The organism is Gemmobacter sp. LW-1, assembly GCF_001303875.1.
GTDB classification, from domain to species: domain Bacteria; phylum Pseudomonadota; class Alphaproteobacteria; order Rhodobacterales; family Rhodobacteraceae; genus Gemmobacter; species Gemmobacter caeni.
In genome coordinates this window covers 56,928-112,500 of record NZ_LJSC01000058.1, presented here as the reverse complement: position 1 = coordinate 112,500, position 55,573 = coordinate 56,928, and the positions used below count along the sequence as shown (strand labels likewise).

General features: G+C 62.2%; 56 protein-coding genes (2 of these 56 only partly in view). 27 read left to right on the top strand and 29 right to left on the bottom strand.

The window, feature by feature from the left end; translation table 11 throughout:
* The 4 genes in view from AO684_RS18475 to nagA are tightly spaced (each overlapping or abutting the next) and all read left to right on the top strand, a layout consistent with a single transcriptional unit that may run on beyond the window.
* On the top strand, positions 1-245 hold the 3' end of the coding sequence (locus tag AO684_RS18475) for a BadF/BadG/BcrA/BcrD ATPase family protein (RefSeq protein WP_054304205.1). Its footprint begins 586 nt before the window's first position; 245 of the gene's 831 nt are visible here — the last part of the coding sequence; its start codon lies beyond the left edge, outside the window; the stop codon is at positions 243-245.
* Positions 245-1,015 (top strand): GntR family transcriptional regulator, encoded by a 771-nt coding sequence (locus AO684_RS18470; protein ID WP_054304204.1) that lies wholly within the window; start codon positions 245-247, stop codon positions 1,013-1,015. Before AO684_RS18475 ends, AO684_RS18470 begins: the two co-directional genes overlap by 1 nt.
* Positions 1,012-2,037, top strand: a complete 1,026-nt coding sequence (locus AO684_RS18465) for an SIS domain-containing protein (RefSeq protein WP_054304203.1) — start codon at positions 1,012-1,014, stop codon at positions 2,035-2,037. Before AO684_RS18470 ends, AO684_RS18465 begins: the two co-directional genes overlap by 4 nt.
* The gene (gene nagA, locus AO684_RS18460) at positions 2,037-3,164 is read left to right on the top strand and encodes an N-acetylglucosamine-6-phosphate deacetylase (protein WP_054304202.1); all 1,128 of its coding nucleotides are present in this window, start codon (positions 2,037-2,039) and stop codon (positions 3,162-3,164) included. The genes AO684_RS18465 and nagA overlap by 1 nt, the downstream gene beginning before the upstream one ends.
* On the opposite strand, the gene AO684_RS18455 is transcribed toward nagA, so the two are convergent.
* Positions 3,161-4,147, bottom strand: coding sequence for a glycosyltransferase (locus AO684_RS18455; protein WP_054304201.1), 987 nt, complete (start codon positions 4,145-4,147; stop codon positions 3,161-3,163). The genes nagA and AO684_RS18455 overlap by 4 nt on opposite strands.
* Positions 4,148-4,269: 122 nt before the next feature.
* On the opposite strand from AO684_RS18455, the gene hslV reads away from it, so the two are divergent.
* Genes hslV through AO684_RS18440 form a run of 3 tightly spaced genes read left to right on the top strand, consistent with a single transcriptional unit; the run spans position 4,270 to position 7,305 of the window.
* Entirely contained in the window at positions 4,270-4,827 is a 558-nt protein-coding gene (hslV, locus tag AO684_RS18450; RefSeq protein WP_054304200.1) for an ATP-dependent protease subunit HslV, read from the top strand.
* The gene (hslU, locus tag AO684_RS18445) at positions 4,824-6,122 is read left to right on the top strand and encodes an ATP-dependent protease ATPase subunit HslU (RefSeq protein ID WP_054304199.1); all 1,299 of its coding nucleotides are present in this window, start codon (positions 4,824-4,826) and stop codon (positions 6,120-6,122) included. Before hslV ends, hslU begins: the two co-directional genes overlap by 4 nt.
* 58 nt (positions 6,123-6,180) lie before the next feature.
* Entirely contained in the window at positions 6,181-7,305 is a 1,125-nt protein-coding gene (locus AO684_RS18440) for an alpha/beta hydrolase (RefSeq protein ID WP_054304198.1), read from the top strand.
* Here AO684_RS18440 and AO684_RS18435 read toward each other — a convergent pair.
* Genes AO684_RS18435 through AO684_RS18425 form a run of 3 tightly spaced genes read right to left on the bottom strand, consistent with a single transcriptional unit; the run spans position 7,302 to position 9,604 of the window.
* Complete coding sequence (locus AO684_RS18435) at positions 7,302-7,904, bottom strand: Smr/MutS family protein (RefSeq protein WP_054304197.1); 603 nt, start codon at positions 7,902-7,904, stop codon at positions 7,302-7,304. The genes AO684_RS18440 and AO684_RS18435 overlap by 4 nt on opposite strands.
* 3 nt (positions 7,905-7,907) lie before the next feature.
* Entirely contained in the window at positions 7,908-8,936 is a 1,029-nt protein-coding gene (locus AO684_RS18430; RefSeq protein ID WP_054304196.1) for a murein transglycosylase A, read from the bottom strand.
* Complete coding sequence (locus AO684_RS18425; RefSeq protein WP_054304195.1) at positions 8,936-9,604, bottom strand: Tim44/TimA family putative adaptor protein; 669 nt, start codon at positions 9,602-9,604, stop codon at positions 8,936-8,938. The genes AO684_RS18430 and AO684_RS18425 overlap by 1 nt, the downstream gene beginning before the upstream one ends.
* Positions 9,605-9,725: 121 nt before the next feature.
* Between AO684_RS18425 and AO684_RS18420 the strand changes: the two genes are divergently transcribed.
* On the top strand, positions 9,726-10,196 hold the full coding sequence (locus AO684_RS18420) for an FxsA family protein (protein ID WP_054304194.1): 471 nt from the start codon (positions 9,726-9,728) through the stop codon (positions 10,194-10,196).
* 73 nt (positions 10,197-10,269) lie between these two features.
* The gene (gene secB, locus AO684_RS18415; RefSeq protein ID WP_054304193.1) at positions 10,270-10,788 is read left to right on the top strand and encodes a protein-export chaperone SecB; all 519 of its coding nucleotides are present in this window, start codon (positions 10,270-10,272) and stop codon (positions 10,786-10,788) included.
* Here the strand turns inward: secB and dnaQ are convergent, their stop codons facing one another.
* From dnaQ to AO684_RS18395, 4 genes are read right to left on the bottom strand one after another with little or no spacing between them, the layout of a single operon-like run.
* Entirely contained in the window at positions 10,789-11,487 is a 699-nt protein-coding gene (dnaQ, locus tag AO684_RS18410) for a DNA polymerase III subunit epsilon (protein ID WP_054304192.1), read from the bottom strand.
* Positions 11,480-12,073, bottom strand: coding sequence for a dephospho-CoA kinase (gene coaE / locus AO684_RS18405; RefSeq protein ID WP_054304191.1), 594 nt, complete (start codon positions 12,071-12,073; stop codon positions 11,480-11,482). The genes dnaQ and coaE overlap by 8 nt, the downstream gene beginning before the upstream one ends.
* Positions 12,070-12,909 carry a shikimate dehydrogenase gene (locus tag AO684_RS18400; protein ID WP_054304190.1) on the bottom strand — a complete coding sequence of 280 codons (840 nt, stop codon included), beginning with the start codon at positions 12,907-12,909 and terminating at the stop codon, positions 12,070-12,072. The genes coaE and AO684_RS18400 overlap by 4 nt, the downstream gene beginning before the upstream one ends.
* A complete protein-coding gene (locus AO684_RS18395; protein ID WP_054304189.1) occupies positions 12,906-13,505 on the bottom strand; it encodes a nucleoside triphosphate pyrophosphatase in 600 nt (199 codons plus the stop codon). The genes AO684_RS18400 and AO684_RS18395 overlap by 4 nt, the downstream gene beginning before the upstream one ends.
* Before the next feature lie 403 nt (positions 13,506-13,908).
* Here AO684_RS18395 and AO684_RS18390 point away from each other — a divergent pair, with 403 nt between their 5' ends.
* The 7 genes from AO684_RS18390 to AO684_RS18360 all read left to right on the top strand — a co-directional run bounded on the left by AO684_RS18390 (position 13,909) and on the right by AO684_RS18360 (position 21,276).
* Positions 13,909-14,358: a CopD family protein gene (locus tag AO684_RS18390; RefSeq protein ID WP_054304188.1), complete on the top strand. Its 450-nt coding sequence runs from the start codon at positions 13,909-13,911 to the stop codon at positions 14,356-14,358.
* Between the two features lie 126 nt (positions 14,359-14,484).
* On the top strand, positions 14,485-15,756 hold the full coding sequence (rho, locus tag AO684_RS18385) for a transcription termination factor Rho (protein WP_054304187.1): 1,272 nt from the start codon (positions 14,485-14,487) through the stop codon (positions 15,754-15,756).
* 23 nt (positions 15,757-15,779) lie between these two features.
* The gene (gene mnmE, locus AO684_RS18380) at positions 15,780-17,072 is read left to right on the top strand and encodes a tRNA uridine-5-carboxymethylaminomethyl(34) synthesis GTPase MnmE (protein WP_054304186.1); all 1,293 of its coding nucleotides are present in this window, start codon (positions 15,780-15,782) and stop codon (positions 17,070-17,072) included.
* Between the two features lie 11 nt (positions 17,073-17,083).
* Positions 17,084-18,949 (top strand): tRNA uridine-5-carboxymethylaminomethyl(34) synthesis enzyme MnmG, encoded by a 1,866-nt coding sequence (gene mnmG, locus AO684_RS18375; protein WP_054304216.1) that lies wholly within the window; start codon positions 17,084-17,086, stop codon positions 18,947-18,949.
* A complete protein-coding gene (gene rsmG / locus AO684_RS18370) occupies positions 18,946-19,566 on the top strand; it encodes a 16S rRNA (guanine(527)-N(7))-methyltransferase RsmG (RefSeq protein ID WP_054304185.1) in 621 nt (206 codons plus the stop codon). The genes mnmG and rsmG overlap by 4 nt, the downstream gene beginning before the upstream one ends.
* Positions 19,559-20,374, top strand: a complete 816-nt coding sequence (locus AO684_RS18365) for a ParA family protein (RefSeq protein WP_054304184.1) — start codon at positions 19,559-19,561, stop codon at positions 20,372-20,374. Before rsmG ends, AO684_RS18365 begins: the two co-directional genes overlap by 8 nt.
* Before the next feature lie 2 nt (positions 20,375-20,376).
* Positions 20,377-21,276 (top strand): ParB/RepB/Spo0J family partition protein, encoded by a 900-nt coding sequence (locus AO684_RS18360; protein ID WP_054304183.1) that lies wholly within the window; start codon positions 20,377-20,379, stop codon positions 21,274-21,276.
* Here AO684_RS18360 and AO684_RS18355 read toward each other — a convergent pair.
* Genes AO684_RS18355 through rph form a run of 4 tightly spaced genes read right to left on the bottom strand, consistent with a single transcriptional unit; the run spans position 21,251 to position 24,122 of the window.
* A complete protein-coding gene (locus tag AO684_RS18355; protein ID WP_054304182.1) occupies positions 21,251-21,604 on the bottom strand; it encodes a YbaN family protein in 354 nt (117 codons plus the stop codon). The two genes, AO684_RS18360 and AO684_RS18355, sit on opposite strands and share 26 nt — an antisense overlap.
* Complete coding sequence (hemW, locus tag AO684_RS18350; protein WP_235451318.1) at positions 21,605-22,807, bottom strand: radical SAM family heme chaperone HemW; 1,203 nt, start codon at positions 22,805-22,807, stop codon at positions 21,605-21,607. It abuts the gene before it with no gap.
* On the bottom strand, positions 22,804-23,409 hold the full coding sequence (gene rdgB, locus AO684_RS18345) for an RdgB/HAM1 family non-canonical purine NTP pyrophosphatase (protein ID WP_054304181.1): 606 nt from the start codon (positions 23,407-23,409) through the stop codon (positions 22,804-22,806). Before rdgB ends, hemW begins: the two co-directional genes overlap by 4 nt.
* Entirely contained in the window at positions 23,409-24,122 is a 714-nt protein-coding gene (rph, locus tag AO684_RS18340) for a ribonuclease PH (RefSeq protein ID WP_054304180.1), read from the bottom strand. Before rph ends, rdgB begins: the two co-directional genes overlap by 1 nt.
* A 118-nt stretch (positions 24,123-24,240) precedes the next feature.
* Here rph and hrcA point away from each other — a divergent pair, with 118 nt between their 5' ends.
* Both hrcA and AO684_RS18330 read left to right on the top strand, forming a co-directional pair.
* The gene (gene hrcA / locus AO684_RS18335) at positions 24,241-25,314 is read left to right on the top strand and encodes a heat-inducible transcriptional repressor HrcA (RefSeq protein WP_054304179.1); all 1,074 of its coding nucleotides are present in this window, start codon (positions 24,241-24,243) and stop codon (positions 25,312-25,314) included.
* Between the two features lie 20 nt (positions 25,315-25,334).
* Positions 25,335-25,868, top strand: coding sequence for a nucleotide exchange factor GrpE (locus tag AO684_RS18330; protein ID WP_082401109.1), 534 nt, complete (start codon positions 25,335-25,337; stop codon positions 25,866-25,868).
* Positions 25,869-25,905: 37 nt separating this feature from the next.
* On the opposite strand, the gene mutS is transcribed toward AO684_RS18330, so the two are convergent.
* Positions 25,906-28,545 carry a DNA mismatch repair protein MutS gene (gene mutS, locus AO684_RS18325; protein WP_152968469.1) on the bottom strand — a complete coding sequence of 880 codons (2,640 nt, stop codon included), beginning with the start codon at positions 28,543-28,545 and terminating at the stop codon, positions 25,906-25,908.
* Between the two features lie 129 nt (positions 28,546-28,674).
* On the opposite strand from mutS, the gene AO684_RS18320 reads away from it, so the two are divergent.
* Both AO684_RS18320 and AO684_RS18315 read left to right on the top strand, forming a co-directional pair.
* Positions 28,675-30,930 carry an NADP-dependent malic enzyme gene (locus AO684_RS18320; protein ID WP_054304177.1) on the top strand — a complete coding sequence of 752 codons (2,256 nt, stop codon included), beginning with the start codon at positions 28,675-28,677 and terminating at the stop codon, positions 30,928-30,930.
* Between the two features lie 14 nt (positions 30,931-30,944).
* Positions 30,945-31,814, top strand: coding sequence for a ribokinase (locus AO684_RS18315; RefSeq protein ID WP_054304176.1), 870 nt, complete (start codon positions 30,945-30,947; stop codon positions 31,812-31,814).
* Here AO684_RS18315 and addA read toward each other — a convergent pair.
* The 7 genes from addA to regB form a co-directional block, all read right to left on the bottom strand.
* A complete protein-coding gene (gene addA, locus AO684_RS18310) occupies positions 31,811-35,131 on the bottom strand; it encodes a double-strand break repair helicase AddA (RefSeq protein WP_054304175.1) in 3,321 nt (1,106 codons plus the stop codon). The two genes, AO684_RS18315 and addA, sit on opposite strands and share 4 nt — an antisense overlap.
* Positions 35,128-38,055 carry a double-strand break repair protein AddB gene (gene addB, locus AO684_RS18305; RefSeq protein WP_054304174.1) on the bottom strand — a complete coding sequence of 976 codons (2,928 nt, stop codon included), beginning with the start codon at positions 38,053-38,055 and terminating at the stop codon, positions 35,128-35,130. Before addB ends, addA begins: the two co-directional genes overlap by 4 nt.
* Positions 38,048-38,731 (bottom strand): nucleotidyltransferase family protein, encoded by a 684-nt coding sequence (locus AO684_RS18300; RefSeq protein WP_369814618.1) that lies wholly within the window; start codon positions 38,729-38,731, stop codon positions 38,048-38,050. The genes addB and AO684_RS18300 overlap by 8 nt, the downstream gene beginning before the upstream one ends.
* Positions 38,731-39,750, bottom strand: a complete 1,020-nt coding sequence (locus tag AO684_RS18295; RefSeq protein ID WP_054304172.1) for an aminoglycoside phosphotransferase family protein — start codon at positions 39,748-39,750, stop codon at positions 38,731-38,733. The genes AO684_RS18300 and AO684_RS18295 overlap by 1 nt, the downstream gene beginning before the upstream one ends.
* On the bottom strand, positions 39,747-40,220 hold the full coding sequence (gene tsaE, locus AO684_RS18290; RefSeq protein WP_054304171.1) for a tRNA (adenosine(37)-N6)-threonylcarbamoyltransferase complex ATPase subunit type 1 TsaE: 474 nt from the start codon (positions 40,218-40,220) through the stop codon (positions 39,747-39,749). The genes AO684_RS18295 and tsaE overlap by 4 nt, the downstream gene beginning before the upstream one ends.
* A 41-nt stretch (positions 40,221-40,261) precedes the next feature.
* The gene (locus tag AO684_RS18285) at positions 40,262-41,836 is read right to left on the bottom strand and encodes a PAS-domain containing protein (RefSeq protein ID WP_054304170.1); all 1,575 of its coding nucleotides are present in this window, start codon (positions 41,834-41,836) and stop codon (positions 40,262-40,264) included.
* A gap of 109 nt (positions 41,837-41,945) precedes the next feature.
* Positions 41,946-43,295 carry a sensor histidine kinase RegB gene (gene regB / locus AO684_RS18280; RefSeq protein WP_369814619.1) on the bottom strand — a complete coding sequence of 450 codons (1,350 nt, stop codon included), beginning with the start codon at positions 43,293-43,295 and terminating at the stop codon, positions 41,946-41,948.
* 96 nt (positions 43,296-43,391) lie between these two features.
* Here regB and AO684_RS18275 point away from each other — a divergent pair, with 96 nt between their 5' ends.
* From AO684_RS18275 to pnp, 3 genes are all read left to right on the top strand, one after another.
* The gene (locus tag AO684_RS18275; protein WP_054304168.1) at positions 43,392-44,024 is read left to right on the top strand and encodes an SCO family protein; all 633 of its coding nucleotides are present in this window, start codon (positions 43,392-43,394) and stop codon (positions 44,022-44,024) included.
* A gap of 56 nt (positions 44,025-44,080) precedes the next feature.
* A complete protein-coding gene (locus tag AO684_RS18270; protein WP_054304167.1) occupies positions 44,081-44,635 on the top strand; it encodes an ActR/PrrA/RegA family redox response regulator transcription factor in 555 nt (184 codons plus the stop codon).
* A gap of 223 nt (positions 44,636-44,858) precedes the next feature.
* A complete protein-coding gene (pnp, locus tag AO684_RS18265) occupies positions 44,859-47,009 on the top strand; it encodes a polyribonucleotide nucleotidyltransferase (protein WP_054304166.1) in 2,151 nt (716 codons plus the stop codon).
* Between the two features lie 39 nt (positions 47,010-47,048).
* Here pnp and AO684_RS18260 read toward each other — a convergent pair whose 3' ends face one another.
* The 9 genes from AO684_RS18260 to AO684_RS18220 are packed head-to-tail and all read right to left on the bottom strand — an operon-like array spanning position 47,049 to position 51,531.
* Positions 47,049-47,555: a flagellar basal body-associated FliL family protein gene (locus AO684_RS18260; protein WP_054304165.1), complete on the bottom strand. Its 507-nt coding sequence runs from the start codon at positions 47,553-47,555 to the stop codon at positions 47,049-47,051.
* A 5-nt stretch (positions 47,556-47,560) separates the two neighbouring features.
* Entirely contained in the window at positions 47,561-48,280 is a 720-nt protein-coding gene (gene flgH, locus AO684_RS18255) for a flagellar basal body L-ring protein FlgH (protein WP_054304164.1), read from the bottom strand.
* Positions 48,281-48,288: 8 nt separating this feature from the next.
* Positions 48,289-48,699: a flagellar basal body P-ring formation chaperone FlgA gene (gene flgA / locus AO684_RS18250; RefSeq protein WP_054304163.1), complete on the bottom strand. Its 411-nt coding sequence runs from the start codon at positions 48,697-48,699 to the stop codon at positions 48,289-48,291.
* Positions 48,699-49,484: a flagellar basal-body rod protein FlgG gene (gene flgG / locus AO684_RS18245; protein WP_054304162.1), complete on the bottom strand. Its 786-nt coding sequence runs from the start codon at positions 49,482-49,484 to the stop codon at positions 48,699-48,701. The genes flgA and flgG overlap by 1 nt, the downstream gene beginning before the upstream one ends.
* 1 nt (position 49,485) lies before the next feature.
* Positions 49,486-50,199, bottom strand: a complete 714-nt coding sequence (locus tag AO684_RS18240; protein ID WP_054304161.1) for a flagellar hook-basal body complex protein — start codon at positions 50,197-50,199, stop codon at positions 49,486-49,488.
* A gap of 2 nt (positions 50,200-50,201) precedes the next feature.
* Positions 50,202-50,468: a flagellar biosynthetic protein FliQ gene (locus AO684_RS18235; RefSeq protein ID WP_054304160.1), complete on the bottom strand. Its 267-nt coding sequence runs from the start codon at positions 50,466-50,468 to the stop codon at positions 50,202-50,204.
* On the bottom strand, positions 50,465-50,752 hold the full coding sequence (gene fliE, locus AO684_RS18230; protein WP_054304159.1) for a flagellar hook-basal body complex protein FliE: 288 nt from the start codon (positions 50,750-50,752) through the stop codon (positions 50,465-50,467). Before fliE ends, AO684_RS18235 begins: the two co-directional genes overlap by 4 nt.
* 11 nt (positions 50,753-50,763) lie before the next feature.
* Positions 50,764-51,144, bottom strand: a complete 381-nt coding sequence (gene flgC, locus AO684_RS18225; RefSeq protein ID WP_054304158.1) for a flagellar basal body rod protein FlgC — start codon at positions 51,142-51,144, stop codon at positions 50,764-50,766.
* Between the two features lie 3 nt (positions 51,145-51,147).
* Positions 51,148-51,531, bottom strand: a complete 384-nt coding sequence (locus AO684_RS18220) for a FlgB family protein (RefSeq protein WP_054304213.1) — start codon at positions 51,529-51,531, stop codon at positions 51,148-51,150.
* Positions 51,532-51,615: 84 nt separating this feature from the next.
* Between AO684_RS18220 and AO684_RS18215 the strand changes: the two genes are divergently transcribed.
* The 4 genes from AO684_RS18215 to AO684_RS18200 form a co-directional block, all read left to right on the top strand.
* Positions 51,616-52,914, top strand: a complete 1,299-nt coding sequence (locus AO684_RS18215; protein ID WP_054304157.1) for a FliI/YscN family ATPase — start codon at positions 51,616-51,618, stop codon at positions 52,912-52,914.
* Between the two features lie 14 nt (positions 52,915-52,928).
* A complete protein-coding gene (gene chrA / locus AO684_RS18210; protein ID WP_054304212.1) occupies positions 52,929-54,239 on the top strand; it encodes a chromate efflux transporter in 1,311 nt (436 codons plus the stop codon).
* A 106-nt stretch (positions 54,240-54,345) separates the two neighbouring features.
* Positions 54,346-54,945, top strand: a complete 600-nt coding sequence (locus AO684_RS18205; protein WP_054304156.1) for a FecR domain-containing protein — start codon at positions 54,346-54,348, stop codon at positions 54,943-54,945.
* A gap of 91 nt (positions 54,946-55,036) precedes the next feature.
* On the top strand, positions 55,037-55,573 hold the beginning of the coding sequence (locus AO684_RS18200; protein WP_054304155.1) for an ABC transporter ATP-binding protein. The gene runs 1,305 nt beyond the window's last position; 537 of the gene's 1,842 nt are visible here — the first part of the coding sequence; the start codon lies at positions 55,037-55,039; its stop codon lies off the right edge, out of view.

Here is a 55,573-nt window from a genome sequence, read left to right as displayed (position 1 = left end):
TTGCCGCCCTCGCCCCCCGCATCGTGCAAAGCGACGATCCGGCAGCCCGGCGCATTTTCGAAGACGCGGTGAAAGAAGTGCGCGGCATCGTTGAAACGCTTCAGGCGGGGGACAGGCTGCCGCTTGTATTTCTGGGTGGCCTCGGACCGTCTTATGCCCGACACCTCGGCGAACTGTGGGAAATCCGCGCACCACTCGGCTCGGGTCTGGACGGGGCGGTGCGACTGGCACTGGAGGAGGCGTGATGGATCACCTGTTTTCTCCCGAGGGGTTTGACGATACCGGCGCCGGGCCGCTCTATGTGCAGTTGCATCGCCGGATTGCCGAGGCCATCGCCTCGGGGCGCCTGAAACCGGGTGACAGCCTGCCCGCCGAACGCGAGATGGCGGCCATGACTGGCCTGTCCCGCGTCACAGTGCGCAAGGGCGTGGAGGCGCTGGTCGCTTCGGGCCAACTGGTTCAGCGGCGCGGTTCTGGCACTTTCGTCGCGCCGAAGGTCGAAAAACTGGAACAGGCGCTGTCGCTGCTGACATCATTTACCGAGGATATGCGGCGACGCGGGCTGAATTCGGAATCGCGCTGGCTGTCGCGCGCCCTGCACAACCCCTCGCCAGAAGAGGTCATGGCGCTGGGTCTCGCGGCCGATGAACGTGTGGCCCGGCTGGAACGGGTGCGCAGCAGCGACGGCCTGCCGCTGGCCATCGAACGCGCCTCGCTGCCGCAGGCGATCCTGCCCGAACCGGAGCGGGTGACGACCTCACTTTATGCCGAATTGCAGGCACGCGGCCTGCGCCCGGTGCGTGCCGTGCAACGCATTTCCGCTGTCAACGTGACACCCCGTGACGCCGAACTTCTGGACGTGCCCGCCGGGGTCGCCGGGCTGCGGATCGAGCGGATTTCCTACCTGCCCGGTGGCAAGGTGGTGGAATTCACCCGCTCTCTTTATCGCGGCGATGCCTATGACTTCGCCGTGGAACTGAAACTTGCCCCCGAGGGCGAAAGGAAAGCCGAATGACCGACAGCCACATGGCCCGCGAAGTGGCCGAAATCCCCGAAGCGGCGGCCCGGTTTCTGGAACGGTCGCGCATTGCCGTGGTCGCGGCGGCGGCGGCACTGCGCCGCACTGATCCCGGCCTGATCGCCACCGTCGCACGGGGCTCGTCCGATCATGCGGCAACCTACCTGAAATATGCGATCGAGCTGGAGGCGGGCATTCCCGTCGCCTCGGTCGGGCCGTCGGTCGCCTCGATCTACAAGCGCCCGCTGAAGCTGCGGCAGGCGGCCTGTATCGGGATTTCGCAGTCGGGCCGCAGCCCGGACATCGTGGAAATGATGCGCGCGGCGGGCGAAGGCGGAGCGCTGTCCATCGCCATCACCAATTACGCCGACAGTCCGATGGCGCAGGCCTCGGCCCATTGCCTGCCCTTGCAGGCGGGCGAAGAGAAAAGTGTGGCCGCCACCAAGACTTTCATCACCAGCGTGCTGGCCGGGCTCGCACTGCTGGCGGAATGGCGCGAGGATGAGGCGCTGCGCGCAGCGGTCGCCGGGCTGCCAGAGGCGCTGTCCCGCGCCGTGACGCTGGACTGGTCACCGCTGTCGGCGCGGTTGGCACGGGCGAACTCGGCCTTCGTGCTGGGCCGGGGGCCGGGGTTCGCCGTGGCCAGCGAGGCAGCGCTGAAGTTCAAGGAAACCTCGGGCATCCACGCCGAAGCCTATAGCGCGGCGGAGGTGCTGCATGGCCCCGCCGCCATCGTGCAGGCCCAGTTTCCGGTTCTGGCGCTGGGGGTCGAGGATGCCGCTCTGCCGCAACTGACGGCGACCGCCGCACGGCTGGCAGCGCAGGGCGCCGATGTTTTCGTGACCGGCGCCGAGGTCGAGGGCGCGACCACGCTGCCATCGGTCGACGGGCTGCATCCGCTGGTGGCACCTCTGGTGCTGATCGCGGGGTTCTACGCCTTCGTCGAGGGGCTGGCCCGCCGTCGCGGCTTTGACCCCGACACCCCGCCGCATCTGCGCAAGGTGACGGAGACAGTCTGATGCGGCAGGTTCTGACGGGGGCCCGGATTTTTGACGGACAAAGCTTTCGGAAAAATGCAGCGCTGGTGATCGAAGGCGACCGGATCGCCGCGCTGATCCCGGCGGACACGGCACCCGCTGATACCCGCCGGATCGAGGGGACCATCGCACCCGCGTTTCTGGACCTTCAGGTCAACGGCGGCGGCGGGCATCTGGTGGGCTCGGAAACCACGGTCGAGGGGCTGCGTCAGGTTTGCGCGGCGCATCTGCGGTTGGGGGCCGCAGGGGTATTGCCCACGCTGATCACCGATACCGCCGAAACCACCGCCCGCGTGATTGGGGCAGGCATTGCCGCAGCGGAGGCCCGGATGCCCGGCTTTCTGGGCCTGCACCTGGAAGGTCCGCATCTGGACCCGCGCCGCAAGGGCGCGCATGACCCCGCGCTGATCCGGCCGATGGAGGCGCAAGACCTCGCGCGCCTCTGCGAGGCCGCGCGGCGCTTGCCCGTTCTGATGGTGACGCTGGCCCCCGAAAGCGTGACGCTGGACCAGATTACGGCACTGGCCGATGCGGGCGTGATCGTCAGCCTTGGCCACAGCGATTGCAGCTATGACACCGCACGGGCAGGCTTTGCTGCCGGAGCGGGCTGCGCCACGCATCTGTTCAACGCCATGAGCCAGATCGGAAACCGCGCACCGGGTCTGGCCGGGGCCATCCTTGATGGTGATGCTTTCGCAGGGCTGATTGCCGATGGGATCCATGTCCATCCGGCGGTGATGCGCATGGCGTTGGCGGCGCGACGCGAGGGGATTTTCCTCGTGACCGATTGCATGGCCTTCGCGGGCACAGACGCCACTGAAATGCTGCTGAACGGACGCCGCGTGCTGCGCCGGGACGGGCGGCTGACGCTGGAGGATGGCACGCTCGCCGGGGCCGACCTCACACTGGCCGAGGCGATCCGTATTCTCATCCGCGATGTTGGGATCCCACCCGAACGCGCCTTGCGCATGGCCAGCGCGGAACCCGCGCGCCTGCTGGGCCTGCAAGACCGCTACGGCGCAATCGCTCCGGGGCGGGCGGCGGATCTCGTGGTACTTGGACCGGATGGCAGCCTGACAGCCACCTGTCACGGCGGCGTCTGGCTTTAGACGCCCCGCCGCCGCATCTCGGCCAGCAGGTCATCAAGGCGCCAGCCGACGCGGCCGGTCAACCCGTCGCGCACCGCCCAGCCCAGAAGCCGCAGGAACGTGCGGCGGTTTTCACCCTGTGCCATGCCCCGCAACAGCCACTTCGGCAGCACCACCGCCAGCGCGGGCCAGAACCACAGGCCCGCCGCCTGTTTGTAAAGCAAAAGCAGGTTGCGGTGATAGAAATAGGTCTTCCAGACCGGGGTGAACTGGCCTTTCGCACCGATGGTCGAGCAATCATGCTCGAACCGGATGCCGGGGAAGAAGCCGATCCGCCCGCCTGCCCGGCTGATCGCCATGGAATAAAGCCCGTCCTCGGCATAGACGAACAGCCGCCCGTCGGGGAAGCCGGCAAGGCCGATGGCCCGGCGCGACAGAAAGAGACCGACGAAAGACCCGCCATCCACCGGCGTGGGCGCGTCTTTCTCATAATCCGCATCCGTCAGGTGAAAGGCCGCCCGTCCCCCGCCCGCCATGGTGCGCAGGAAGATCGAAGGGTGCCAGAACGGGTTGAGCACCGGCCGGTTCATGCCGCAAACCCGCCCGTCGGGATAATAGACCGCCGCAGCCACTGCATCCCAGCCGCTTTTGTCCGTTTCCAGAAACGCCGTAAGTGCGCCTGGCTCTGGCCGTGCATCGTCGTCCATCACCACAATCCAGTCAGGATCGCAGGTGGCAACCGCATGGCGCAGCCCGGCCTCGAACCCGCCTGCCCCGCCAAGATTTTCCGCCATTTCCAGAACATCCAGCCGCGCATCCGGCTGCGCCGCCAGCCATTCGCGCGAGCCATCGGTCGAACCGTTGTCGACCACGATCAAACGGTCCAGTGGCCCGGCCAGAAGCCGTTCCACCGTCCGGGTGATCTGAGCAAAACGGTTGAAGGTCACCACAACGGCACACAAACCATTGCCGGGCGTCCTGTATTCCACGTCCAACTGATACATCTCCGCGCGCAGGGCGTTTGCCTGCCACTAGCACAGATCACCCGGATGTAAAGATTGCAGAACCGGCACCGGGGTTGTGGCCGCCCCGCCCCGGCGCCATATTGCCGGCAGGAGGATGCGCAATGGCAGACGACAAGTTTCCCGGCTGGCACGGAACCACCATTCTGGCCGTCCGGCGCGGCGGCGAGGTGGTGGTGGCGGGCGACGGACAGGTGAGCCTGGGCCAGACCGTTATCAAGGGCACGGCCCGCAAGGTGCGCAGGCTGTCGCCTGGCGGGCGCGATGTGGTCTGCGGCTTCGCCGGATCAACCGCCGATGCCTTCACCCTGCTGGAGCGGCTGGAGAAGAAGCTGGAAACCGCACCGGGTCAGCTGGCGCGTGCCTGCGTCGATCTGGCGAAAGACTGGCGGATGGACAAATACCTCCGCAATCTGGAGGCCATGCTGATCGTGACGGACGGTGCGGACCTGTTTGTCATCACCGGCGCAGGTGACGTGCTGGAGCCGGAGCATGACATCGCCGCCATCGGATCAGGCGGCAACTTCGCGCTCGCCGCCGCGCGCGGGCTGATGCAGACCGATTTCGACGCCGAAACCATCGCCCGCAAGGCCATGGCCATCGCAGCGGACATCTGCGTTTACACGAATGGAAATCTGACGGTGGAGCGGATCGCGAAATGACCAACCTCACTCCGCGCGAGATCGTCTCGGAACTGGATCGTTTCATCATCGGGCAGGCCGATGCCAAGCGTGCGGTTGCCGTTGCGCTGCGCAACCGCTGGCGGCGCAAACAGTTGGGCGACGACCTGCGCGACGAGGTTTACCCCAAGAACATCCTGATGATCGGCCCCACCGGCGTCGGCAAGACCGAGATCAGCCGCCGTCTGGCCCGGCTGGCCCGCGCGCCCTTCCTCAAGGTCGAGGCGACGAAGTTTACCGAAGTGGGCTATGTGGGCCGCGATGTGGACAGCATCATCCGCGATCTGGTGGATGCGGCGATGATCGAAACGCGCGAGCGGATGCGCGAGGATGTGAAGGCCCGCGCGCTCAAGGCCGCCGAGGATCGGGTGATCGAGGCCATCGCCGGCAAGGACGCCCGTGAACAGACACGCGAGATGTTCCGCAAGAAGCTCAAGTCCGGTGAGCTGGATCAGACCATGATCGAGCTGGATGTGGCCGACAGCGCCCCTTTCCCGATGATGATGGGCGGTGGCAACGGCATGGAAATGCAGATGCAGGGCCTGCAAGACCTGTTCAAAGCCTTCGGTAGCCGCACTACCCGCAAGAAAATGACCGTGGCGGACAGCTATGACATTCTGCTGGGGCAGGAGGCTGACAAACTGCTGGATGACGAGGCGGTCAAGGCCGCTGCGTTGGAAGCGGTGCAGGAAAACGGCATCGTCTTTCTGGATGAGATCGACAAGATCTGCGCCCGCGCCGATGCCCGTGGCGCCGATGTCAGCCGGGAAGGTGTGCAGCGCGACCTGCTGCCGCTGATCGAGGGCACGACGGTTTCCACCAAATACGGCCCTGTAAAAACCGACCATATCCTGTTCATCGCTTCGGGTGCCTTCCATGTGGCCAAACCCTCGGATCTGCTGCCGGAATTGCAGGGTCGTCTGCCGATCCGGGTAGAATTGCAGGCGCTGACCGAGGGCGATTTTGTTCGCATCCTGACCGAGACGGACAATGCGCTGACCCGTCAGTATGCCGCACTGATGGCCACGGAAGAGGTGACGGTCAGCTTTACCGAAGACGGGATCGCCGCGCTGGCCCGGATTGCGGCCGACGTGAACCGCAGCGTCGAGAATATCGGCGCGCGGCGGCTTTACACCATTCTGGAACGCGTTTTCGAAGAACTGTCCTTCACCGCCCCGGACCGCGCTGGTGAAACGGTTGTGGTTGACGGTGCCTTTGTTGAACAGAATGTGGGGGCGCTGGCGAAATCCGCCGATCTGAGCCGTTACGTCCTCTGATCCCTCTTGGCGCGCGGCGTCAAATCGGCAATGCCTTGGGCGTAGCAGGAGTTTTCTCGTGACCGCCCATCGTATTGCCCTTGGCATCGCCCTGACACTTCTGGTCGCCTGTTCACCGCGGGGCGCGATCACACTGGACCCGGCGGCGGCGCAGGTTGGCGCCGTCGAAGAGATTTTCGTCGCGACAACACGACAGATCGACCCTGAAACCGGCACCTTCGGCAGGCAGCGGTCAGAGACCGAGCATTTCGCCCGGTTCGAGATTTCCGTACCGCCGGAACGCAAGCTCGGGTCAATCGCCTTCCCCCGGCGCGGCGGAAAGCCGGATCCGGCCAAGGACTTCCTGACGACGGAACAGCTCATTCATCCGAATGCGGCGACCTTCCAGAAGGATCTGTCCACCGCCCTGAGCAGCCTGCCCCGCGGCAAGCGGGATGCGGTTATCTATGTCCATGGTTTCAATAACACTTTTGCCGAGGGCCTGTATCGGATCGCCCAGTTGAGCCATGACCTGAACATGCCGGGCGTGACGCTGCACTATTCCTGGCCTTCCGCCGGAAATCCGCTGGGTTATGTGGCGGATCGCGATTCCTCGATGTTTGCCCGCGACGGGCTGGAGGAGCTGATGGACCGCGCTGCCGATGCTGGCGCGGAGCGGATCGTGCTTGTCGCACATTCGATGGGCTCTGCCCTCACGATGGAGGCGCTGCGTCAGGTCGCCATCCGCAACAACAAGGATCTGATGCGGCGCATTTCTGGCGTGATTCTGATCTCGCCCGATATCGACGTGGATCTGTTCCGCACGCAGGCCCGTGCCTACGGGACATTGCCGCAGCCCTTCCTCATCTTCGGGTCCGACCGCGATACATTGCTGAATATTTCAGCCAAGCTCACGGGCGCCCCGGAGCGGCTGGGGAACCTGCGCGATATTTCGCGCGTCGCAGATCTGAAGGTCACCTTCCTTGATACCGTGGCATTTTCCGAAGGGGCGGGGCACTTCAACCTCGGTGACAGCCCGGCGCTGATCCAGCTGATGAACCGGATCGGGGATGTGGACGCGGCTTTCGGATCGGATCAGCGTGGCAAGGTGGGTCTGCTGCCCGGAGTCGTGCTGACGGTGCAAAGCGCCACGCAGATCGTGCTCCGGCCCGTGGGCGCGGTGGCGGAGGAACTGGCGAACTAGCGCCCGCGCCGCAGATAGACGTAGTAAGCCCCTGTTCCGCCATGCTTCAGATGCGCCTCGGTCACTTGCAGCACGCAGGGACCGAGTGGCGGCAGGCGCAGCCAGTGCGGCACCTGATGTTTCAGCACGCCATAACGCTGTGGGATGGGGCCGAAATCCGGCCCGGGTTTGCCCTTTCCGGTGATCACCAGAACCAGCCGCAGCCCCTGCGACCAGCTGTTCATCACAAAACGGATGAGTTCGGGATGGGCTTCAGCGACGGTCATTCCGTGCAGGTCGATCCGCGCCTCGGGCACCAGCTTGCCACGGATCATGCGGCCATGCTGCTTGTGATCCATCTGGACAGGCTGGGCAGTAAGACGATCCGGCAAGGAAGGTTGCAGATCGTGCCGCGCCTCGGTCTTGCTGCGCTCGCCGATGCGAAAGCGATTCAGGCCTGGTTCCGGCGGGGTGGGTTGCACCTCGGGCCGATGCAGCGGCGCCTCCGGCGTTTCATCGGCCGGAGGCAGGTGGTTGACACCATGCATCGGCCGCGCGGTGCGGGCCACGGCCTGCCAGAGCTCGCGCTCGTCCGGGCGAAGGCTGCGACGGCGGGCCATGGCTCAGCCCTCGGGGTAAAGCGCATAGGCAAGGTCGATGGGCAGAAGTACAACCATACGCCCACCGTCCTTGACCGCCCCCGCCGCATCACCCGCAGCATCGCCCGTCCCGTAGAAGATATCGGCACGTTGCGCGCCCTTGATCGCACCGCCAGTATCCTGCGCCACCATCAGGCGGTGCAGCGGCGCGCGGCCCGTCTTCTCGATCCAGATCGGTGCACCCAGCGGATTATGCGCGGGGTCCACCGCCAGTGACCGCATCCCTGTAATGGACCGGCCCATCGCGCCGATCGGGCCCTTCTCTGGTGCAAGATCGGGCAGTCGGCGGAAAAACACGTAAGAGGGGTTGGTATCCAGCAGATCCATTCCCGTGCCGGGGTTGGATCGCACCCAGGACCGGATCGCCTGCGCCGAAACCTGATCAGGCGTATGCGTGCCACGACGGATCATCTCTTGCCCGACCGAGCGGTAGGGGTGGCCGTTCTTGCCCGCATATCCCACCCGCATTACACGGCCATCAGGCAGACGGATGCGGCCAGATCCTTGAATCTGCAAGAAAAACACCTCAACCGGATCTTCCAGCCAGGCAAGCTCCAGCCCGCGTCCGCGCAGTGCACCGCCTTCGATGGCCGCGCGGCTGTGAAACTGCATCCCGTCACGGAGTTCCGGCGGACGACCATAGATCGGCCAGGCATATCTTGGTGACCGCGTGAGCGATCCGTGCAGCTCCGGCTCATAATATCCGGTGAAGAGGGCAGGCGGTGTGCCTATAACCAGCGGACGGAAGAAAAGCTCGAAAAACTTCCGAGCGGAGGCGGGGCTTGCCCCCACCTGCGCCGCGAATTTGCAGATCGGGCCCCATTCGGGTTCCTTCAGCAAATCGCAGCTGTCCTGAAAGACCTTCAGCGCCGCACGCTGATCATCTTCTTCCCAGCCGTCGAGATCGTGAAAGGACAAGATCTGTGCCTGCGCGCTCATCGCCGCACCGACGGCAAGTATTGCCGCGAGCAGAAAGGCGCGAGCGGCACCCATCACTCCCCGGTCGCGACAAGCTGCCAGTTGGGATCGGCGGCCCCCATACGGCGCGCGAAGGTCCAGACATCACGCTGGCGCTTCACCTCGGTCGGGCTGCCTTCGATCACTTCGCCAGCCTTGTTGCGAACGACCGAGGTAAGCTCTCCGACAAAGCGCACCGTCACTTCACCCTCGCGCGTGGTCTGATCGAAAGTGGCATCGTTCAGCCCCATTTCCCGCAGGCCGACAAAGCTTGCCTCGACCGTCAGACCCTGTTCTTCACGCGCGCGCACAGCCGAAGCGAAGCTGTCGTAGACGTCCGGCGACAGGAACGCCTTAACCTGCGACAGATCGCCCCGCTCGAACGCCATCAGGATCATTTCATAGGCGCCGCGGGCACCCTGAAGAAAAGTGTTGACCGAAAACGACGGCTCCGCCTGTTTCATCGCGGCAAGCGCGACGGCAGCGGGGCTGCCCTCGGGCACATGATCAGTGATGTCGCGATCCGGTCCGCCCTCGATCACATCGAATTTACGCTGCTGAACCGGGTCTGGCCGGGCAGCTTCCTCGGGCGGCAAAGGCGGCTTTTCAAAGCCTTCGCGCGTGCCCAGAACGCTGCGCAGCTTGAGGATCAGGAAGACCGCGATCCCGGCAAGGACAAGAAGTTGGATCAGCGCGTTGTTCATTTGGCCTCGGCACGTCGGTTGGTGGTTGGGGTTGGTAACTGGCCCCCTTCGCCCCTATGTAGGGAAGGGGTGTGGACAAGTCTACCTTCACACCACGAAGTTCATGACGGGAGATTGCAAGATGCGGCTGTTTGGCCCGATCCTGGTGCTGACGCTGATTGAAATAGCACTGTTCATCACGGTCGGTGGCTGGCTGGGCCTTGGCCTGTCGCTGCTGGTGATCCTGGGCACGGCGGTTCTGGGTTCCGTTCTGCTGCGGCTGCAAGGGCAACGCATGGCACTTGATCTGCGTCAGGCCATGAACGGGATCGGGGATCCGTTGTCACCCATGGCGCAGCGTGGCCTGATCATGATGGCTGCGATCCTTCTGATCCTTCCGGGTTTTCTGGGCGATACGCTGGGGCTGCTGCTGCTGCTGCCTCCGGTCCGGCATATGATCATTGCCATGGTCGGCCGCCGGGTGCAGATGCACCGCCCGCCCATGAATGATCCGCACCGGCACGGCGTGGTGATTGACGCGGATTTCGTCGAACTGGACGAGCCGCCTTCGGGACCGCCACCAGCGCGACATTCGGGCTGGACGCAGGATTGAGGCGCCGCGCGGCGGATGCTAGGAAGAACAGGATCAAGGTGGCCGGAATGGCCAAACCAACAGGAGATTTGCAATGACCGAAGCCAATGGCGAAACTCAGGGCCAGGGCGAAGCGCAGAACGGCGGCTCCCAGGTGCGGATGAGCGTTCTCGCCCAGTTCATCCGTGACATGTCCTTTGAAAATGTTGTCGCGCAGAAGGGCCTTCAGGGCGGTGATGTGCAGCCCGATGTGCAGGTGGCGGTCAGCCTTGACGCCCGCAAGCGCCCTGCGGATCACCAGTACGAGGTGATGCACAAGTTCCGTGTGACCTCGAAGAACAAAGCCAACGGCGACACGCTGTTCCTGCTGGAGCTGGATTACGGCGGGATTTTCCACGTCGAGGGCGTGCCGGACGAGCAGTTGCATCCGTTCCTGCTGATCGAATGCCCGCGCCTTCTGTTCCCCTTCGTGCGCCGCATCATCTCGGACATTACGCGCGATGGTGGCTTCCCGCCGCTGAATATCGACACCGTGGATTATCTGGCGCTGTATCGTCAGGAACTGGCGCGCCGCGCCCAGGCACAATCCGCCGAAGCGGTTCCGGTTCAGTAATCAGCCACGCTTGAGCCAGATTGCCCCGTCGCCCATCTTTGCCACAAAGGCCTCATGGGCGGCGGCTTCCGTCGCTGTGATCCGCGGAGCAAGCGGGGTCGGACGTGGACGCGGACGCCATGTCGAATCTTCCTGAACCGCATCCTTGCGCGGGGTGACGCTGGCCGGGGCCAGAACGAGGTCAGGCTGCCGCCCGCCGATCAGTTCAAGATAGACTTCTGCCAGAATTTCGCTGTCGAGAAGTGCTCCGTGCTTTTCACGCATCGAATTGTCGATACCGAACCGACGGCACAGCGCATCCAACGAGGCGGGCGAGCCCGGAAATCTTGACCGCGCGATCATCAGCGTGTCGATAGCCTGATTGTTCGGCAGTTGCGGAAAGCCGTGGGTCCGCAACTCCCAGTTCAGGAATTTCATGTCGAAGCTGGCATTGTGGATGACCAGCTTGGCTTCGCCCACGAAATCGAGGAAATTCTGCGCTTCCTGCCGGAACAGAGGCTTGTCGCGCAGAAAATCATCCCCGAGCCCGTGCACCTCGAACGCCTCTTTCGGCATAGGGCGTTCGGGGTTCAGGTAAACGTGAAACGTCCTGCCGGTCGGCAGATGATTGAACAGTTCGACCGCGCCGATCTCGACAATACGATGCCCTTCGGAGGGTTCGAATCCCGTGGTTTCGGTATCAAGGACGATCTCACGCATCGCGGCTCTCCCGGATATAGGCGATCAGCGCCGTGACCGCTGCCTCGACGGAGGCGAGGCTCAGCGTTTCGATGATATGTGTCGCGCGGGCGCGTTTCTGCGGGTCGGGCATCTGCCGCGAGAGGATAAGGCCAAACTGCGCCTCAGTCATTCCGGGTCTTGCAAGCACGCGCGCGCGTTGCAGGGCGGGGGGGGCGGTCACCAGAAGCGTGGCATCCATTTCCGCCTCTGTCCCCTTCTCAAAAAGAAGAGGAATATCAAAAACAGCAATATCAGTGACTGTTTCTGCCGCGAACCTGTCCCGGTCTGCTGCGACGAGCGGATGAACAATAGCCTCGATATCGGCAAGAAAGGCAGGGTCTTTCGCCAGTTCCTGTTTCAGCACATCGCGTGAAACCCCGAGCTCCGACACTGCGGCCGGGATCAGCCTGGCAATCGGCGCAACAGCCGCGCCGCCAGGCGCGTAAAGGCGATGCACGGCCGCATCCGCATCCCATACCGGCAAACCAGATTTGCGGAAAAACTCCGCCGTCGTGGATTTTCCCATCCCGATCGAGCCGGTGAGGCCAAGCCGAAACGCTGTCATACCGACAGAACCGCCTGCCTGGTCGCTTCATCAACCTCGGGGCGATGGCCAAACCAGCGTTCGAATCCCGGCGCAGCCTGATGGAGCAACATGCCAAGACCGTCGACCACCGTGGCTCCCGCCGCCTCTGCCTCGATCAGGAACTGGGTTTTCAGCGGTGTATAGACCAGATCCGTCGCAAGGGCGCCCGGTTCCATCGCATCAAGCGGCACCCGAAACTCCGGCTTGCCTGTCATGCCCAGCGAGGTGGTATTAACCACAGTCGCCGCACCTTCGAGCATGTTTCCAGCCTGAATCCAGTCATGCACCATCACCTTCGCCCCGAAATCGCTGCGAAAGACTTCGGCGCGTGGCCGGGTACGGTTTGCGATACGGATTTCGGGCGCGCCAACTTCGATCAAGGCAGCGACAACAGCCCGTGCAGCGCCCCCCGCCCCAAAGACCACAGCCGGCCCTGCGGCGGGGTTCCACTGCGGAGCGTTCTGCCGCAAATTCGCTATGAACCCCGCGCCATCGGTATTGTCGGCGTGAATCCGACCATCTTTGCGGAAGATCAGCGTATTGGCCGCACCGATCAACGCCGCGCGATCTGTCACGATATCGGCAAGGCCGAGAATGGTCTCTTTATGCGGAATAGTGACGTTCAGCCCGACAAAGCCCATGCGGGGCAGCAGGCGCAGCGCCTCTGGCAGATCGGCCTGCGCAATGTCCATCGGGATATAATGGCCCTTGATGCCATAGCGGCGCAGCCAGTAGCCATGCAGCGCGGGCGAACGGCTGTGCGTGATCGGAGAGCCGATCACGCCGGCCAGCGGAAGGCGCGGATGGTCTGTCATGTCTCGATGAACCCCCGAAGTTCCAGATAGGCCAGCAGCGGCAGAAGCGGCAGCCCCAGAACTGCAAAGTAATCACCCCGGATGTCGGTGAAAAGCCGCACGCCCTCTTCTTCCAGCTTATATCCCCCGGCAGAGTGGCGCAGGCTGTCCCAGTTGCGGGAAATGTAGCCATCCAGCCAGGCGTCGGAAAACTCCCGCATGGTCAGATCCACCCGGCCGATATGGCGCCAGACCGGCTTTGCCTGATCGTAAAGAACCAGGGCTGACAGCAGCCGATGGGTCTTGCCACGCATCGCAAGCAGTTGAACCCGCGCTTCATCGGGCGAGGCGGGCTTGCCCCAGGCACGACGATCAAACTCCAGCACCTGATCACAGCCAAGAACCAGCGCATCGGGATGCCGTTCAGCGATCTTGCGCGCCTTCATCTCGGCGAGAGCATCGGCGATATCCTGCGGATGTGCGCCCTCAGCCTCCAGCGCGGCGCGGATGGTTTCCTCATCAATGCGGGCTGGCAGCGCACTCGCCGCGACCCCTGCGTTATGCAGAAGCGCGAGGCGCATTGGGGAAGCGGAGGCAAGCAGGATCTGGCGCGGCATCTGGGGGCGTATCTGTGGAAAATCTGGGTTTGTTCCCAAGGTCGGTCTTGGGGTCATTCAGGCGTCTGGCAAGGATTGGCGACGGCGATCCCGGTTTGTCAAGCAAAGCCGGAATCTTTTCCACCTGTGGGAAGGACATCCCGGCAGCTTGGGACAGCGGAGTAACACACAATGCCGGTATGGCTGACCGCTGTTTGCGAGAAAAGCTCATCTATCTGACAATAATGGAGAAAGTTCCAAATTTTTTGGTTTCTTCCATAGGTTATGCGAAGTTATCCACCATCGGGCGTATGTGGAAAAGCCTGGGGGTTGCGCCGCAAATCCTGTTATCCACTGCCCCAATCACATCATTCCTTTTTCTCTTTCTTTTATTAATAAGAGGTAAGCACAGCAGGAGGCAGACATGGGCGATTTTCTGGCGGGAGCCTATCCTTGGCTGAAGTTCCTGCATGTGATCTCGGTGATCAGCTGGATGGCAGGTCTGTTCTACCTGCCTCGGCTCTACGTCTATCACGTTGAAAAAGTGTCAAAAGGTTCGGAAACCGATGCTCTTTTTCAGCTTATGGAGCGGCGTCTGCTGCGGGCGATCATGAATCCTGCGATGATCGCGACCTGGCTTTTCGGACTCGCCCTTGTACTCACGCCCGGCATTGTGGACTGGTCGATGATCTGGCCCTGGACAAAGGCCGCGAGCGTGCTTGGCATGACATGGTTTCACATGTGGCTTGCCGCCCGCCGCAAGGATTTCGTCGCTGGGATGAATGCAAAGACCGGGCGGACCTACCGGATGATGAACGAAGTTCCGACGCTTCTGATGATCGTGATCGTGGCCTCGGTCATCGTGAAGTTCTGATTTTGTTGACTCAGGGCTGTCGCAGGCTTATGTGGGCCGCTGAGCAGGGCCGTCCGGCCTGATGCGTTTCCCGATGACAGAACGATCCGGGCCCCCATTGGGGCTTTCGTGGATGGACCATTTCCCATGACCCTTGAACGGCTGAACCTTTCCGATCTGAAAGCCAAGACCCCGGCAGAACTGCTGGCGATGGCCGAGGAATGGGAGATCGAGAACGCGCCTTCCATGCGGAAGGGTGAGATGATGTTCTCGATCCTGAAAGAGCATGCCGAAGAAGGCTGGGAGATTGGCGGCGACGGCGTTCTGGAAGTGTTGCAGGATGGCTTTGGCTTTTTGCGCAGCCCCGAAGCCAACTATCTGCCTGGTCCCGATGACATCTATGTCAGCCCCGAGATGATCCGCCAGTTCAGCCTGCGCACCGGGGACACCATCGAGGGTGTCATTCAGGGGCCGCGGGACAATGAGCGCTATTTCAGCCTCGTGAAAGCGGAGCGAATCAACTTTGACGATCCCGAGAAGGCCAAGCACAAGGTCCATTTCGACAACCTGACGCCGCTTTACCCCGATGAGCGGCTGAAGATGGAAATTGAAGACCCGACCATCAAGGACCGTTCGGCCCGTATCATTGACCTGGTGGCCCCTATCGGGAAGGGCCAGCGGGCGCTGATCGTGGCACCGCCGCGCACGGGTAAAACCGTGCTTTTGCAGAATATTGCGCATTCCATCGAGGTTAACCACCCGGAATGCTATCTGATCGTTCTGCTGATCGACGAACGTCCTGAAGAAGTGACGGACATGCAGCGCAGCGTCAGGGGCGAGGTCGTTTCCTCGACCTTCGACGAGCCTGCCACCCGGCACGTTGCGGTGGCGGAAATGGTGATCGAGAAGGCGAAACGCCTGGTCGAGCACAAGCGTGATGTCGTTATCCTGCTGGACTCGATTACGCGTCTGGGCCGGGCTTTCAACACCGTGGTACCGTCGAGCGGCAAGGTGTTGACCGGCGGTGTTGATGCCAATGCTCTGCAGAGGCCGAAGCGGTTCTTTGGGGCGGCGCGAAACATCGAGGAAGGCGGCTCGTTGACCATCATCGCAACGGCGCTGATCGACACGGGCAGCCGGATGGACGAAGTGATCTTTGAAGAATTCAAGGGCACAGGTAACAGCGAGATCGTGCTGGACCGTAAAGTCGCGGACAAGCGGGTATTCCCGGCGATGGATATTCTCAAATCCGGTACCCGGAAGGAGGATCTTCTGGTCGAGAAGGCGGATCTGCAAAAGACCTATGTGCTGCGCCGTATCCTGAACCCGATGGGTACCACGGATGCCATCGAGTTCCTGATCGGGAAGCTGAAGCAGACCAAGAGCAATTCCGAATTCTTCGATTCGATGAATACCTGATCACGGCGTGATACGGGTGCGGGATGGATACGATTTATGCCTTGGCCTCGGCTCGCGGACGTGCGGGCGTGGCGATCATTCGGGTGTCCGGACCCGCAGCCTTTGAGGCTGCGCGAAAGCTGACGCGTGGCGCTTTGCCACCTGAACGTCAGGCCGTCCTTCGCAAGATCGAGCTGGATGGCGAGATTTTGGACGAAGGCCTGCTGCTGCTGTTCGGCGCGGAGCGGAGCTTTACGGGGGAGGCCGTTGCAGAGTTCCACCTCCATGGTTCGATTGCCGTAACGGGTGCCGTCCTGCGCGCGATGTCAACGATTCCAGGCTTGCGGCCTGCGGGTCCCGGGGAGTTTACGCGCCGGGCCCTGGAGAACGGGCGACTGGATCTTGCTCAGGTCGAAGCACTGGCCGATCTTATCGACGCGGAGACTGAGGCTCAGCGTCGTCAGGCTGTGCGCGTTCTTTCCGGGCATATCGGTCAGCGGGTGGAGGCGTGGCGCGGGCGCCTGCTGCGCGCGGCTGCGCTGATTGAAGCGACGATTGATTTTGTTGATGAGGATGTTCCGGTCGACGTTACCCCTGAGGTTCGCGAGATCGCGACCGCCCTCCTGGATGAGATGCAGAAAGAGATTTCGGCATCTGCGGTCGCAGAAAGGGTGCGTCAAGGCTTCGAGGTGGCGATCGTTGGTGCGCCGAATGCAGGGAAGTCGACGCTGCTGAATGCGTTGGCGGGGCGGGAGGCTGCGATTACCTCCGAGGTCGCAGGCACGACGCGCGATGTGATCGAAGTCCGAATGGACATCGCCGGATTTCCGGTCACCTTGCTGGATACTGCGGGGCTGCGCGAAACCGACGATCATGTGGAGGGCATCGGTATTGCCCGTGCCATAGAGCGCGCGGGTCAGGCCGATCTGCGGATATTCCTGCTGGAAAACAGAGCCGATGTGTTGCCGATGACACCGGAGGAGGGGGATATCATCCTCCTCGGTAAGGCTGATCTGTGGGAAGATGCCAATATTCTTTCTGTTTCTGGCAAGACGGGGCAGGGTCTCGACAGGTTGGTTGAACGGATTGGCCAGCAATTGAGCGGTCGCTATGATGGTGAGCCGCTGCTGATTCGTGAACGTCAGAGGCTGGCCTTGATGGATGCGGCCGCGTCATTGAAGGTCGCACTTGCCTGGCTGTCCAGCTATGATAGCCGGGTAGAACTGGTTGCCGAATCCCTTCGTGCGGCGAGCCGGTCGCTGGATATGCTGATTGGCAGGATCGGGGTTGAAGATATCCTCGGTGAGATTTTCTCGAGTTTCTGCATCGGAAAGTAGGAGTGTTCCACGTGAAACATTTCGATGTCATTGTCATTGGCGCAGGTCATGCTGGCTGTGAGGCTGCGGCAGCAGCTGCGCGGATGGGTGCGCGCACGGCATTGGTAACGTTGCGAATGGCAGATATCGGCACCATGTCCTGTAACCCGGCCATTGGTGGGCTTGGGAAGGGGCATATCGTGCGCGAAATCGACGCGCTGGATGGTGTGATGGGCCGTGTTGCCGACCGTGCAGGAATTCAGTTTCGTCTGCTGAACAGGCGGAAAGGCCCGGCAGTGCAGGGGCCTCGGGCGCAGGCGGATCGCAAGATCTATCGGGCCGAAATGTTTGCAGCGCTTTCCAATTATGAAAATCTTGAGATTGTTGAGGGAGAAGTGGCCGATATCCTTGCCAGGGATGGCAAGGTTCATGGCGTCATGCTCGCAGATCAAAGCGAGATACTTGCGCGACAGGTGATCCTGACGGCGGGAACCTTCCTCAATGGCGTGATTCACATTGGTGATGTGAAGCGCAGTGCTGGCCGGATGGGGGATAGGCCTTCGATCCTGCTGGCGGATCGCCTTGCAGAGTTTGATCTGCCGCACGGTCGGCTTAAAACCGGAACTCCACCGCGACTGGATGGACGGAGCATCGACTGGTCGATTCTGGACAGACAGGAGGGCGATGCCGATCCGGTTCTGTTTTCCTTTGCCCACCGGAAACCTTTTGTCCGACAGATCTCTTGCGGAATTACTCACACTAACGAGCAGACGCATGACATCATTCGGAAAAATCTGGATCGGTCAGCGATGTACGGTGGGCATATCGAAGGAGTAGGGCCGCGATACTGCCCCTCGATCGAGGATAAGGTTGTCCGTTTTGCTGACAAGACCAGCCATCAGGTGTTTCTTGAGCCTGAGGGCCTGGATGACGATACGGTCTATCCGAATGGGATTTCCAGCTCCTTGCCGATTGAAGTGCAAGAAGCTTATGTGCGGTCCATCCGCGGGCTGGAGAACACCCGTATTCTTCAGCCAGCCTATGCTATCGAATACGATTTCTTCGATCCTCGCAGCCTGAAGCAGACGCTGGAAACGCGTGCGCTTCAGGGGCTTTACCTTGCCGGGCAGATCAATGGCACGACGGGATATGAAGAAGCGGCGGCGCAGGGGTTGGTTGCAGGCCTGAATGCTGCGGCGACGGCGCTGGGGCGCGATGCCATCATCTTCTCGCGCACCGATAGCTATATCGGCGTAATGATCGATGATCTCCTGACCTTCGGCGTCACCGAGCCATATCGCATGTTCACTTCCCGAGCAGAGTTTCGGTTGTTGCTTCGTGCAGATAATGCGGATCAGAGGTTGACAACGAAGGGCCGCGAGGCCGGTTGTATCAGCGATGAACGCTGGGCATTGTTTGAAACGAAGTCGAGGCAGCTTGCCCAGGGCCGTGCTGCGCTGTCTGCGTGTCAGGTGGCACCGAAAGAGGCCGTTGCCATGGGGATCAATGTGAGCCTGGAAGGGGGGCGGCGCTCGGCGTTGCAGCTTTTGACTTTCCCTGATGTTGGGCCGAATGATCTGCGTGGCCTGGCCGAAGATTTTGATAGTCTGCCGGATGATATCAAGATGCAGCTGCGCATTGATGCGCTCTACGATGCATTTTCGGATCGGCAGAAGACGGATGTGATGGCAATTCGGCAGGATGAGGGAAATATGATCCCACCCTCGCTGGATTACCGCGCCATTTCAGGGCTTTCGAATGAGCTGGCAGACAAGCTCAGCCGGATACAGCCGGCCAATATTGGTCAGGCAAGCCGGATCGAAGGGATGACGCCTGCGGCTTTGGTTCTGATAATGGCGCGGATTTCAAAAGAGAAACCTGAACGGATTGCCTCGTGACGCTTCCTGATGGTATCGGAGTAGATGTTTCACGTGAAACATCTGATGCGCTGACGCGGTATGTCGAGCTGCTGGAAAAGTGGAACAAGGCGATCAACCTCGTTTCAAAAGGAACGGTTGCGGATATCTGGACAAGGCATATTGCCGATTCCGCCCAGCTTTTCAGAATGCTGCCTGCCAAGGCTTCAAGTTGGGTGGATCTCGGCTCTGGTGGGGGTCTTCCAGGGCTTGTTCTGGCGATTCTGAGTCGCGATCTGGAGCGGGAGTTGAATTTTGTTCTGGTTGAATCTGACCAGCGAAAGGCAACGTTTCTGCGGCAGGTTGCGATGGAGCTTGCGCTTCCTGTAAAGGTTTATGCTTGCCGCGTGGAAAATCTGCCGGTGGAACTTCGTGCTGATGTCGTTTCTGCGCGCGCTTTGGCGCCTTTGACGGATCTTTGCACCATGGCTTCACCGCTCCTCGCACCAGACGGGATATGTATTTTTCCGAAGGGCGAGACCGCCGGGCAGGAGATTGAGGCTGCAATGCAGCATTGGCACTTTGATCTTGAGCGCTTCCCGAGTATCACAAGTGCGAACTCTGAAATCCTGAAACTTTCGAAGATCCGTCATGTCTGATCCCAGCCGACCGAAGCTTCCCCGTATCGTGGCGGTCACCAATCAGAAGGGTGGCGTTGGAAAGACGACAACCGCCATCAATCTGGCGGCCGGGCTGGTCGAACTGGGTGCCCGGGTGCTGGTGGTTGATCTTGATCCGCAGGGGAATGCGTCCACCGGCCTCGGGATTGAGGCACAAGACCGGGCAGTTACCACTTACGACGTGCTGCTGGATGATGTGCCGATCTCGGACGCGGTTCAGACCACAATCATCGAGAACCTGTTGATTTGTCCGGCCAACGCAGATCTTGCCTCGGCCGATATCGAGCTTGTAGCGAACGAGAAACGCAGTTTTCTGTTGCACGATGCTTTGCGCGCCATTGATATTGACAATCTGAAGCTGGATTATGTCCTGCTGGACTGCCCACCCTCGCTGAGCTTGCTGACCGTGAACGCCCTTTGCGCCGCACATTCGGTGCTTATTCCTTTGCAGAGCGAGTTTTTCGCGCTGGAGGGCTTGTCCCAGCTCATGCTGACCATCCGTCAGGTCCGGGAGGCAGCAAATCCTGCCTTGCGGATCGAAGGGGTGGTTCTGACCATGCACGATGCGCGGAACAACCTTTCCCAGCAGGTTGAGGCTGATGCCCGTGCGACGCTGGGTGATCTGGTTTTCAAGACTATCGTGCCGCGGAATGTCCGTGTCAGCGAGGCGCCTTCTTATGCGATGCCGGTGCTGACTTATGATTCTGCCTCCAAGGGAAGCGAAGCTTATCGCGCCCTGGCTCTGGAACTGGCGGTGCGGCACGGATTAGCGCAGGAAAGGATCTGACGATGGAAAAGAAAGTTGAACGCCGTGGCCTTGGCCGTGGTCTTTCCGCGTTGATGGCCGATGTGAGCGTGAGCAACCCTCAGGAGGTTCCGGGAACCGCCCGGAAGCCCGATGTCCTGCCCATCGAGGCCATAAAGCCGAACCCGGATCAGCCCCGTCGCAGTTTTACGGATGGTGATCTGGAGGATCTTGCAGCGTCGATCCGTCAGAAGGGTGTATTGCAGCCGCTGATCGTAAGGCCGGTGGAAGCGGGATATGAGATTGTGGCGGGTGAGCGGCGCTGGCGGGCGGCCCAACTTGCAAACCTGCATCAGCTTCCTGTTCTGATCCGGGATTTCGATGACACGGAAGTGCTTGAGATCGCGATTATCGAGAACATTCAGCGCGAGGACCTGAACGCGATCGAAGAGGCTCTGGCTTTCCGGCAGCTGATGGACCGTTTTGGCCATACCCAGGAAAAGCTGGCAGAGGCGCTTTCCAAGAGCCGCAGCTATATCGCGAACCTGCTGCGGCTTTTGAACCTGCCCGAAGATGTGCAGCGGCATGTCCGTGACGGGCGGCTGAGCGCCGGTCATGCACGGGCACTGGTAACCCATTCCGATGCCTCTGCCATTGCGCAAGAGGTCATCGCGAAGGGCCTGTCTGTGCGGGAGACCGAAGAGCTGGTTCGGAAAGTTGGGGCGCCCGCTCGCACCCGGCGATCCGCTCAGGCCGGGGCGTCGGAGAAAGACGCGGATACAAGAGCCCTTGAACTCGATCTGTCAGCGAATCTTGGAATGGGCGTGACCATCGCGCATGGGGTCGATGGTGAGGGCACATTGTCGATTCGCTATCAGTCGCTCGACGAGCTGGATTTGCTGTGCCAAACGCTTTCTGTCATGCGTCGGGACGTGTCCATATGAACAATGCAGCGGCGGCCATTGCGGTCGCCTGCAGGGCTATGACGCGATAATCCAGCCCGATTGCCAGAGCCAGCAGCACGGAAGCAAGCATTGAACCCGTACTCAGCCCCTTTGCCCAAGGAGAAATCGCACCCCGCTCGCGCCAGGCCATAATAGGTGGTCCCAGCCTCGGGTGCGAGATGATCCAGTTATGGAGGCGTTCTGAGGATTTCGAAAATCCGAATGCAGCAAGGATAAGGAATGGCACCGTGGGCAGGATCGGAGTGACAATGCCGATGACACCCAGGGCGAGGGCCAGCACTCCGATCAGAAGCCAGAGAATGCGCATCTAAAGTGCCCCTGCCAGCTGCTCGATCACCGCATTCAGAAGTGGGCGACCCTTTCTTGTGACGCGCAAAGTGTCTGCTTGCAGGTCGATCATGCCCAGCTCACTCAGCTCGGCCAGCTTGCCGGCAGGGATGGATGCGTGTGCCATAGCCTCCAGACGAGAAAGTGAGATACCGCTACCGAGCCGGAGGCCCATCAGGAGGTATTCGAGGGCGCAATCCATCTCTCCCAGCGGCTCCAGTTCCAGATTGCCTCGATCTTTGGCTGTTTCACACCATTGGACGGGCATCGGCTGCATCGTCGTGGCATAGCGAGTATCGCCAAGCGTCAGGCGACCATGCGCCCCGGGCCCGACGCCCGCATAGTCACCTGCCGACCAGTAAATCATGTTGTGCCGGGATTCAGTGCCAATGCGGGCGTGATTGGAAACCTCATAGGCAGGCAGCCCGGCTGCTTCCATCATGTCTTGTGTCACGTCGAAGAAATCTGCGCCCTGGTTCTCATCGGGAAGGCCCAACAGCTGTCCGCGTGCAAAGCGCTCGCCAAAGACAGTGCCTTGTTCAATTGTCAGCTGGTATAGCGACATATGGGAGGCGCCAAGTGCGATAGCCCGGGCAAGCTCCTTCTGCCAGCTTTCAAGGCTTTGGTTCTGGCGGGCATAGATAAGGTCGAAGGAAACGCGGTCAAACGTACCCTGCGCGATGTCAAGTGCGCGGAGCCCCTCTGCGACGGTATGCATGCGGCCAAGCATTCGCAGATCGGTGTCGTCCAGAGCCTGCATGCCGAGAGAAACCCGGTTCACGCCAGCCGTGCGATAGCCCTGAAAATTGGCCGCATCCACAGAGCCGGGGTTTGCCTCCAGCGTAATCTCGATGTCGTTCGCGAAGTCCCAGTGATCTGCGGCGCGTTCAAGGATCGCTGCCACGGTGTCCGGTCGCATCAGGGAAGGGGTCCCACCGCCAAAATAGATCGAATTGAGTACGCGCCGCCCTGTCATTGTGGCGACGCGATCAATCTCCTGTTCATAGGCGGCTGCCCAGGCACTTTGGTCGATCTTCCCGGCGACATGGCTGTTGAAATCGCAATAGGGGCATTTCGACTGGCAGAAGGGCCAGTGAAGATACAGCCCGAAGCCTCCGGACCGCCAGTCTTCCTTCGCAATTGGCGCGGTATCTGCGGGAGCCCGGGGCAGGGGATGTTTCACGTGAAACACTCCATGAGCTTATGGAATGCTCTGGCGCGATGGCTGATCCGGTTTTTTTCCCAGCGATCCATCTCACCAAAGGTCTGGCTGTAACCTTCGGGGATAAAAATCGGGTCGTAGCCATGCCCCTGATCCCCCCGTGGAGGCCAGCTAAGATGCCCCGGCATCTGGCCTTCGAACACTTCGTCATGGCCATCAGGCCAGGCGAGAACCAAGGTGCAGCAGAAGCTGGCATGATAAGGTGGCGCGGCGGCGATGCTGAAAAGCTCGTCTTGCACGCGCTGCATGGCCATCCCGAAATTCCTGCCATCCGGCGTTTCAGCCCAATCTGCCGTATAGACCCCGGGCGCGCCGCCCAAAGCCTGAACGGAAAGACCGGAATCGTCCGCCAGTGCAGGCAGACCCGCTGCCCGAGCGGCGGCGTGGGCTTTAATGCGCGCGTTTCCGACGAAGGTCGTCTCGGTTTCCGCAGGCTCTGCCAGCCCCAGATCTGCCGCAGAAACCACCGAGATGCCAAAAGGTTTCAGCAGGTCGGCGATTTCCTCGAGCTTGCCCTTGTTGTGGGTGGCAACCAGAAGTGTTTGATCCGAAAACTTCCGCATTATGCGATGGCCGAGTTCTGGATCGCGACAAGATCGGCAATGCCCCTCTCTGCAAGGTCAAGCAACTGTGCCATCTGCTCCCGTGAGAAGGTCGCGCCTTCCGCTGACATCTGAACTTCGATCAATCGTTGCGATCCCGTCAAAACGAAGTTGCCATCGGTGCCTGCGGCGGAGTCCTCGGGGTAATCCAGGTCGAGCACGGGTTGGCCTGCGTAGATCCCGCAGGAAACGGCGGCGACGTTGTCCATGATCGGATCGCTTGTCAGAAGGCCGGTCTTAAGAAGCTTGTTTACCGCAAGGCGCAAGGCGACCCAGCCGCCGGTGATAGAGGCACAACGTGTGCCGCCATCGGCCTGGATTACATCGCAGTCCACCACAATCTGCCGTTCGCCAAGCGCCGAGCGATCAATCCCCGCGCGTAGCGAGCGGCCAATCAGGCGCTGAATCTCCTGCGTCCGCCCGCCTTGCTTGCCGGCCGCAGCCTCCCGACGAGTGCGGCTGGTAGTGGCGCGGGGAAGCATGCCGTATTCAGCCGTCACCCAACCCAGCCCGGTATTCTTCAGGAAGGGCGGAGTCTTGTCTTCGATTGTCGCGGTACAGATGACATGGGTATTCCCCATGCGGATGAGGCAGGACCCTTCAGCATGCAACGAGACATTGGTCTCGATGCTGACTGCGCGAAGTTGATCGAGTTTTCTTCCGGAAGGCCGCATCTTTGTCATCCTGTAATTGGGTGCCTTCAGGTATCGCCAGCCCTATATCGGATGCAACTGTTATTGACGCTGCCGCGTTCCCCACCTTTATTGAACTTCCAGTGATGCGGACAATGCCATGGGCTCGAACAGCAATATCCTGACCGAACTGAACCAGCGTTCGCGCGAGGTGTTTCGACGTGTAGTCGAAACCTATCTGGAATCAGGCGATCCGGTGGGCTCACGAACGCTGACCCGCGGCTTCTCTGAAAAGATCAGCGCCGCCACGATCCGCAATGTCATGCAGGACCTGGAATATCTTGGCCTTCTGAACAGTCCGCATATTTCGGCCGGCCGAATTCCGACGCAGCTTGGGCTTCGCATGTTTGTTGACGGGCTTCTGGAGGTTGGTGCGGTTGCCCATGCGGATCGGGAAATTCTGGAATCCACGCTGGGCCATGAAGCCCCTGATGTGGCGTCGACGCTGGATCGCGTGGGCGCTGCGCTTTCCGGGATTACGCGGGGGGCGAGTATTGTCCTTGCGCCGAAGCACGACGAGGCCGAAATCCGACATATTGAGTTCGTCAATCTCGGGCCGGGGCGGGCACTGGTTGTGCTTGTGCTTTCGGATGGCCAGGTTGAGAACCGCGTTTTTACCCCGCCGCCGGGGCTGACGCCTTCGGCGATGCGCGAGGCGGCAAACCTGCTGAACGCCCTTGCCGGAGGTAAAACACTCAGCGCGCTGCGCAGCACAGTGCGTCGCGATATGGATTCCCGGCGACGTGAGATCGACACACTGGCGCAGGCGCTGGTCGAAAGCGGCATCGCGCTTTGGGAAAACGCCGGCGAAACCGGAGAACGTCTGATCGTCCGTGGCCGCGCCAATCTGCTGGAGGGCACTCGCGAGGCGGATGATCTTGAGCGTGTTCGCCGTCTTTTCGATGATCTTGAACGCACGCGGGACCTGGCGGATTTCCTTGATCTTACAGAGCAGGGTGACGGGGTTCGAATTTTTATTGGCTCAGAGAACAAACTCTTTTCACTTTCGGGTTCCTCTCTGGTGGTCTCTCCCTATATGAACGCTGATCGGAAGATTATCGGTGCGGTGGGTGTGATCGGGCCGACGCGTCTGAACTATGGGCGTGTCGTTCCGGTTGTCGACTATACGGCCCAACTGGTGAGTCGGTTGGTGTCGGATCGCGGCCGAGGTTAGAAGTGACAAAGGATATGAAGATGGCTGATGAAAATGCATCGAGCCCTGAGCTGAACCTTGAAGAACTGGAAGAGTTCATCGGTGCGGATGAGCTTGAGGCGATCCGCGCGGAGCGTGATGCGTTTCGCGACAAATTCATGCGCGCGCTTGCCGATGCGGAGAACGCCCGCAAGCGCGGGGAGCGTGATCGTCGTGAGGCCGAGCAATATGGTGGTTCGAAACTCGCCCGCGACATGCTTCCGGTTTACGACAATCTGCGCCGGGCTCTGAATGCCGTGCCGGAGGAAAACCGCGCGCAGTCTGCCGCTCTGATTGAAGGCATCGAACTGACCTTGCGCGAACTGCTGGGCGTGCTGAACAAGCATGGGATCTCTCTGATCGTGCCCGAAGTGGGTGAAAGCTTTGACCCGCAGATGCATCAGGCAATGTTCGAGGCGCCGCTTCCGGGAACGAAGGCCGGTCAGATCATTCAGGTTCTTACCGAAGGCTTCATGATCCACGACCGCCTTCTGCGCCCTGCGCAAGTCGGCGTCAGTTCGAATACCGCAGGCTAAATTCTGTTTTGTTTCACGTGAAACATCGGGGCGGTGGCTATTCAGCCAGCGCCTTTTTCAATTCATAAACCAGATTGAGCGCCGCCATCGGTGTCAGTTCATCCGGGTTAACCGATTTCAGCCGCTCCTCCAGCGCCGATTCCTTCGGCGGGGCGGGCGACACGGGTGGTGCAATGCGGAAGAGCGGCAAATCATCGACCAGCGTTCTGCGCCGGTTTCCGCCATCCCGATCCCCCGATTCCAACGCCTCAAGAACCACCTTTGCACGCTCGATGACCGGCTCGGGCAGCCCCGCGAGCTTGGCCACCTGCACGCCATAGGAACGGTCCGCCGCGCCGCGTCGCACTTCATGCAGGAAAATCACATCGCCTTTCCATTCTTTGACGCTTACCGTCGCATTCTCCACGCCGGGCAGCTTCTGGGCGAGTGATGTCATCTCGTGGTAATGGGTTGCGAACAAAGCACGACAGCGGTTGGCATCGTGCAGATGTTCAAGTGTGGCCCAGGCAATCGAAAGGCCATCATAGGTCGCCGTCCCCCGGCCGATTTCATCCAGTATGACAAAGGCCCGGTCATCTGCCTGGTTCAGGATCGCCGCCGTTTCCACCATCTCGACCATGAAGGTTGATCGCCCGCGCGCGAGATCGTCCGAGGCACCGACGCGGCTGAACAGCTGGCTTACCAGGCCGATATGAGCCTTCGCGGCGGGAACGAAGGAGCCCGACTGGGCCAGTAGCGCAATCAGCGCATTCTGGCGCAGGAAGGTCGACTTACCAGCCATGTTGGGGCCCGTCAGCAGCCAGATCGCGGGGGCGTCGCGTGCGGTCAGCGCGCAATCATTGGCAACGAAGGCTGCGGCGCCCTGGCGTTGGAGTGCTCGTTCCACAACCGGATGCCGACCGCCTTCAATCAGGAAGGCATGGCTTGCATCAACCTTGGGCCGGGTCCATCCTTCGCCGGATGCGAGATCTGCGAACGCGGCTGCAACATCCAGCTCGGCAAGGCCCGCCGCGGCAGATCCGATCGGGCCCGCAGCAGACAGTATAGCCGTACGCAATCTGTTGAAATGGTTCTTCTCCAGCTCAAGCGCATGATTGCCAGCGTTCAGGATGCGGGTCTCCAATTCACTCAGCGGAAGCGTCGTGAAGCGGACCTGGTTCGCTGTGGTCTGCCGGTGAATGAACTTTTCGTTCAGCGGTGCCGACATCATCTTTTCAGCATGCGTTGCCGTGACTTCGATGAAGTAACCGAGCACATTGTTATGTTTGATTTTCAGGCTCTGTACGCCTGTTTCTGCGGCATAATCGCCCTGCATCCCGGCGATCACGGCCCTGCCTTCATCACGAAGCTTCCGCGTCTCGTCGAGATCGGGGTCAAAACCGGCTGAAATAAAGCCGCCATCCCGGGCCAGAAGTGGGGGATCATCTACAAGAGATTGATCTAAAAGGGAAATTATGTCCTCATTTCCGGTCAGTGACTTTGCGGCCTGGGTCAGAAGACCGTCGTCCACCCCTGCCACGAGACTGGCAATCAATTGCGCCTGCGACAGCCCGTTCCGGATTGCAGCCAGGTCGCGCGGGCCGCCCCGATCCAGCGCAAGTCGCGAAAGGGCACGATCCATGTCCGGTACACGGCGCAGCGCCTCGCGTAACTGATTGCGCAACCCTGACTGGGCCAGCAGGCAGTCGACGGAGTCGAGGCGCCCACTGATAACGTTCAGATCGCGGGAAGGGGCCGACAGCCTGCGTTCCAGCAGCCGCGCCCCGCCTGCGGTCGCTGTCCGGTCGACGGTTTCAAGAAGTGAACCCGTGCGGCCGCCAGCGAGGGCAGAGGTGATTTCAAGATTGCGGCGGGTCGCAGCGTCGATCAGCATTGCGCCGCCCAGTGCCTCGCGCACCGGCGGGCGCAGCAGCGGCAGCTTGCCTCGCTGGGTCAGGTCCAGATAGTCGACGAGCGCGCCCATGGCAGACAGTTCTGCGCGCCCATAGGTGCCGAAGGCATCCAGCGTCGCAACCTGCCACAGCGCGCACAGCCGCCGCTCCGCCCCGGCAGAGTCGTAAGAGGCGCGCGCGACTTCGGTCACGGCAGCACCAAGATCCGTCGCCACCGAGGTTACCGGCGTATCACTGGCATCGCTGACCAGAATTTCACGCGGCATCAGACGCGCCAGCTCAGGTGCCAGACGGGCGCGGGCACAAGGCATCACCCGTAACTCGCCTGTGGAAATGTCGGTCCAGGCGAGCGCACCCTCGTCACGCACCTCTGCCCAGGCGCAAAGAAAGTTATGCCGCCGCGCCTCCAGCAGGGAATCCTCGGTGAGTGTTCCCGGCGTGACAAGCCGGACGACATCGCGCCGTACCACGGATTTTGAGCCGCGCTTTTTCGCTTCGGCGGGATCTTCCATCTGCTCGGCAATTGCCACGCGAAAGCCCTTGCGGATCAGCGACAGCAAATGCCCCTCGGCGGCGACCACCGGCACACCGCACATCGGGATTGGTTCGCCCAGATGAAAGCCACGCTTCGTCAGCGCGATGTCCAGCGCCTCGGACGCCGCAACAGCATCATCAAAGAACATCTCGTAGAAGTCGCCCATCCGGTAGAACAGGATCGCATCGGAATACTGCGCCTTAATCTCCAGATATTGCGCCATCATCGGCGTCACGCTGTCGTCGGTCACACTGGTCCCCTTCCATCGGCAAGGGTGACCCTACAAAAGGCGAAACCCGGCGAAAAGCGACAAACCGCAATTGGCACAGGGTCGCGGGGGCGGTAAGAGGGCAGGATAACCCCACAGGATGGCCCCCTGATGACCAAGACCAAGATTACCCCCGAAGAGGCGCTCGCATACCATCTGGAACCGCGCCCCGGCAAATACGACATCGTCGCCTCGACCCCGATGGCCACCCAGCGCGACCTGTCGCTGGCCTATAGCCCGGGCGTAGCCGTTCCGGTGCAGGCCATCGCGGAGCGGCCGGAGACGGCATACGATTATACGGTGAAGGGGAATATGGTCGCGGTCGTCTCGAACGGCACCGCCATTCTGGGTCTGGGCAATCTGGGCGCGCTGGCCTCTAAGCCGGTGATGGAGGGCAAGGCCGTCCTGTTCAAGCGTTTCGCCGATGTGAACGCCATCGATATCGAGCTGGATACCGAAGACCCGGACGAGATCATTCAGGCCGTTCGCCTCATGGGGCCGACCTTCGGGGGGATTAACCTCGAAGACATCAAGGCGCCGGAATGCTTCATCATTGAACAGCGGTTGAAAGAGATCATGGACATTCCGGTGTTCCATGACGACCAGCATGGCACGGCCGTGATTTGCGCTGCGGGTCTGCTCAATGCGCTCGAAATCAGCGGCAAGAAGATCGAGGATGTGAAGATTGTCCTCAACGGGGCAGGGGCAGCGGGGATTGCCTGTCTGGAACTGCTGAAGGCCATGGGGGCCAGGCATGACAACTGTATCATGTGCGATACCAAGGGCGTGATCTGGCAGGGCCGGACTGAGGGCATGAACCAGTGGAAGTCGGCCCATGCGGCGCGCACTGATGCCCGCACTCTGGAAGAGGCGATGATGGGGGCCGATGTTTTCCTTGGTGTTTCGGCCAAGGGTGCGGTGACGCCGGAGATGGTGGCTTCGATGGCCGATAATCCGGTGATCTTCGCCATGGCCAACCCGGACCCCGAAATCACGCCGGAAGAGGCGCATGCGGTCCGGGCTGATGCCATCGTGGCGACCGGGCGCAGCGATTACCCCAATCAGGTCAATAACGTTCTGGGCTTCCCCTATCTGTTCCGGGGCGCGCTGGATATTCATGCGCGCGCCATCAATGACGAGATGAAGATTGCCTGCGCCAAGGCGCTGGCTGCCCTCGCGCGCGAGGATGTGCCGGACGAGGTGGCGATGGCCTATGGCCGCAAGCTGAGCTTCGGACGCGACTACATCATCCCCACGCCCTTCGACCCCCGCCTGATTCATGTCATCCCGCCTGCCGTTGCCAAGGCAGGCATGGATACCGGCGTTGCGCGTCGGCCGATCATTGATCTGAAAGGGTATGAGGCAAGCCTTAAGGCCCGGATGGACCCGACTGCCTCGATCCTTCAGGGTGTGCATGCCCGCGCCAAGGCTGCGCAGGCGCGGATGATCTTTGCGGAGGGTGACGACCCGCGCGTCCTGCGCGCGGCGGTTGCCTATCAGCGGTCAGGCCTGGGCCGCGCGCTGGTGGTCGGTCGCGAGACGGATGTCCGCGAAAAGCTGGAAGCCGCCGGGCTTCAGGATGCCGTGCGCGAACTGGAGGTGGTGAATGCCGCCAATTCCCGACATCTCGACCAGTATCGGGATTTTCTTTACAAAAGGCTGCAACGTCAAGGGTTTGATAGCCACGACATCCGCCGTCTGGCCACGCGTGACCGGCATGTTTTCTCGGCCCTGATGCTGGCCCACGGGCATGGCGACGCGCTGGTAACCGGGGCCACCCGCAAATCGGCGCATGTGCTGAACCTGATCAATCACGTCTTTGATGCAAAGGCCGCGGATGGCGCGGTGGGCGTGACAGCCCTGCTGAACAAGGGGCGGATCATCCTGATCAGCGATACGCTGGTGCATGAATGGCCGGAGCCGGAAGACCTCGCCACGATCGCCATTCGGTCGGCGGGTGTGGCGCGCAGCCTTGGGATCGAGCCGCGCGTGGCCTTCGTCAGCTTCTCGACCTTCGGTTATCCGGTCTCGGAGCGTGCAACCAAGATGCACGAGGCACCCAAGGTTCTGGACCGCATGAAGGTCGATTTCGAATATGATGGCGAAATGACCGTGGATGTGGCGCTGAATGCGCAAACCATGGCGCAGTATCCGTTCTGCCGCCTGTCTGGACCTGCCAATATCCTGGTTGTTCCAGCGCGGCATTCGGCCTCGATCTCGGTCAAGCTGATGCAGGAAATGGCCGGGGCTACCGTGATCGGGCCGATTCTGACCGGGGTCAAAAAGCCGATCCAGATCTGCTCGACCAATTCGACGGTGAATGACATTCTGAATATGGCGGCCCTTGCCGCCTGCAATATCGGCTAAAGGCGGGGCGCGGCATGGCGATATTCAATCTCGGTTCGATCAATATCGACCTTGTATATCAGGTGCCGCATCTGCCCAAGCCGGGCGAAACCCTGTCTGCGCTGGCCTTTTCGCAGGGTCTGGGCGGGAAGGGGGCAAATCAGTCTGTCGCTGCGGCGCGAGCCGGGGCAAGCTGTATTCATATTGGCGCCACAGGGCCAAGCAGTGAATGGCTGCTCGGGCTCATGTCGGATTACGGGGTGGATACCGGATCGGTAACACAGCTCGATGAACCGACAGGCCACGCTGTGATCAACGTTGATCCTGAGGCCGAGAACAGCATCGTCATCTATCCTGGCGCCAATCGGCAGATCACCGGCGCGATGGTCGAGGTTGCCTTGGCGCGGGCAGTGGCGGGCGATAGCCTGCTGTTGCAGAACGAGACTTCGGCACAGCAGGAGGCTGCGGCTCTGGCGCGGGCCAGGGGCATGCGGGTGGTCTACTCGGCCGCCCCATTTGATCTGGCGGCGGTGCGTTCTGTTCTTGGCCATGTTTCGCTGCTGGTGATGAACGAAGGCGAAGCGTCAGAACTGCGCGCGGCCGAAGGACAACTGCCTGCGGTCGATTGCATCATCACCCGAGGTGCAAATGGCGCAGAATGGATTTCCGCGGAAACAGAGCCGCTTTTCATGCCATCTTTCCGCGTGGAGCCCGTTGATACGACCGGTGCAGGCGATACGTTCATCGGCACTTTGGTCGCGGCGCTTGATCTGGGGCTTGATCGTTCTTCGGCCATGCGCCGCGCCGCGGCAGCTTCGGCACTGCAGGTCACGCGACCCGGTGCGGCGCAGGCGATCCCCACTGCCGCCGAGGTGACTGCATTTCTCGCAGCGCAGGGCGCTTAGTCGACAAGCATCATCCGGGCCTTGCGGGTCCAGAGCAGCGCAGTCTCGATCTGTCGACCGGGGTAGATTTGCGTTAATGCGGCGCGATAGGCGCGCATCTGGCGTATCAGGCCCTCGGGTATCTCTTGCGGTGTTTCCGGTACGATTGCATTGGATTTGAAATCCACGGCGATAACCCGGCTCGGCAGAACGATCAGCCGATCAATCGCACCGGCAAGCGGCTGGCCCTGAAATTCTGCAACGACAGAGACTTCGCGCAGCGTTGATGGCGCGAAAATCTGCTGAAATTCGGGCCTGTCAATGACCGACCGCGCTTCGAAAAGCAGTTCTGCCCGAAGGACGGGATCGGGGATCAATATTTCGGCAAGCCGGGTCTGACGTTCTGCGGTCAGACCTGGAAGGTGTTCGAACAATCCGTGCAGCAGAGTGCCGCGCGCCTTCGCATCCGGGTTTTCGCCCTCGTAATCGCCCGCAAGAACCTTGGCTCCGCCAAGATTGCTGGGGTTCAGCATCTGTGCCGGGCGCAGGGCAGGCGCCGCAGGTTGTAAAGCCCAGGCAGGCAGAGGCTGCGGTGTTTCCGGGGGGGCCTCCGTCGTCGGGTTGTCCTGCGGTTTGGGCCAAACTCCAAACTCATGCACCAGTCGACCCTTCACCGACGGAACCGCACCGCTTTTCTCCGCCCCGGTGCGGATCAGATCGTACCATGCGGGTGGCTTGTCGCTGTCGGCCTTTCCGCTTTGCGAGGCCAGTTTGCCAGCGGCCGCCACGATCAGCCAGGACTGTGCGCGGGTCATGGCGACGTAGAGCAGGCGCATTTCCTCAGCCCGGCTGCGCCGGGCACGCTCGGCGCGGATGCGGGAAATTTCGGCGGGGCTGGCATCCGCCGGGGTGCGCCAGACCGCCGTGTCATGCATCCGAAACAGCTCATCCCGGTCATTCGCGGTCATGTCTGCGGTATCGGGCAAGATCACGATCGGGGCCTCCAGGCCCTTGGAGCCATGAACCGTCATCACCCGGATTTTCCGGCCCCCCGAATCCATCTGGCGTTTCACCTCGATATCATCGGTCTGAAGCCAGGTCAGAAAGCCGGTGAGGCTGGGTACATCGTTGCGTTCATAGGCAAGCGCCTGGGAAAGCAGCTCGTCAATCCCGTCCTCAGCTTCCTCACCCAGCCGGGCCAGCAAGCGCCGCCGCCCGTCGTGCCGGGTCAGCGCGCGTTCAATCAGATCGAACGGGCGCAGGAAGTCGGCCTGATCACGCAGATCATGCAGCATGGCAAGCAAGTCGGGAAATGTCTCTGTCTGCGCCCGAAGGGCTTCCCACAGGTAGCCTTTTCGAGGTTGTGCCAGAGCGTAGAGTTGCTGCTCGCTCCAGCCGCACAGAGGAGAGCGCAATAGTTCGGCCAGCGCCAGATCATCCTCGGGCGTCGCCAGAAAGGCCAGAAGCGCGGTCAGGTCTTTTACCGCGATTTCACCACCAAGATGCAGCCGGTCGGCCCCGGCGATGGGCAGTTTCGCGGCTTTACAGGCGCGGATGATCTCTGCAAACAGTGGCGAACGGCGGCGCACGAGGATCAGGAAATCCCCCGCATGCACAGGTCGCGCCCCCTTCGCATCAGGTATCATCGTGCCATTGCCGAGGATTTCCCCAATGCGGTCGGCGATCTGCCGCGCGAGGATTGCGTTATGGTGCTCGCCGGTGACCAGATCGACGGGGTCCGCCCAATCGCCGTCCTCAGGTGTGTCAGCCGGCTCAAAGGGGGGCCAGATCTCGACCCGGCCAGGCATGGCGTCGCGGAAGGCGATGTGATGCGAGGGGCCACCGAGGTCGGGGTGCAGGTCTGGCGGAAAGGTCTGGTCCACGAGTCGCAGGATCGCCTGCGACGAACGGAAGGAATATTCCAGCTCCAGCGCGTTGAAAGGGGCATCAATCGCTTTCAAGCGCCCTGCGAAAGCCTCACGCATTTCCGCGAAGGCAGTCACATCGGCCCCCTGGAAGGAATAGATGGATTGCTTTTGGTCTCCGACGACGAAGATTGTGCGCTCGATCTCCCGCGCCCCGGTTCCGGCCGTAAACTCCTGTGCCAGAAGTTCGATCACCTTCCATTGATCTGGCGAGGTGTCCTGCGCTTCATCGACGAGAATGTGGTCAATGCCCCCATCCAGCCGGAACAACACCCATTGCGCTACCGTGGGGTCCGTCAGCAGGCCCTTTGCGCGTGAAATCAGATCGTCGAAATCAAGCGCACCGCGCAAGGCCTTGCGATGCGCATAGGCGGGCAAAAACGCTGCGGCGAAAGAGTGCAGTCGCGCAGTCCGATCCGCTGCGGCGAGGGCCAATCGCCTTGGTCGCGCAGCCTCTACCCTGAGCATCAGGGCATGCAGGGCCGGTGACAGGGCTGCAAGTTTGGGTTGCGTGGCCTTGGTGGCAAGCTGGTCGCCCTTGGCGGTGAAGCGTTTGCTTTCCTCCTTCACGTTGCCACTGAACAGCAACACCTCTTCCAGAGCGGCAAGCATGGTCAGATCCTGCCGCGCGCCACGCAGGGCGGCAAGTTTGGCCCCTGCCTGCTGATCCTTGGTGGAACCTGTCATAAGAATGTCGGCGGTGTCCGACAGAAGGCCGGCTTCCCCACCAAGAAAGACCTCGTCCAGCAGGTCTATGGCGGTAAAACCGGGTGGCAGACCAAAAAGTGTCAGGCACCCTGCCGCGTCCAGCGGGGGCGACAGTGCATCGGAGTGGCGGGCGATTTCGGCGGTAAGCGCCGAAAAGTCCTCGCCCGTATAGATCGCTGCCAATGCTGCAATCACATCGGACTTTGATCCAGAAGCAAGGTCCGCGACAATATCTTCGCGCAGCAGTTTGGCGGCACGCTCGTCCATCTCGGTGAATTGCGGCGAAACCCCCGCCTCCAGCGGAAAGCGACGCAACAGGCTGGCGCAGAAGCTGTGGATGGTCTGGATGCGCAAGCCACCGGGGGTCTCAATGGCACGGGCGAACAGGCGCCGCGCCTCGGCCAGTGTTTCACGTGAAACGGGCGCGATGGCGCCAAGGTTCAGCAGCGCCTCCCGCAGGTCAAGGTCGGGCTTCATCGCCCATTCGCCCAGCCGCTGAAACAGCCGGTTCTGCATCTCTGACGCGGCGGCCTTGGTATAGGTCAGGCACAGGATGCGGCCGGGCTCGACCCCGGAAAGCAGCAGCCGCGCCACACGGTCAGTCAGGACGCGGGTCTTGCCCGATCCCGCATTGGCGGAAAGCCAGGTCGAATAACCGGGATCTGCGGCCTGCACCTGCCGTTCACTGGCGGCGTTGCGAGTCATTCCACATCCTCCGGCGTCGCGCTGTCGGTCATGTCCCATTCCCCGAAACGGGCGAGATGGTCATAGTCGCCGGGAAACCGGCTGGCAAAAACCGCCCGTCTGGCGGTATAGCCCGTTTGGTGGCTCTGATAGCGCCGGACAAGGCGATGGAGGTCTTCCCAGACCCTGCCCAGATCCTCAGGCGTCAGGGCAGTGGTTTCCAGCTTCGGGTTGGTGCCCAGTCCGACATAGGTAATCCGGGCGACCTCGGTCGGGCCGACCTCCTTGAAAGCGCCACGTTCGGCCATGACCGCCGCCAGAAGAAGCTGTTTGTCGAATTGCTCCTGCTGCTTGCGGGTCGGGGGCGTGCCGGTCTTGTAATCCAGAATGTGCAGGCGTCCGTCCGGCAGCAGGTCGATGCGGTCCGGTGTGCCGAACAGTTCGAAATCCAGCGGATCAAGCCTGATGCGGCCACGCTGCTCCAGACTGACGGGCACCCCGCCATCCGCGCCGTCGTGGCTGATGAAGAAATCGGCAGCACGCGAAATCCGAGCCAGCCACAGAACCCGAGCGGCTGGCCAGGGCACCTCTGTTTCCAGCACTTCGGCGGCAAGGCTGATTAGCCGGTCTCTTGCGGCCTCCATGCTTTCGGCCTGCCGCTCCCGAACAAACCGCTCCAGAATCTTGTGCAGGATAGAACCACGCAGCCGCGCATCGGATTCTCGATGCAGTGGCTCAAGCTTGTTCAGACGCAAGATGTAGCGAGCATAGATCGCGTAGGGATCGCGGATAAGCGTTGCCACCCGCGTCAGCGCGAGCTCTTTCGGGCGGGCAGCAACGGGGGGGCGGGGGGCGGGGCGATGCGCGGAAGGCAGTTGGGCGGCAGGCTGCTCCAGCCGTTTTGCCAGCATCAGCCAATCCTGTCCGCGTGCCCGCATGGCTTCGAGCCCCTCGCGGCCGCCACGCTCCGGCAGACCGTCCAGAAGGTTTGTCAGGCGGTTCAGCCAGCGGGAAGGGACGGTTTCCGCATCCGCGTCCCGCCGGGCGCGGGTCAGAACCACTTCACCAGCCGCTATGGCTTGCTGATAGTCATGGGCGGCTAGGCCGATACGCCGTTCTGGCAATAATAGAGCCGCATCCTTGCGCATTTTCCGGTTCAGCCAGGGGTCGGGAGGTGGCAATTGGGGCCAGATCCCGTCATTCAACCCGCCAAGGATTACAAGATCGGCACCCTGAACACGGGCCTCCAGTGTGCCCCAGATCATCAGGCCGGGATGGCCCAGAACCTCATCGCGGACTTCTCCACGGTTCAGGACGGCATCGAACAGGTCTCGATAATCGTGCAGCGCGAAATCGCCCCCGGCATCCGCCTCGGAGCGTAGGGCATCGACCTGCGCAAGTGCCGCCTCTCCGGCGGCTGCGCGCCACAATTCGCCCGTATCCACTCCCCAGGGGCCGCGGGAAACAGTCTCTGTTATTGCCAGATGATGTTCCAGCCGTGCGGCCAGAGAGGTATCGGCAAGCGACGCGGCAGCATCAAGGATGTCGGAAATCCAGGCGACCCAGCCGGGCGCGAGCGGATCATTCCGCGCTTCGGCCCAATGCGCCAGCATAGCTTTGTCGGGGAAGGGCGGACCAAATCGGCGCAGGTGCAACTCAAGATCCCGGGTCAGCCGCAGATGGCTGCCTCGATCCCCGCCGGTCGCAGTCAGCGGGTGTTTCAGCAGGGTCAGCAGCGTCTCGCCGGAAATCCTTTCGCCCAGCAATCGCGCGACATGCCGCAGCAACCGGCCCGGGGCGGACAGAGCGAGCGGCCTGCCAGCGGAATCATCGGGAACAAGGCCCCAGCGATCCAGTGCCGCCGTAACGCGGCGTGTCAGGTTCCGATCCGGGGTGATCAGGGCCGCCGAACGCCCGTCCTCAACCGCCTTGCGCAAGATCAGCGCCACGGAAAGCGCCTCGTCGCGCGGAGACTCCGCCTCGATCAACGTCAGATCGGCGGTCGTGGCGACAAGATCGTCCAGCATCTGCCCCTCGGTCAGCCACTGGTCTGTGACCGGCGCTGGACGCAGTGACAGTGAAACAAGCGCATTCCGTGCCGGATTCGGCGCTTCTGTTGCCGTCCAGCGCCGCACGTCGCCGGGCCTGGCATCCAGCGCGTCCATCAGGCGACGGAAGCGGTATTGCGGGTGATCCTCGGCCGTCAGCGCATCAGACATTCCTGACCAAACGGCGAGTGGCAGGTCGAAATCATACCCCGGCAGGACGAGCGCACCCTGCGGCAGTGCCGCAACAGCCTGCATGAATCGCAGGGTGGTCCCGCGCGAGCCGGTTGAACCCGCAAGGATGACCGGCCCCGAAGGCGGATCGGTAGCCCACCGCTTTGCAAGCGCCTCGACGGTGCGGCGCTGTCGGGCTTCGGGGTCGGGGGCTTCCGCAGTTCCGAAGAAAGGTTCCACGATGCCAAGGAATTGCTGCGTCCGCGTCCAATGGGCGGAATGGTTCGACACATCCAGCGCGGCAATCGTCTCGGGCGCGACGCCTTCGCCCTGCATTTCGTCCATCAGGGCGGCGAGGCTGTCCGCAAGATCGTAAAGGGCGGCACGGGGGGCAAGATCGGGCGCAGAATCCAGCAGACCGGCGATCAGCCGTGTCAGCTCCAGCCGACGCCGCAGGGGCGATACGGCGGGCGGTATCCCCTCCAGCGACGCTTCGATCCCCAGATCGGTAATCAACCGTATTTGCGGCAGAAAGCCGGGGCCTGAAGCTGCAAACAGCTCGACGATGCGTCGGCGCATGCGCTGGGTATTCACGAAAAGCTGCACACGGGCCATGGCCTCGGGCGGCTCGCCCTTCAGACGGTCACGCAGGCCGCGCACGAGTTCGGCCGGAAAGTCCACACCCGGTGGCAGCGCGAACAGGCGGGACTGGCCGGGTTCAAACATCTCTGGCCTTCCCAAGGAGCGCCTCGGCCTCGGCAATTCCCTCTGGCCGTCCGACATCACACCATCCGCCATCATGCACGACGCCGAAGGCACGCCCCTCGGCAATCGCGATATCCCACAGCCGGTTCAGCGAGAAAACAGTCTCTGATATGGCCGAAATATGCTTCGGAGACAGAATTTGCGCACCAAGATAGGCATAGCCGGGCGTGCCTTTGGCGCGGACAATCCTGCCATCTTCGTCCATGACGAAATCCCCGGTGCCGCGATAGCCTGTGGCCTCTTCGGCAGGCAGCACCAGCAGCAGCGCATCCATCCGGCTGGCATCCCACCGCGACGCAAGCTGGCTCAGCGCGGGTGCGCCGGTCCAGACTGCATCGCTGTTCAGGGTGTAGACCGGGCCGGGGCCGAGCTGGGGCAGGGCGGCGCGCAATCCGCCGCCGGTTTCCAGGATCGCGTCGCTTTCATCAGAGAATGCGATTTTCTCTCGGCCCGCAAGATGGGTGCGGATCATCTCGGGGCGGTAGTGCAGGTTAATGACGATCTGACGGGGCCTGATGGCCGCTGCCTGATCCAGCGCATGATCTATCAGGGGGCGTCCCGCCACTTCGATCATCGGCTTGGGTCTGTCGGCTGTCAGTGCGCCCATCCGCGTGCCGAAACCGGCAGCGAAAAGCATCACGGCATCGGGAATGCACGGCATTGGCCTTCGATCCTTACAAGGGCTTCAGGGGTCGGTTCCGGGAGGAGCCGGGCGCAAACCTCGGCCAGTTCCGTCAGTTCGGGATGCGCAAGGTTGCGTTGCAACTGGCCCCAGACGCGGGGCACCAGGCGCAGATAGGCAGGCTTGCCCGCAACAAGGCAGAGGCGTGCGAAAATGCCAAGAATGCGCAGGGCACGTTGCGCCCCCAGCGCAGCATAGGTAGCGGAAAAATGGTCTGCGGGAATGTCCAGCGCCTTGCGAAAGGTCGCACAAACAGCGGTCTCTGTTTCGGGCGCCACGTCACGGCGGGCATCCTGCAACAACGAAACCAGATCATAGGCAGGCTGCCCCATCTGGGCGAGCTGGAAATCCAGCAGCCCGACCCGTGCAAGGCCGCTGCGGTCGTCCAGCCACAGCAGGTTTTCCGCATGATAGTCACGTAGAATAAGAACGCGCGGGCCATCTGCAAGACGCCGCAGGCTGCGCGTCAGGCAATCCACGAACAGCTCTCTGTCGCCGCTGTCGCCCAGAATTGCATGGCGATACCAGTCCAGCGCGAAAGCGGCAGCCCGGGCCCAGTCCGCCGCGCCAGGATCGGGCAGATTCTCGGGTGCGGGAGCGGCCTGAAGGTGCAGCAACACCTCTGCCGCCGCATAATACAGCGCTGGTTCCCGCGCCGGAGCTTGCGAGACCAGTCGCGCAAAGATGCCGTCCCCCAGATCTTCCAGCAGCAGGAAACCGTGATCGAAGTCGCTGGCCATCACTTCGGGCGCCGAAAGTCCGAGCGCGCGCAGATGCCCGGCGATACGGGCGAAATCACGCGGATCATCGCCCCGACCCGGTGGAGCATCCATCAAAACCGCGCTTCTGTCGTTCAGCGTCAGGCGCTGATAGCTGCGATCCGATGCGTCACCAGCAAGGTGCCGCCGCGTCGCCGCACCCCAACCTGCCCGTTGCAGAAAGGCCTCTGCCTGGGTTTTTCGCAGATCCGTCATGCGTCCAAAGCCATGAAAGCGCCGCGCAAATCGTCGCGTTTACCGAAATCCAGCATCGCAAGGCGGCCCTCACCTTCGGGGCGGAACGCGATGCGGAGGGCATCGGGCGGGGTTTGGTCGCCAAGCCGGTCTGGCCATTCGACCAGACAGATCGCCGTCTCGAAAGCCGAGATCAGACCCAGTTCCGCAACCTCATCGGGATGGCCAAGCCGATAAAGATCGGCGTGCCAGATATCGCCCCGCGGATCTTCATAGGTCTGGACCAGCGTATAGGTCGGCGAGGGGACATCGACCTCTGCGCCAAGTCGCTGGCGGATGAAGGCGCGGGAGAAATGGGTTTTTCCGGCACCGATGCCGCCCTCCAGCAGCAGGGTCATGCCCGGCTGCGCAAGGGTCGCAAGGCGACGCGCCAGCCGGTCTGTCGCAGTATCGTCTGGCAGGAAAAGGGTAAGGGGCGGGTGGCTGTTCATGCCCGCAGTTTTATCCGCCGCGTTTGCGGCTGCAACCCGGCTCAGGCGCGCAGACGTTCCGTTGCCATCGCGCCCGTCGCATCCTCGATCCGGGTGGCGATTTCAAAACGGGCAAGCGTGGCGCCGCCGGGCAGGGCCGAAATGCGGCACTCGACCAGACGCCCGTCCAGCAGGCGCGCTTCTCCGTGCAGGGGCGCGCTGTCGGAATCATGGGCCGCAGCAAAGCTTTCCGCTTCGGCCCAGAACGGATTTGGCGCGCTTCGGCCCTGCCAGTGTGCACAAAGCGTCGCGAAACTGCCTTCTGAAACGGTGCTCGCCGGATCGTGGCCCCACAACCGGCAATAGGCCGCATTTGCCATCACCAGCGCAGAGGCGGGGGAGAAGACCGCAAGCGCCTGATCCACGGAATCGACAACCGCCTGGCTAAGCTCCAGATCGGCCCTGTATCGCCGTATGCGGCCGATTTCGGTTGAAATATCCTCGATCAGCAGCGCCAGCGCGCCGTTGGGATGGGGGCGTCCGACCACCTTGTAGGTGAGGCCGGACGGCAGGCTCCATGTTTCCTCGAACAGGCCGGAGGAGGCCGCCTGTTCCAGCGCCACCATCTGCCGACGCCAGGTGCGATAATCCTTCGGTTCCGGGATCATGTCGCGGTCGCGCATGGCGTCCAGAAAGGCAAACAGCGTTGGGCGCATCGAGAGGAAATCGGGCTGAAGGCCTGAGAGATCCAGCAAGGCCGGATTGAACAGCACAAGCTGGCGCTGGCGGTCGAAAATCGCCAGCCCGATCGGCAGATGGGCGAAGGTTTTGACCAGGGTTTGCGTGAAATCCCGTAGCGATGCCTCGGCCATTACCAGCGTATCGGCTGGCAGCGCGAATACCAACTGTTCGGCGCCGTCCTGATAGGCGTGAAGTTCGAACCATTTGTCGGGTTGCCCCTGCTGCACCAGCCGGTGACGCAGGGCGGTGCCGGGTTGGTCGGTTGTGCGCTCAAAAAGGCGCGGCAGTGGCCATGTCAGATCCTGTCCGGGGGGTAAACCATCTGCAACGCGGTGCAGATAGGCGGCGTTGGCCCACAGAAGCTGGCCATCCGGTCTTTCACGCCAGACCGGCATCGGGGCCAGCGCCAGCGTATTGCGCAGCCGGCTCAGCTCGTCCTCCGTTGCCTTGCGGGTCAGTGCGTCGTGATTTGGAGCGGTGGCCTGAGCCTCCGGGTCTTCGAGGCTGATCCGGGTCAGCCCGCCGGCCAGTTCTGCCCGCAACAGAATGGGCGTTCCGTTCGCGTCGCAGGAGGTGAGGATCAGCAACCCTTCCTCCGCGAGATTGGCAAAACGGCTTTCGAAATCGGCAAACCGCGCGCCGAGATAGGAGCGGAGCCGCAGCCAGGCTGGGCCCCGGATCGGGCTTTGGCTGATCAGGGCGCGGGCGGCGGGTGTCGCATCCAGAAGCGTTTCGCCGTCGAAAAGAAAGCTGGTTCCGCCTGCGGTATCAGCGAAGATGGAGCGCGGTCCGCGCCGGGTCTGCGGATCAAGGGCCGCAATGGTGAACAGGCCCCCAACAGCGGCCAGAATGGACACAAGGAGCATCATGAAGGCCAGGGCCCAGTCGATCACCATCGAAATTCTCGCACAAGGTTTCAGCCGCAACCTTGGCGGGTGATAGTTAAGGCTTGGTTAAGGCCTTGATTGCAGTCATCGCCCCTGAGGTGAAAGCCGCGAAAACCTGTCAGCTGTTCAGCGGGTTCTCTCCCAGGGCGCCGGTTTCAGCCAGAATGCGGTTGGCGGGCCAGATCACCTCGACAATGGCGCCGCGCCGGTCTGCCATCGCCTCAGGCTGTGCATTGGCGAAGGACAGCCGGGCGCCCGTCCTTTCCAGCAGGGTTTTCGCGATGAACATGCCGAGACCCATGCCCTCATACCCCGGTCGTTGCGCGGGATCGGCCTTGCGATTGCGCAGAAAGGGTTCGCCCATCCGGCCCAGAAGATGCGGGGGATAGCCCGGCCCGTCATCGACAATCCGCAAGACAAGCCGATCGCCCCGCCATTCTGCATCGACCCAGACATTGGCATCTGCGAAATCCACGGCATTCTGGATCAGGTTGCGCAGGCCGTGCAGGATCTCGGGCTGCCGCTGAACCACCGGGTCGCTGTCAGGCAGGGTGAAATGCACCGCCTTACCCCGCTTCAGATGCGGTTCGGCGGCCTCGCGCAATACGAGGCTCAGCGGCCCCTGCCGCATCAGCCGGTCATCCTTGCCCGCCTGCCCCATGGAACGCAGGATGTCGCGGCAACGGTCTGCCTGATCGCGGATCAGTTGCGCGTCGTCGCGCAGGTCTGGGTGATCTTCCAACTCCTCCATCAACTCGGCGCTGACCAGCTTGATCGTGGCCAGCGGTGTGCCCAGTTCATGCGCCGCTGCCGCCACCACACCGCCCAGATCAGTCAGCTTCTGCGCCCGTGCCAGCGCCATCTGGGTTGCGAGCAACGCATCCTGCATCGCGTGAATCTCTGCTGCGACGCGGTGGGCATAGATCCCGAGGAAGACGATGCCGATGACGATGGCCAGCCAGAAGCCGAATGAAAACAGCCGGGGCAGGGCAAAGATTGTACCGTCCCCCATGCTCATCGGCACGGCGAACAGGGCAACGACAGAGACCAGAACCAGTGCCACCGTGCCCAGAACCAGCGTCGCCCGTCCCTCCAGCGCTGTTGCGGAAATCGTGACCGGCGCCAGAAACAACAGGGCGAAAGGGTTGGTCAGCCCGCCTGTCAGCATCAGCAGGGTAGCGAGCTGCGTCAGGTCGAACAGCAGGGTGAAGAATACCTGCCGTTCGGTGAGGCGGGTGCTTTCGGGGAAGATGAAGACCGAGATCAGGTTGACGATAACGGACGCGCCCACCACCAGCAGGCAAAGCCCCAGCGGCAGCCGGATTTCCAGCCAGAACTGCGCGGCGAGAAGCGCGATGATCTGGCCGCCAATCGCGATCCAGCGCAACAGGTTCAGCGTGCCCAGGCGCAGCAGGTCTCCGGGGGCCTGAGTGCCGGGCAGGGGCGGTTCGTCCGGGGAAAGGGGCAATGCGGCCATGGTCCTTGCTGTCGCAGAAGGGTGTTTTGGCATTGTTAAAAGTCTCATGATGCGGGATCAATGCGCCACGCAAGAAAGGGGAAAGCCATGTCAAAGCTCTATGCAGGTCTCGCGGTGGCGGTGGTCGTCGGTCTGGTTGGCGGCAGTGCGCTGTGGATCATGTCGAACAAGGCGTCCGATGCGTTCGCGCAATGCCGTGCCGGAGCAGTTGGCGGCGGCGAGATCGGCGGCCCCTTCACGCTGGTCGATGGCGATGGCCGCACGGTAACCGACAAGGATGTTCTCACCAAACCCTCGCTGGTCTATTTCGGCTACACGTTCTGCCCGGACGTCTGCCCCTTCGACAATGCCCGTAACGCGGAGGCAATCGACCTGCTGGTGGACCGTGGCTATGACGTGCAGCCGGTGTTCATCTCGATTGACCCGGAGCGAGATACGCCCGAAGTGGTGAAGGATTTCGCGGCCAACCTGCATCCCCGCATGATCGGTCTGACCGGCTCGGCCGAACAAGTGAAGGCGGCTTCGCTGGCCTACAAGACCTATTTCAAAAAACAGGAGGCCGAGGACGAATTCTATCTCGTCGATCACTCGACCTTCACCTATCTGATGCTGCCGGGCAGCGGCTTTGCCGAATTCTACAAACGCGAGGCAACGCCCGAGCAGATGGCCGACAGTGTTGCCTGTTTTGTCGATGCGGCAAAAGCTGCCGGGCAAAATTGACCTTCCGGTGAATTCGCCCTAGGGTCGGCAGGATTTTCACGACGGAGAGCATCGCCATGGCAGAGGATCTGAGCGCCGAAATCGGGCCGGACCGTTCGCTTCTTCTGGTGGATGACGACGAATCCTTCGTGAAACGCCTTGCCAAGGCGATGGAAAAGCGCGGCTTCATCCCCGAAACCGCCGAAACGGTCGCGGAAGGGAAGGCCATCGCGCAAAGCCGCCCGCCCGCTTTCGCCGTGGTCGATCTGCGCCTGGAAGACGGCAATGGCCTCGATGTGGTCGAGGCGCTGCGTGAACGTCGCCCCGATTGCCGGATCGTCGTGCTGACGGGTTATGGAGCCATTGCCACCGCAGTCGCTGCGGTGAAGATCGGTGCCACTGATTACCTGGCCAAACCCGCCGACGCGAATGAGGTCACCAATGCCCTTCTGGCGCGGGGTGATCTGTTGCCCTCGCCGCCGGAAAACCCGATGTCCGCCGACCGCGTGCGGTGGGAACATATCCAGCGCGTCTATGAGATGTGCGACCGCAATGTCTCGGAAACTGCGCGGCGGCTGAACATGCACCGCCGCACGCTTCAGCGGATTCTGGCCAAGCGCAGCCCGAAGTAAATCGCCTGACAGCGTATATTTGCCGTGCTGCAGTGCGGCTCTTGCCGCGTGGCAAGAACGAACGCTTCCCAAACCGCTGGTTTTGCGCTATGCGGGCGCCCATCTGAGACGTGAGGCCATGCCCCGGGCCGCATGCATGAGGATTGGGGGCGGCGGCAATGGGGCCGCCAGACATCGGGAGACCCGGGATGCGCCCGGGAGAGCTCCCAGGATAGGATGACAGATGTTCAATATCACGAAAAAGTCGATCCAGTGGGGCGATGAAACGCTCACGCTGGAAACCGGGAAGGTTGCGCGCCAGGCCGATGGTTCGGTCATCGCGACGCTGGGCGAAACCAGCGTCATGGCGAACGTGACCTTCGCCAAGAAGGCGAAGCCCGGTCAAGACTTCTTCCCCCTGACCGTTCACTACCAGGAAAAATATTACGCCGCCGGCAAGATCCCCGGCGGCTTCTTCAAACGTGAGGCCCGGCCGTCCGAAAAAGAGACGCTGGTTTCCCGTCTGATCGACCGCCCGTGCCGCCCGCTGTTCGTCGAAGGCTTCAAGAACGAAGTGCTGGTCATGGCAACCGTTCTGTCCTGTGACCTCGTGAATGACCCCGATATCGTGGCGATGATCGCGGCCTCCGCCGCGCTGACCCTGTCTGGCGTGCCCTTCATGGGTCCGATCGGCGCCGCGCGCGTTGGCTTCGTCGATGGCAAATATGTGCTGAACCCGGCGATGGACGACATGACCCAGCTCCGCACCAAGCCGGAGCAGCGTCTGGACCTCGTGGTCGCGGGCACCAAGACCGCCGTGATGATGGTGGAATCGGAAGCTTACGAGTTGTCCGAAGAAGAAATGCTGGGCGCCGTGAAGTTCGGTCACGAGGCGATGCAGCCGGTAATCGACCTGATCATCTCGCTGGCTGAAACCGCCGCGAAAGAGCCCTTCGATTTCTCGCCGCCGGACATTGCAGAACTCTACGGCAAAGTGAAAGCCGCTGGCGAGGCGCAGATGCGCGCCGCCTTCGCGCTGAAGGACAAGCAGGAACGTACCAACGCCATTTCCGCCGCTGTCGCCGCGATCACCGCGTCGCTGTCGGAGGAAGACCAGGCCGACATCAACCTCGGCTCGGCGATCAAGAAGCTTGAAAGCGCGATCCTGCGCGGCGACATCATCAACGGTGGCGCCCGGATCGACGGCCGCGACACCAGGACCGTGCGTCCGATCGTGTCGGAAACCGGCATCCTGCCGCGCGCCCATGGGTCAGCCCTGTTCACCCGCGGTGAAACACAAGGTCTGGTCGTCACCACGCTGGGTACAGGCGAGGATGAACAGATCATCGACGCACTGAACGGCAACTACCGTTCCAACTTCCTGCTGCACTATAACTTCCCGCCCTATTCGGTTGGTGAAGTGGGCCGCGTCGGCTCGCCTGGTCGCCGCGAGATCGGTCACGGCAAGCTGGCATGGCGTGCACTGCAAGCCGTGCTGCCGGCGCCGACCGATTTCCCCTACACCATCCGCGTGGTGTCGGAGATCACCGAATCGAACGGCTCCTCCTCGATGGCTTCGGTTTGTGGTGGCTCGCTGTCGATGATGGATGCGGGCGTGCCGCTGAAAGCGCCGGTCGCTGGTGTGGCCATGGGCCTCATTCTGGAAGATGACGGCAAATGGGCCGTGCTGACCGACATCCTCGGCGACGAGGATCACCTCGGTGACATGGACTTCAAGGTTGCAGGCACCGAATCTGGCATCACCTCGCTGCAAATGGACATCAAGGTCGCGGGCATCACGCCCGAGATCATGGAGCAGGCCCTGGCGCAGGCCAAGGACGGCCGGATGCACATTCTGGGCGAGATGAACAAGGCGCTGTCGGCCCCGCAGGGCTTCAGCGAATACGCCCCGAAGATCGAGACCCTCTCAATCCCCACCGACAAGATTCGCGAAGTGATTGGTTCGGGTGGCAAGGTGATCCGCGAGATCGTGGAAACCTCGGGCGCCAAGGTCGACATCAATGACGACGGCGTCATCAAGATTGCGTCCTCGTCGGCCGATGCCATCAAGAAGGCCTATGACATGATCTGGTCGATCGTGGCAGAGCCGGAAGAAGGCCAGATCTACACCGGCAAGGTCGTGAAGCTGGTCGATTTCGGCGCCTTCGTGAACTTCTTCGGCAAGCGAGACGGTCTGGTCCATGTGTCGCAGATCGCCAATAAGCGCCTGAACCACCCGAACGAGGTTCTGAAGGAAGGTCAGGAAGTGAAGGTCAAGCTTCTGGGCTTCGACGACCGTGGCAAGGTGCGCCTTGGCATGAAGATGGTCGACCAGGAGACGGGGGCAGAAATCGTGCCCGAGAAGAAGGAAAAGGAAGAAGCCTCCGAAGGCTGACTTACTGAAGGGCCCCGGCGATGTCCGGGGCCTTTTGCTTCAGGCATCCTGTCGGGTGATATCAGTGATCAGCACATCGCTGACAATGCCGGGCAGGATGGTGCGCGCCGACTCCAGCAGGGCCCGGCGCAGCGGCGCAAGGCTGGTGCCTTCGGTGAAAGTGCCCCGAAAGCCGCCGCTGTTGGCATGATCGAACAGGATTTGCAGGAAACTGTCGCGCAGCTTCGGCTCGCGTGCAAAGACGGTTTCCTGTGCACCCGCCGTGGTCTCCAGGCTGAGAAACAGCACCACGACCGAGCTGATGCGGCCATCTTCGACAATCGGCACGATGAACTGGTTGCTCAGCTTCACATATTCAGGCCCGGTATTGCCCTCTTCCGACCCGTGCTCCTCTGCCGGGGCGGGCGCATCATGTGACGCATCTGCCGCCACATCCTGCCCGGCCTCTTGCGGCGGAGCTTCGGTCGGCCGCAGGAAATAGCCGCCGGCAAGGCCGCCGAACAGGCCGACAAGCGCGAGGATAAGGGGGGGGATCAGGCGTTTCATGGCGATCAGAGCGGCAAGAGGACATCGGCGATCTGCTGGCCATAGCGCGGCTGCTGCACATCGGTGATCTGGCCGCGCCCACCATAGGAAATCCGGGCGCCCGCGATCTTGTCATAGGTGATCTCGTTCTGGCGCGAGATATCTGCTGGCCGGACGTAGCCGGTCACGATCAGCTCGCGCAGCTCGTAATTGACCCGGACCTCCTGCTGGCCTTCGATCCGCAATACGCCATTCGCAAGTTCTTCGACCACCGTGGCGGCAACCCTCAGGGTGAGCTTTTCCTTGCGCGACACCGATCCCTGGCCCTGATAGGCAGAGCTGGAGCGGGTTTCGACCGCGTCGGCCATGCTGGCGCCCTCAGGCAATTTCTCGTTCAGGCGCTCGGGAATGCCGAACAGGGATGGTATGCCCATCGAGTCATTTCCCGCGCGGCTGCGGCCAGATGTATTCGACATCTCGGCCTTGTCGTCGATTTCGATAACAACGGTCAGGATGTCGCCACGCCGCGCAGCCCGACGCTCGCCGAACAGCGACTCGCGGTTCGCTGACCACAGCGACGACGCATCCGCAGGAGTTGCGGGCGGGATGTCATGTGGCAGTGGTGTCGAATACATTGCATGATGCTGGTAGCTGCCTTCCAGTGGTGAGAAATCCGGGCTTTTTCCAACCTCTGTCAGTCGCGAGCAGGCGCTCAGGCACAGGGTCAGAAGGATCAGGCGATACATGGCGCTCCTCAGGGTTGGGGGCTGGTGATGACGGTGCCATCCGAACTGACGCGGCCGGTAACGGTGCTGCGGGACGACAGGTTCATGACCCGCACCGTTTCGCCCACCCCGGCCCGCGTCAGTGCGCGGCCTTCGGTCAGGATGTGCAGGGGGCCGGTGGTATAGCGCAGCGTCACGATCTGGTTGCGTTCGATCAGGGCGGGGGGGCCGATATCTTCGGGCCGGATCGGACGGTTGGCATAGATCGCCACGCGCGCCTCCATCCCTACCACCTGAAGCGGATCATCGAAGCCCTTGCCGCCGGAAACCTGCATCACATCGGCGTCGGTCAGGATGTCCAGCGCGCGAATGGTCCGGGTTGCGACCAGCGTATCGGCCAGCGCGGGCAGCGGCAGCAGGGCAAGCATCAGCCATCGCATCAGCGCACCTGTGTCGTGGCAGCCAGCATCTGGTCGGCAGCGGTGATCACCTTGGCATTCAGCTCGTATCCGCGCTGGGCCTTGATGAGTTCGGTAACCTCGCGCACCGCATCGACCGAGCTTTCCTCAAGGTAACCCTGCCGCAGGCTGCCCAGCCCGTCACTGCCTGGTGTGCCGCTTTGCGCCGGCCCGGATGCAGCCGTTTCAAGGTAAAGATTGCCGCCGATCGCCTCCAACCCCTTCTCGTTGGTGAAACCGGCGAGGGTGATCTGGCCAAGAAGCTGCGGCTGCACCTGATTGGCAAAATAGGCATAAACCTCGCCTTGTGCATTGATGGTCAGGCTGCGGGCATCAGCGGGTATGGTGATGCCTGGCGCAACTTCGTGACCTTCGGAGGTGACGATCAGCCCGTCGGCCGTGCGTTTCAGCCCGCCATCGCGGGTATAGGCAGTGCCGCCGGAGGGTAACGTTACCTCCAGATACCCGCGCCCTTCGATGGCCAGGTCAAGGTCGCCATTGGTCTGGCTCAGCGTGCCCTGCGACAGCACCACCGAAATAGCGGCCGGACGCACACCCATGCCCATCTGCACGCCGGTTGGCAGCATCGCACCATTCTCGGCCGAAATCGTGCCGGGCCTGGCGATCTGTTCGTATTGCAGATCTGCAAATTCAGCCCGCCGGGCGTTGTAGGCGGTTGTCGACATGTTCGCGAGATTGTTTGACACGACATCGACGCGCATCTGTTGTGCCGCCATGCCGCTCGCCGCGATCTGAAGCGCCTTCATTTCATCCTCCGAGTGTTCGTATCGCCGTCTGCATCCGCTCGTCCTCACGGTCGAGGAAGCTTTGGCCCAGCTCATAGGCACGCTGGACTTCCATCATCCGGGCGATCTCTGAAAAGGTGTTGACGTTGCTGCCCTCAAGACTGCCCTGGTGCATCCTGCCCCCCTGCATCGGCAGGATTTCTCCCTCGACCGAAAACAGTGTGCCGCCCTCGTGGCGTAGTGCGGTGGCGTTTTGGGGCTGCCACAGACCGATCCGGGCCAGCGGTCCCTGAATGGTCGAGAGCGTGCCATCTTCCGACAGTGCGATCTGACCGGCATCAGCCGGTACGAAAACTGGCCCTCCGGCCTCGTCCAGCAGGCGGTAGCCTTCCGCGTTCACCAGTTCGCCGGTGGCGGAGGGCGTGAAATGTCCGGCGCGGGTCAGCCGGTTTCCCTGCGGCGTCTCGATCTGGAAAAAGCCATCCCCGTCGACCGCAAAATCGAATGTCCCGCCGGTCTGTTGCATCTCTCCGCGGCTCAGATCCACATTGTGGGCCGAAGCATGGGCCATGGACAGCGACGGTGCATCGTCAAGCGCCTTCACATACTCCGCAAAAACCACGCCCTCGCGCCGGAAGCCGGTGGTTGAACTGTTGGCGATATTGTTGGCGATGACCTGCAATTCGTGCAGCAGGCCGTTCTGCCGTGTCAGCGTGGTATAGCCAGAGGCATCCATGGTCAGCCTCCGGCGATCTGCGGGATGATGCGGTCGGTGAAGAAGCCCACCAGCGTCGCGGTCATGAAGCTCATCGAGACCCAGAAGACGATCAGCATGGCGCCGACCTTGGGCACGAACGTCAGTGTCATTTCCTGCACCGAGGTCAGGGCCTGCAACAGGCCGATGGCAAGGCCCGCAATCAGCGCGACGGCAAGAAGCGGGGCAGAAACCCTGACCGCGATCCAGAGTGCCTGACGCAGCAGATCAAAGACCTGATCAGCGGTCATACCGGCATCCTCAGGATTTCCTGATAGGCCTCGACCACTTTGTCGCGCACGGTGACGGCGGTTTCCACTGCCAGTTCGCTGGCGAAAAGCGCCTGAACCAGCGCATGCGGATCGGCGTTGCCGGTCATGGCCGCGCGGGCAGTTGCCTCGCCCTGCGAGAGGATCTGTTCAAACTCCTGCGCCGCGGCAACAAGTCCATCGGTCTGTCCGGCGTCAGGGGGGACGGCGACCACCGGGCGGGCAAGGCCATAGCTGCGGGCGGCCGAAGCGGGGTTCATGTCCATTCTGGACCTCCTTATTTGCGCAAAAGATCAAACAGGCTTTGCGTCATGCGGCGCGCCTGATCGAAAAGTTTCAGATTGGCTTCGTAGCTGCGCTGTGCCTCGCGGGCGTCGGCCACCTCGACCACCAGATCGACGTTGGAGCCATCGTAGTGCCCGGTCTCGTCGGCAAGCGGGTGCCCTGGCGCATAGATACGGTTCAGTGCGCTGCGATCCAGGCGGACAGGCCCCGGTTCCACCCCCGATCCATCCGCGATTTCGCGAAAACTGATCAGCTTGCGATGATAGCCGGGCGTATCAACATTGGCCATGTTTTCAGATACATGCCGCAATCTGGCAGCCTGTGCCTGCATCCCGGAGGCGGCCTGCGACAGGGCGTTGAGCAGATCTGACATGGCCTATCTCCGCCCCAGGCTGGTTCGCAGGACGCTGGCGGCGCTGCGATAGATCCCCAGCGCCATCTCGTGCTGCTGTCCGACCTCGACCGACTTCACCATCTCGGTTTCCAGCGAGACAGTATTGCCGTTCGGTGCGGCTGCTCCCCTTTGCGTGCGGAGGACGGGGGCAGGGCCATCGGTTTCTCCGGACAACAGGTGACCGGGGCGGGTCCGGCGCAGAGCATCCTGTGATGCGTCATAAACCTCGGCAAAAGGCGGCAGATCCCGCGCCTTGAAGCCCGGCGTATCGGCATTTGCCACATTGCGTGCGATTTCGGCCTGCCGCGCGCCAGCATGCACTGCCATCGCCTGCGCCATTCTGACAAGTTCAAGTTTTTCGAACATCGGGGCTTCTCCCTCGACAACCTTCATCAAGGCTTAAGGGTGATTCCTTTAGAAACGGTAAGCGGCGAACAAAGGGAGAATATCATGGCCGGCCTCTTTGATGCCTTGCAAGCCGAAATCGCGGCGATTGCGCCCGTGCGCCGGATCGGCCGCATCACCGAGATCGGGCGCGGCACGCTGGCGGTGAGCGGGCTGGCAGGCTGTGCCGGTCTTGGGGATCGTGTGGGCATTGGCAGAGGCTACGGCGAAGTGATCCGCCTTTCGCGCGAGGGGGCAACGATCCTGCCCGACAACCCGCCAGAGGGCATCCGGATCGGCGATCCGGTGGATCTCGTCGGTCCGGCAACCATCGCGCCGGACGACAGTTGGATCGGGCGTATCGTCGATCCTTACGGCCTGCCGCTGGATGGCCGCCCGTTGTTTCGCGGCCCGGTTTCGCGGCCGCTGCGCGCCGCCGCGCCTGCCGCCGCGCAGCGTCGTCCTCTGGGCGGGCGATTACGCACCGGAACAGCGGCCTTCGACACGCTTCTGCCGCTGGTGCGCGGGCAGAGAATTGGGCTTTTCGCGGGCTCCGGGGTCGGCAAATCCTCGCTGCTGGCGAAATTCGCTCGGGGGGTGGAGGCGGATGTCGTTGTCATTGCGCTGATTGGTGAGCGCGGGCGCGAACTGCGGGATTTCACCGAGAAGGTGCTCGGTCCGCAGGGCATGACGCGGTCGGTCGTAGTGGCCGCGACGTCGGACCAGTCACCGCTGGCCCGCCGCCGCTGTGCCTGGGCGGCGATGTCTGTCGCGGAACATTTCCGCGATCAGGGGCGCCATGTATTGTTTCTGGCCGATTCGATCACCCGCTTCGCGGAGGCGCATCGCGAGGTCGCGCTTGCCTCCGGCGAGGGCGGAGATCTGCGGGGCTACCCGCCGTCCGTTGCACATATGATCATGTCTTTGGCCGAAAGGGCGGGGCCGGGACCGCAGGAGGCGGGGGATATCACGGCGGTCCTGTCCGTGCTGGTTGCCGGGTCTGATATGGAAGAGCCGGTGGCCGATATCCTGCGCGGTGTACTGGATGGTCATGTGGTCATGGACCGGCGGATTGCCGAGCGTGGACGATTTCCGGCGATCGACCTGCTGCGATCCGTGTCGCGCAGCCTGCCCGACGCCGCCAATGCGGAGGAAAATGCGCTGATCGGTGAGGTGAGGCGCCTGCTGGGGGCGTATGACCGCGCCGAGATGATGATTCAGGCGGGTCTCTACAGCAAAGGGTCCGATCCGGTGGTGGACCGGGCGATCAGGGTCTGGCCCGCGCTGGACGGTTTTCTGGCGGAGGATTCGCCCGAGGGGATCGCGGCAAGTTTCCGTCGGCTTGCAGCCTGTCTTGCGCTGTGATGGGACTGGGCGCCATGACAGGCTCCGAACCGAACCCTCCTGCACCGTCCGAGGCCGCCAAGACATGGGCGCGCATCGCCGCGCTGAGTTTTGGCGGCCCGGCGGGCCAGATTGCGGTGATGCACCGTATTCTGGTCGAGGAGAAACGCTGGATCGGCGAGCGACGTTTTCTGCATGCCCTGAATTTCTGCATGTTGCTGCCAGGACCTGAGGCGCAACAGCTTGCCACCTATCTGGGCTGGCTATTGAATGGTACGCGCGGCGGGCTGATTGCGGGCGGGCTGTTCATCCTTCCCGGTCTGCTGTCAATCATGGCGCTCAGCTGGCTTTATGCCCTGCATGGCGAGGCGCCGCTGGTGGCTGCCATATTTTTCGGGCTGAAGGCCGGTGTGTTGGCCATCGTGCTGCAAGCGGTCATGCGTCTGGGACGGCGGGCGTTGGGTGGCTGGCTGGCGCGCATTGTCGCGGTGGTCTCGTTCCTGTCGATCTTCGTTCTGGACGTGCCCTTTCCGGTCATTGTGATTGGTGCGGCACTGATAGGCCTGCTCGCCGGGCGCGGGGGGCAGAGCCGGAAGGGGGAACCGGATGAAGACGGGTTGAAGACGCCCCCGATGACCGGAGCGTTGTTCGCGGGATGTCTGGCCTTGCTGGCATGGCTGGTTCCGGTGGCCCTGCTTGCGCTTTTTGTCCCCGGCACGGTTTTCGATGTGATTGCGCGCTTCTTTTCGCAGATGGCGGTGGTCACGTTCGGCGGTGCCTATGCGGCGCTGGCCTGGGTCGCCCAGGAGGCTGTGGCGGTGCAGGGATGGCTGCGCCCGGGGGAAATGCTGGACGGTCTGGGGCTGGCAGAAACCACGCCGGGGCCGCTGATCATGGTGCTGCAATTCGTGGGCTTTCTCGCCGCCTTCCGCGATGCAGGTGGTTTGCCGCCGCTTCTGGCGGGGACGCTGGGCGGCCTGCTTGCAACCTGGGTGACCTTTGCCCCCTGTTTCGCCTGGATCTTCCTTTGTGCCCCCTGGATGGAAAGGTTGCGCGGCAGTGTGGCGCCTGCGGCTGCACTGTCCATGGTGACGGCGGCGGTGGTCGGCGTCATTCTGAATCTCGCCCTCTGGTTTGCTCTGCACAGCCTCTTCGGGGACGTCATGCTCTGGCAGGCCGGGCCCGTCCGGTTGACTCTGCCGGTGCTGGTCAGCTTCGTGCCGTCGTTCGCCGCCCTGACCCTGCTGGCGCTGGGCCTGATCTTCTGGCGGGGTGTTGGCATCGGCACCACGCTTGGCATCATGGCGGTGGCCGGGGTGCTGCTGCATCTGGCCGGTTTGGTCTGAGCCTGTTTCCCGTGGAACAGGCCGCTGCGCGACCGACCAGAAATCGGTTCCGGGGCGGGAATACGCCTGCTAGGCTGAGGCTCTGGCCAAACGTGAGGACAGAGCCATGCCTGCCACTCGCCGCCTTTTTCTTGCCGCGCCAGCCCTCTTGCTGGCGACGCGTGGTTTTGCGCAGGCGCCTGTCGGTGTCACGCTGGCGCTGACCGGGCAGGCCATTCTGTCGCGCGGAAATGCGGAACAGGCGTTGCACCCTGACGATCCGCTGCATGAAGGCGATACCGTCAGCACGGGTGCCGCAAGCCTTGCTGCGCTGGAGCTGTTTACCGCGACACGGATCAACCTTGGCCCCGAAGCGCGGTTTACGCTTGATCGCTTTGCGGCCGATCTGGGGGGGACGATCACGATTGGCGGGGCCATGGTCTTCGACCGGCCCGATACGCTGGCGCCGCTGGACCTTGAAGTGCAAAGCACCTTCGCCCGTATCGGCGTGCGCGGAACGCGGTTCTACGCGGGGCCGAGCCGGGGCGTTTTCGGGATTTTCGTTCAGCGCGGCCGGGTTGAGGCCATGGCTGCGGGGCAAACCCGGCAGATCGGCGCGGGTGAAGGGGTGAATATCCCCGCTCCCGGGGCGGCACCGTCAGAGGTCAGCATCTGGGGGGCCGAGCGGATTGTCGAGGCGTTCACGAGTGTCGGCCTGACCCCGTAAACCGTCCCTTGTCATCTGCCCCAAGGGCGGTTTTCCTTTCCGGCAGAAAGGCCTATATCTTACCTCCGACCTGTTTTGAGGCAGTTTCCCCATGTTCTGGTTTTTTGAAGGGCTTGTTGACCCTTATCAATCCTATGCGCGCAGCGATGCCCCGCCCCGCAGGCTTTGGCCCTTCCTGAGGGAATACGTCCGGCCATTCCGCGGCGTTTTCGCGGTAACAGCGCTGCTTTCGGTGCTTGCAGCAGGGTCGGATGTGGCGCTGATCTGGTATGTGGGGCGTCTGGTCGACTTGCTGGCCACGGCCAGCCCTGCCGAGGTCTGGAATGGCCATGGAACCGAGATCATCGCGGTCGGTCTTGCCGTACTGATCCTTCGGCCGCTGTTGCTGGTGTCGAATGTGGCGCTGCTGCACAACACCATCCTGCCGAATTTCGGAACGATGATCCGCTTTCGCGCGCATGATCATGTGCTGCGCCAGCCTGTCGGCTGGTTTGAAAGCGATTTCGCGGGTCGCATTGCCAACCGGGTGATGCAGACGCCCCCGGCGGCGGGGGATGCAGTGTTCCAGACCTTTGATGCCGTGGCTTTTGCCAGTGTTACCATTGTCGGTGCAGGTATCATGCTGGCC

Bases quoted from the DNA above. Each gene is read 5' to 3' on its own strand.
- fliE (WP_054304159.1), bottom strand. From the start codon at position 50,752: ATGGACATGAACCCCGCTTCGGCCGCCCGCAGCTATGGCCTTGCCCGC.
- AO684_RS18285 (WP_054304170.1), bottom strand. From the start codon at position 41,836: ATGGTGATCGACTGGGCCCTGGCCTTCATGATGCTCCTTGTGTCCATT.
- AO684_RS18215 (WP_054304157.1), top strand. From the start codon at position 51,616: ATGGCCGGCCTCTTTGATGCCTTGCAAGCCGAAATCGCGGCGATTGCG.
- AO684_RS18275 (WP_054304168.1), top strand. From the start codon at position 43,392: ATGTCAAAGCTCTATGCAGGTCTCGCGGTGGCGGTGGTCGTCGGTCTG.
- nagA (WP_054304202.1), top strand. From the start codon at position 2,037: ATGCGGCAGGTTCTGACGGGGGCCCGGATTTTTGACGGACAAAGCTTT.
- AO684_RS18315 (WP_054304176.1), top strand. From the start codon at position 30,945: ATGGCGATATTCAATCTCGGTTCGATCAATATCGACCTTGTATATCAG.
- flgH (WP_054304164.1), bottom strand. From the start codon at position 48,280: ATGTATCGCCTGATCCTTCTGACCCTGTGCCTGAGCGCCTGCTCGCGA.
- mnmE (WP_054304186.1), top strand. From the start codon at position 15,780: ATGGATACGATTTATGCCTTGGCCTCGGCTCGCGGACGTGCGGGCGTG.
- AO684_RS18400 (WP_054304190.1), bottom strand. From the start codon at position 12,909: ATGACAGACCATCCGCGCCTTCCGCTGGCCGGCGTGATCGGCTCTCCG.
- AO684_RS18320 (WP_054304177.1), top strand. From the start codon at position 28,675: ATGACCAAGACCAAGATTACCCCCGAAGAGGCGCTCGCATACCATCTG.
- AO684_RS18220 (WP_054304213.1), bottom strand. From the start codon at position 51,531: ATGTTCGAAAAACTTGAACTTGTCAGAATGGCGCAGGCGATGGCAGTG.
- AO684_RS18240 (WP_054304161.1), bottom strand. From the start codon at position 50,199: ATGGATGCCTCTGGCTATACCACGCTGACACGGCAGAACGGCCTGCTG.
- AO684_RS18465 (WP_054304203.1), top strand. From the start codon at position 1,012: ATGACCGACAGCCACATGGCCCGCGAAGTGGCCGAAATCCCCGAAGCG.
- AO684_RS18455 (WP_054304201.1), bottom strand. From the start codon at position 4,147: ATGTATCAGTTGGACGTGGAATACAGGACGCCCGGCAATGGTTTGTGT.
- AO684_RS18360 (WP_054304183.1), top strand. From the start codon at position 20,377: ATGGAAAAGAAAGTTGAACGCCGTGGCCTTGGCCGTGGTCTTTCCGCG.
- AO684_RS18395 (WP_054304189.1), bottom strand. From the start codon at position 13,505: ATGCCGCGCCAGATCCTGCTTGCCTCCGCTTCCCCAATGCGCCTCGCG.
- AO684_RS18260 (WP_054304165.1), bottom strand. From the start codon at position 47,555: ATGAAACGCCTGATCCCCCCCCTTATCCTCGCGCTTGTCGGCCTGTTC.
- AO684_RS18425 (WP_054304195.1), bottom strand. From the start codon at position 9,604: ATGAACAACGCGCTGATCCAACTTCTTGTCCTTGCCGGGATCGCGGTC.
- AO684_RS18390 (WP_054304188.1), top strand. From the start codon at position 13,909: ATGGGCGATTTTCTGGCGGGAGCCTATCCTTGGCTGAAGTTCCTGCAT.
- coaE (WP_054304191.1), bottom strand. From the start codon at position 12,073: ATGACAGCGTTTCGGCTTGGCCTCACCGGCTCGATCGGGATGGGAAAA.
- AO684_RS18420 (WP_054304194.1), top strand. From the start codon at position 9,726: ATGCGGCTGTTTGGCCCGATCCTGGTGCTGACGCTGATTGAAATAGCA.
- dnaQ (WP_054304192.1), bottom strand. From the start codon at position 11,487: ATGCGTGAGATCGTCCTTGATACCGAAACCACGGGATTCGAACCCTCC.
- flgA (WP_054304163.1), bottom strand. From the start codon at position 48,699: ATGCGATGGCTGATGCTTGCCCTGCTGCCGCTGCCCGCGCTGGCCGAT.
- pnp (WP_054304166.1), top strand. From the start codon at position 44,859: ATGTTCAATATCACGAAAAAGTCGATCCAGTGGGGCGATGAAACGCTC.
- rho (WP_054304187.1), top strand. From the start codon at position 14,485: ATGACCCTTGAACGGCTGAACCTTTCCGATCTGAAAGCCAAGACCCCG.
- hslV (WP_054304200.1), top strand. From the start codon at position 4,270: ATGGCAGACGACAAGTTTCCCGGCTGGCACGGAACCACCATTCTGGCC.
- rdgB (WP_054304181.1), bottom strand. From the start codon at position 23,409: ATGCGGAAGTTTTCGGATCAAACACTTCTGGTTGCCACCCACAACAAG.
- AO684_RS18435 (WP_054304197.1), bottom strand. From the start codon at position 7,904: ATGGCCCGCCGTCGCAGCCTTCGCCCGGACGAGCGCGAGCTCTGGCAG.
- tsaE (WP_054304171.1), bottom strand. From the start codon at position 40,220: ATGAACAGCCACCCGCCCCTTACCCTTTTCCTGCCAGACGATACTGCG.
- AO684_RS18300 (WP_369814618.1), bottom strand. From the start codon at position 38,731: ATGCTTTTCGCTGCCGGTTTCGGCACGCGGATGGGCGCACTGACAGCC.
- AO684_RS18355 (WP_054304182.1), bottom strand. From the start codon at position 21,604: ATGCGCATTCTCTGGCTTCTGATCGGAGTGCTGGCCCTCGCCCTGGGT.
- AO684_RS18330 (WP_082401109.1), top strand. From the start codon at position 25,335: ATGGCTGATGAAAATGCATCGAGCCCTGAGCTGAACCTTGAAGAACTG.
- AO684_RS18295 (WP_054304172.1), bottom strand. From the start codon at position 39,750: ATGACGGATCTGCGAAAAACCCAGGCAGAGGCCTTTCTGCAACGGGCA.
- AO684_RS18430 (WP_054304196.1), bottom strand. From the start codon at position 8,936: ATGGGTGCCGCTCGCGCCTTTCTGCTCGCGGCAATACTTGCCGTCGGT.
- rph (WP_054304180.1), bottom strand. From the start codon at position 24,122: ATGCGGCCTTCCGGAAGAAAACTCGATCAACTTCGCGCAGTCAGCATC.
- addB (WP_054304174.1), bottom strand. From the start codon at position 38,055: ATGTTTGAACCCGGCCAGTCCCGCCTGTTCGCGCTGCCACCGGGTGTG.
- AO684_RS18365 (WP_054304184.1), top strand. From the start codon at position 19,559: ATGTCTGATCCCAGCCGACCGAAGCTTCCCCGTATCGTGGCGGTCACC.
- AO684_RS18205 (WP_054304156.1), top strand. From the start codon at position 54,346: ATGCCTGCCACTCGCCGCCTTTTTCTTGCCGCGCCAGCCCTCTTGCTG.
- addA (WP_054304175.1), bottom strand. From the start codon at position 35,131: ATGACTCGCAACGCCGCCAGTGAACGGCAGGTGCAGGCCGCAGATCCC.
- flgC (WP_054304158.1), bottom strand. From the start codon at position 51,144: ATGTCAGATCTGCTCAACGCCCTGTCGCAGGCCGCCTCCGGGATGCAG.
- hslU (WP_054304199.1), top strand. From the start codon at position 4,824: ATGACCAACCTCACTCCGCGCGAGATCGTCTCGGAACTGGATCGTTTC.
- secB (WP_054304193.1), top strand. From the start codon at position 10,270: ATGACCGAAGCCAATGGCGAAACTCAGGGCCAGGGCGAAGCGCAGAAC.
- hrcA (WP_054304179.1), top strand. From the start codon at position 24,241: ATGGGCTCGAACAGCAATATCCTGACCGAACTGAACCAGCGTTCGCGC.
- flgG (WP_054304162.1), bottom strand. From the start codon at position 49,484: ATGAAGGCGCTTCAGATCGCGGCGAGCGGCATGGCGGCACAACAGATG.
- AO684_RS18235 (WP_054304160.1), bottom strand. From the start codon at position 50,468: ATGACCGCTGATCAGGTCTTTGATCTGCTGCGTCAGGCACTCTGGATC.
- chrA (WP_054304212.1), top strand. From the start codon at position 52,929: ATGACAGGCTCCGAACCGAACCCTCCTGCACCGTCCGAGGCCGCCAAG.
- AO684_RS18470 (WP_054304204.1), top strand. From the start codon at position 245: ATGGATCACCTGTTTTCTCCCGAGGGGTTTGACGATACCGGCGCCGGG.
- AO684_RS18270 (WP_054304167.1), top strand. From the start codon at position 44,081: ATGGCAGAGGATCTGAGCGCCGAAATCGGGCCGGACCGTTCGCTTCTT.